This window comes from Granulicella rosea (assembly GCF_900188085.1).
Taxonomy (GTDB): Bacteria; Acidobacteriota; Terriglobia; order Terriglobales; family Acidobacteriaceae; genus Edaphobacter; species Edaphobacter rosea.
On sequence record NZ_FZOU01000007.1, the window covers coordinates 1 to 56052 of the forward strand.

A 56052-nucleotide genomic window follows, 5' to 3' on the forward strand; every position below is an offset into this window, starting at 1 on the left:
TCCAGGGCACACGGTTCCAGCCGGCAAAGGACGCCAGCGGAAACCCCATCGATTGGGAGGGTATCGTCAGGGTCAAATTCCAACTGGCCGGATAGAAACCCCTTTCACCACGCAATCGAGGGCGCATCCACCGTGGATGCGCCCTTTTTCTCTTCCCTGCCGGATGGCTGCCGAGAGCAACCGGAAATCGTTTTCCTAATGACACTCGCACGAACCGGATGCTAGTATGGCCGCCATTCCAGAGTTGGGGTTTGGCCTTATGTCGCGTTCTCTTCGGTCCGTGTGTCTGCTGGTTGGGTGTGCCGCGTTGTGGGCGGCGTTGGCCGGTTGCTCTTCGAAGACCGCCGCGACGCCGGTGGCGCCTGCGGTCCCGGCGGTCAGCCTGAGCGCGGCCACCCTGAGCTTTTCCGCGCAGGCCGTCGGGACCAGCAGCGCCGTGCAGACCGTGACGCTCAGCAACACCGGCACGGCGGCGTTGACGCTGAACTCCATCGGCACAGCCGGAACAAACGCCGCGAGCTTCATCCAGTCGAACACCTGCGGGACGAGCGTCGCGGCCGGCGCAAGCTGCACGATCTCGGTCTATTTCTCTCCTGCCGGGGCGGGCGCCAACGCAGCGACGGTGACGATCGCCGACAGCGCCAGCGGATCGCCCCAGAGTATTGCGTTGACCGGTACGGGAACGGCCCCAGCGGCTTCGCTGAGCGCGACGACGCTGGCCTTTACGGCGAATACCGGCACAACCGCGCCCGCGCAGACCGTGACCCTGAGCAATACGGGGACGGCATCGCTCGCCATCACGAGTATTGTGCTGGGCGGCGCGAACGCGAACAGCTTCACCGAGACCAACACCTGCGGCGCAAGCCTGGCGGCAGGCGCCAACTGCGCCATCACCGCGGCCTTCGCGCAGAGCGCCGCCGGCAGCTACGCCGCGACCTTGACCGTCGCCGACAACGCGTCTGGATCGCCCCAGACCATCACCCTGACCGGCGTGGAGACGGCCCCGGCGGTCTCGCTCAGCGCCTCCGCCCTGACCTTCACGACGCCTGCGGAATCGACCAGCGCGACCCAGATCGTCACCCTGAACAACACCGGCAACGGCGCGCTGACGATCTCTGGCATCAGCCTCGGCGGAGCCAACGCGGCCAGCTTCAACCAGACGACCACCTGCGGCGCCACGCTGGCCGCGGGTTCGAGCTGCACGCTGACTCTCAGCCTGACCGCCTACCTCGCCCAGAGCTACGCCGGAACCGCGACGATCGCGGGCAACATGCCGGGCGGCTCGTCCACCATCTCGCTGACCGGGACGGGAACCGGCGTCATCACCCTGAACACGACCAACGCCGCCGACTGGGTCGTCAACAACGGCGCCGTGACGCTCGACTGGGACCCGGCGCAGTTCCACATCTTCGGCATCCACCTGGCGGGCGATTCGAACAATCTTGTCGACGTGACGAATATCTCCAGCAAGGACGCCAAGCCGCTGGGCCTGTACATGGGCAACCAGGGCCTCGGCGCGGGCACGATCTATACCGGGTCGAAGCAGGTGGGTAACGCGTACCTCGACTTCTGGGTCGGCGAACAGTCCAACGCGACGAACTTCATGACCTACGAGATGCACGTCGTCGTGACGGCGAACGATCCCGGCTTTCACACCTACTATGTCGTGAACCACTCGGCGACCGACATCGCCGGCGCGCTGAGCCTGGTGCTGTGGCAGTTCCGCACCAATCTCGGCCTCTTCACCCATAGTTATCAGGTGAACTCCGGCCTGAACAACCTCGGCGTCATCGATACGCCCATTCCATCGCCCTACAACGCGCAGCTCAACGATGTGGGGCGGCAGGTACAGAATGCGGTCGTCGATCTGCACGGCATTACGGATACCGCGACCGCGGCGTTCATCGCAAGCCAGGGCCGCGAGTTTTATACCAAGTACGACTACAGCACCTACGAGTATCTGCACAAGGAACACGGCGTCTACGGCCCGCAGTACGGCACATGGTGCGTGCTGCCCCGGACCGACACCATCGCCGGCGGCCCCAGCAAGCAGGACGTCGACACGCTCGACCAGATCATCCAGCAGGAGATGTCCGGCGCGCACTACGTCGGGACGCTGAACTACGTGCCGCCGCAGGGCGTCAACACGACCAAGATGTACGGGCCGGTCTACTTCCACTTCAACGAGTTGAACGCGACCAACACCACCCCGGCCTCGCTCTACGCCGAGGCCCAGACCTGGCTGCCGTGGTTCGATACGCTCTACGACAACGACGCCACCCTGACCGCCGCCAGCTACGTTCCATCGACCGGCCGGGGCGCCGTGACCGCGACCGTCGCGGGAACCGGCGCCGCGGGAACGAACAACGCCTGGACCGTGCTCTCGGACCCGGCGGCCAACTACCAGCTCACCAACCTCGGTTACGACTACTGGGCGAACAACGACACGAGTGGCAAGGCGGTCATGACCGGCGTCGTGCCCGGAACCTATCGGCTGTCGACCTACGTGCTGGGCCAGTGGGGAGAGATGCGGCAAGAGGGAGTGAAGGTCGCGGCGAACCAGACCACCACCCTGACCGGAACCTTCGTGCCGGAGAACTTCGGCACGGCCACGCCCATCTGGACCATCGGCACGCCGGATCGCTCGGCGCACGAGTTTCTGCACGCGCACGACGCCAAGGGCAACGACTTCCGCACCTACCAGGGGCAGTTCGACTACTGGAACGACTTCGCCGCCACGGCCGGCAAGCAGATCTACTACGCGACCGCGGTTGGGACCACGCCCGCGACGAACGACCCAAACAAGATCAACTACGTGCAGTGGAAGACCTTCGACCCGGGGCTCTACGCCGGCGTCTACAACGGGTCCGACGATACGACCGATGGTTATAACTACATCGTTCCCAGCTACATCGGCGTGGCGAATGTGGCGACCGCCAGCTCGCCGGGGCTGGACGTCCACTTCACCACAACCGCCGCGCAGACCGCGCAGGGCAGCAACGTCATCCTGTCGCTGGGCGTGGCCTCGGCCGAGGGCAGTGTGGTCGCGACGCTGAACGGCCACCAACTGATCTGGCACGTCATCAACGACAGCGACGCCATGGTGCGGAGCGGCGTCTCCGGCTACTACCAGTGGCTGGTGCTGGACTGGCCCACCACCGACCTGAACGCTCCCGGCACGGACAATGTGCTCAACTTCACCTCCAGCCAGATCGGCTGGATGCCCGACGCGATGCGTCTCGAGATCACGAACAACACCGGCGACCCGGCGACGACGGGCTGGAACGACTACGAATACGTCTCGGGGTCGAAGTACACGCCGGCCAATGACGCTGTGGCGAATCCGTAGCATCGCTGAACGGCGCGGCTTCAGCCGTGCCATCCAGCTTCGACCGCTTTAGCCGCTGAGGTCCGCTATTGAGCTCGGCGGTAGCACGAACAGAAACCGTACCCAGCGGCTAAAGCCGGAGTCGTGGCCGGGCTATGCGGCATGGCTGAAGCCATGCCCTTAACGAGGCAAGAGCTTCATGCCATCCTGATGAGATAGCGATTACATACAAAAAGCCCATCCGCGATGGATGGGCCTTTCGTTGAAGCATTGCAGCAAAGTTACGCGGCGGCAGTCTCTTCCGGCGCATCGCTCTTGATCGTGACCTTGACGTGCGTGGTGACGTCGCGGTACAGCTTGATCGGCACATGGAACTCGCCGAGCTGCTTGAGCGGCTCTTCGAGCGAGATCTTGCGGCGATCGATGTTGAAGCCCTTGGCTTCGAGCTGCTGCGCGATGTCGCCCGAGGTGACCGAGCCGAAGAGGTGATCGTTCTCGCCGACCTTGCGCTCGAACTCCAGCTCGACCTGCGCCATCGTTGCCGACAGCTCTTCAGCCTGCGCCTTCTCCTTGGCCGACTTACGGATCGCCGAGCCCTTCATCTGCTCGATGACGGCCTTGTTTGCCGGCGTCGCCTCGATGGCGAGCTTGCCCGGCAGCAGGTAGTTGCGTCCGTAGCCAGCGGCCACCTTCACGACATCGCCGCGATGGCCCAGCTTGTTGACGTCTTCTTTCAGAATGACTTCCATTGCATTTCTCCGAATTTCCGAGCCAGAAAAGGCTAGTTAGAACCGCGCGGCGAAGGCGAGCAGGGCGATGTTGCGCGACTGCTTGATGGCGAGCGAGAGGCGGCGCTGGTGCGTCGTGCAGACGCCCGTCAGACGGCGCGGGACGATCTTGCCGCGCTCGGCCACGAAGCCCTGAAGCAGGCGGACATCGCGGTAGCTGATCGCGTCGATCTTCTCGGTGCAGAACTTGCAGACCTTCTTGCGGCGGAAGAACTTGCGTCCGCCAGGACCGCCGCCAGGGCCGCCTGCGGGACGTGCGCCGCCGGGGCCGCCGGCCGGACGCGGGGTGCGGGGTACGAAGCCTTCCGAGCGCGGCGCGCTGGTCGGTTGCTCGGACGGGGTGCTGCTGGTTTCGTCAGCCATGATGCTTCTCCTTGTACCTGAAATCCAGGTACGTGCGTTGTGCCTTCGCCATGCTCCAGACTCGCGTTGGAGTCTCTGAACCGCCTACCGAGGTAAGGGGAAGCATGGGTCGAGCGTGGTGTTGCGTTGAGCTTCATGTCCCAAAGGACATAAGGCCAATCTCAAAGGCGGAAGAACTAAGCGGTGACCGGCTCGGCGGCGGCAACGGGCTCGGCGGCAACCGGGGCCGGAGCCACGGGGGTCTGCGGCAGCGAGCTGCGCTTTACGTGCGTGTCGCGGTGAGCCTTGATCTTCGCCAGACGCTTCTCTTCCTCGTCGATGCGGACCGTGATGAACTTGATGACCTGCTCGGAGACGCGGAGACGGCGCTCGAGCTCGGTGATCAGGCCACCCTCGGCGTCGATCGTCAGCAGCACGTAGAAGCCGTCGTTGAACTTGCGGACGGTGTACGCGAGACGGCGGCGGCCCATCTTCTCGGTCGAACGGATCACACCACCACCATCGGTGATGTTCTTCGAGAAACCTTCGATCAGCTTGTCGAGGTCTGCTTCTTCAACGTCCGGACGGACGATGAACATGATTTCGTAGGCGCGGCTGCTCATAATCGTTACTTCTTTCTGCGAAGTTCTGCTTCGCACCGTGCGGGCGCATGTTCCGCCCGCAACGGTCTGGCTTCTAAGTCAAAACAGCAACTGCATTTACTACTTCCCCTTTGGGTCCGCGTCCGATTCCCCGCTGACCCGCCGGTTGAACTCATTCATGGCCTTGCCCACGCCGTGGGTCAGGACCGTTTCGACCGCGCGTACCGCCTGGTCGAGCACCCCATCGAGCTCTTCGAGCATCATCCTGCGCATCGGAGCCAGCAGGTAGTTCGTACCGCCTGCCTTGATCTCGCGCCCGGTCACCGTCGGCGGCTTGCCGACCCCGATCCGGATGCGAATCCACTCCTCTGTGCCAAGCACGCCGGAGATCGACTTCACCCCGTTGTGCCCGCCCGCCGAACCGCGTTCGCGAATGCGAAGCTGTCCGAGCGGAATGGCCAGCTCGTCGTAGAGCACGATCAAATCTTCGGCCGGTTTGCCCAGCTCTAGTTCCTGCAACAAAGCGGCCACAGATAAACCGCTCAGATTCATAAAGGTTTCGGGCTTGGCCAGCAGAACGTCCTGCCCAGCCAGCCTTGCCTTCGCCGTCAAAGCCCTGCCCCGACGGTTGGCGACCGTGACCCCGCATTGCTCGGCAATGCGATCCACGGCCAGAAACCCGGCGTTGTGCGGCGTGAACTGATACTCGATTCCGGGATTGCCAAGACCGACGATCAGCTTCACAGCGCAAAACTCCAGGGTTCAGGGCCGAGACCGTAGCCTCAAACCCTGAACCCCTGTAACTACTTCTTCTTGGCGTCGGCGGCCGGAGCGGCAGCGGCAGCATCGCCCTTGCCCTTCTTGGCGACTTCGGGCTCGGTCGTGGGGGTCGCCAGAACGTCGGCGGCGGCCTCTTCCTTCACCTCGGTGACGTGGGCGACGAGAGCATTCTCTTCGCCGAGGAACTTGATCGAACCGGAGTGCGGCAGGTCCGAGATGTGGATCGCGCCGTACAGCTCCAGGCCGGAGACGTCGATGTCGATGTGATCCGGAATATCGCCCGGCAGGCACTCGATCTCGACCTCGCGCAGAACCTGCTCCAGAACGCCGCCCGCAGTCTTGACGCCGATGGGCGAGCCGGAGAGAAGAACGGGAACGGAGACGCGCATGGCCTTATCCATCGCAATGCGCTTGAAGTCGATGTGCAGCAACTTGCCCTTGATGGGCTCGTGCTGCCAGTCGACGATCATGGCCTTCGCGAGCGGCGCGCCTTCGACGTTCAGGTCGAAGATCGTGTTGTGGCCGGACTCGGAGTGCAGAATCTTGGTGACCACCTTGGGGTCCACGGTGACTGCAACGGCGTCAATACCGGCGCCGTACACAACGGCGGGAATGAGGCCGGCCACGCGGACGCGGCGTGCATGATTCTTGTTGAACTTGCCGGTGCGCGGGGTCGCGACGACGGCTGCAAAGGTCTGGGTCGACATGATTGAGTGATTTCCTTTCGGGCACGGATTACTTACCGCTCCCTTTTGTCTTTACCGCTCTAGTTGAACAGCGTCGAAACGCTGGTCTCCATATGAATGCTTTCGATCGCCCGGCCCAGAAGGCCCGCAATCGAAAGCACTTTGATCTTCTCCACCTTCTGAGCGGCTGCGCTCAGCGGGATGGTGTTCGACACGACCAACTGCTCCAGCCGTGAATTGATAATGCGTTCGACCGCCGGTCCGCTCAGCACGGGGTGGGAGGCGCACGCATAAACTTTTTCCGCGCCCTGGGCCAGCAGCGCATCCACCGTCTTCACCAGCGTACCCGCCGTGTCGATGATGTCGTCCAGGATCAGGCAGGTCCTGCCTCGCACGTCGCCGATCACGTTCATCACTTCCGTAACGTTGATGTCGGTGCGCCGCTTGTCGACGATGGCAAGCGGAACCTCCAGCTTCTTGGCGAAGAATCTCGCTCGTTCCACACCGCCCGCGTCGGGAGAGACCACGGTCAGGTTCGGCAGATTCAACTTCCGGAAGTAATCCACCAGCACCGGGCTGGCAAACAGATGATCCACTGGAATATTGAAGAAGCCTTGAATCTGGGCGGCATGCAGATCCACAAGTAAGGCGCGATTCGCGCCTGCCGTGGTAAGCAGGTCGGCCACCAGCTTCGAGCTGATGGCGACGCGCGGCCGGTCCTTGCGGTCCTGCCGGGCGTACCCGTAGTACGGAATCACAACCGTGATGCGCGCGGCCGAAGCACGCTTGAGCGCATCGATCATGATCAGCAGTTCAAGCAGGTGCTCGTCGACGGGAAAGCTGGTCGGCTGAATCACGAAGACATCCGCGCCGCGGACGTTTTCGAGCAACTGGAAGTAAATCTCGCCATCGGAGAATCTCTGCATCCGGGTCTCGCCCAGCGGCACTCCGACAAACTTGCAGACCTCCTCCGCGAGCGGCTTGTTCGCCACTCCGGAGAAGATCTTGAAGCGTTTCGCCTCGCTCAGCCGGCCCTGACGTTTTTTCTCGGGCGCGGCCTTCGCGGAGGCTCCTTGCTCCCCGGCCGTGGCCGAGGTTGCTGCGGGTGATACCACAAGCTCCGAGTTTGGTTCGCTCTCGGTGGCCTGCTCTGAACTGGCTTTCGCCGAAACTAGGGGAAGAACCGCAGTCGTGTCCTGGTTGTTCACGTTGAAACCTCTTGGGCCGTTTAGCCCGGTTAGCCTCTGCTGCCTTAGTCTTTTCCGCCGCGCGGTTGTGGCGACGGTACTTCTGTTACGAAATAGGACCCGGTTCTTCGAACTTCACTTGAATTCACGCCATTTTGGCGGAGATGCAAATCGCTTCACTTCCAGGGGCTCGCAATGAACCCACAAAAATAACCCTAATACCCGTTCACCTGCGCTAGCGCGGAGTGAACTCCGTGTGATCGACCTCATCTGGCTGGGCGACCAGGATTCGAACCTGGACTAGATGCTCCAAAGGCACCTGACCTACCATTAGTCGATCACCCAGTAATTGCTGTCCCGTTCACCTCTGCAAGTACGAGGTTGGCGGAGCGGACAAAATCACTCTGCGATCATATCGCGCCAGTAGCTCTCCCGGGGCAGGGTTTTCGTCAAAAAGACTTGAACCTTGCAGCCGAAGTCGGCCGACTGAACACGCTGTTGAGCGGCTTCCGCATCGGCCTCGGACCGGTAAAGTCCAAACAAGGCAGAGCCAGAACCTGAGAGCGCGGCATAAATCGCCTTCGACTCCACGTCCGAATCACTTCCCATCAATTGTCGCTTGATCGCATGCAGGGAGGGATACTGAAGAAACACGACCTGTTCAAAGTCGTTTTCGATCCCGGTGCGGACAAGCGCGAGAAGGGAGTTCTCGGCCAGATCGACGCTCGTTTCGCTCTTGCCCTGGAATTGCCCAAGACCCTGAGATTGTTCAGGAGAGACGTTCAGACCATTGCCTGAACTCGAATCGGCGAAGATACCGGAGGCGCCGGACTCTACAATTTCCATTTCCGTACCACCGAAGATGGATGCAAAGACGCGGCTCAACTCACCTAGAGTATCGCGAACCGGAGAATTGTGCAAATCGGGGTCTGTATATCTCGCGTCCCAGTCGCGAAACGCCTGCGGAGTCGACACCCCCACCTTCGGAATCGCCATCACGCAGTGGATCGAATCTTCGCCCGCCAGCGTCAGCTCCGGAACAGCCCGCACCACCTCGCCGCGGTTCGAGCCCAGCACCGCGCCGCCGATCAGAAACAGCGGCACGTCCGAACCTACCTCCGCAGCAATGCGTAGACGGACAGCCTCGTCCAGAGCCAGGCCAAGCTCCTTTTCAAGCCCGATCAGCGCCGCAGCCGCGTTGGCCGAACCGGCTCCCATGCCGCCCTGAATCGGCAGATTCTTCTGGATGTAGACCTCGACCTCGGCCATGACGCGAAGCTCGGCGAGCGCTCGCGTCAGCATCTTGCAGACGGTGTTGCGCCCGTCGGTCGGCACGCGGGAGTCGTTGGACTGGATGAGAATCCGCGTGGCGCCAGCGCGTCGCGCGGTGACGCTCACCTCGTCGTGTAGCGCGACGGTCTGGTAAAGCGTTGAAAGCCCGTGAAATCCATCCGGACGCGGCGCGCCGATGGCAAGGCCAAGGTTGATCTTTGAATAGGAGCGTACGCGTGTAGCCATCGCCCCTATTCTACCGGCTACTCCCTGGGCGCGGGCTGGCGGTAGACATCGGGTTTGCTGCCCGGAGGCGTCGCGATTGGGTCCGGCACCGGCGTGAGCGGCTGGTCGGGGGCGAATTCGTTGTCGCCCTCGGGTGTGGCGATGGTGGGCTTCTTCGGGGTCTCGGGCATCGGCGGCATCCTCTGCCAACCTGAGATGCAAAAACAGAGACAGAAGCAGATTCCCCTCGGGGATTACACCGGCTCGCTGTCGCCATCGGCCTGCGGAGCGGTTACGCCCTTCTCCAGCTCGACCAGTTCGGCCTCGCGCTTGACCGCCTCTACTTCTTCCGCGTTCGGTTTCGGCGCTTCCATCGGGATCTCCTCCTGCTCGGCCAGCTCGCCGGCCATCTTCTCGAACTCTTCGATGCTCGGAAGCTCGGAGAGGTCCTTCAGGCCGAAGCGCAGGAGGAAGTCCTTGGTCGTCTTGTAGAGAATCGGCCGGCCGATCACCTGCTTGCGCCCGGCGGTCGTGATCAGCTTGCGCGCCATCAGCGAGCCGAGCACCCCGCCCGAGTCGACGCCGCGAATCTCCGTAATCTCGGGCGCGGTGACGGGCTGCTTGTACGCGACCACCGCAAGCGTCTCAAGCGCTTGTAAAGAAAGCTTCAACGGCGGCTTCAGACCGCGGATGAAGCCGCGCACCGCGTCGTGATACTCCGGCTTGGTCGCCATGCGGAAGCCGCCCGCGACCTCGCGAATCTCAAGCCCGCGCTCGCTCGTCGCGTAGTCGGCGATCAAGCGGTCGAGAATCTCGCGGAAGTACTCGCGCAGCCGCCGCTCCTGATCGCGGATGCGGCGCTTCTCGGCGAGCGCGTCGCGGTTCTCGTCCTTGATCTGCTCCAGCTCCGAGCCAGACTCTTCCCCAGCGACCGGCTCGGGCGCCGGTTCGACCTCTGGAGCGGGGCCATCGCCCATGGCGGCCGACGTGTCGTAGATCGCGCCCTCGGGAAAGTCGCTGTCGGGCTGTTCGGACTCGCCCGACTCCGCCGCGAGCACGAGCGAGTGCTGGCGCGCGGCGATCTGGTCGAGCTCGTTCTGAGCCTCGTGGCCCAGCAGGCCCGCAAGCTGGGCCAGCGTTACCGGCTCTTCGGAGGCGTAAATGACGGCTTCAATCTTTGCTTTAAGGCTCATAGGGCGTTCGGACCGGACATTGACCTCTAAGTCTATCAACCGCCGCCGCTCAACCCACCGGCGGGATGGTGGATTGAGAGGAAAACCCGTCCCCGTGCAGATGACTCGGCTACCAACCGTTCGTCATCTCGACCGGAGGCGAAGCCGAAGCGGAGAGCCCCCCGCATTGGCCTTTGCGTTTGCTTGTTCGTGCCTTCCACGAACGCGAGGACAAAATCAACAACCAATACGGGGGCTCTCCACTCCGCTGCGCTCCGGTCGAGATGACGAAATATGAGACTGCTCATAATTCGGCGTCCCGGCGGAGCCGCCTTGGTTCCTCGTTTGCTACACTCGCCCCAACATGCAAACACGCGCCCTCGCCCTCGTGCTCGCCGTTGCCTCCCTTTCGACCGCCAATGCCCAGAAGCACACGCGCGACGCGGAGATCCACGATCCCGACACGCTGGCCTGGTGGCACACCACCGAGGCGCTCTCGAACGACAAGATGGAAGGCCGCGACACCGGCTCCGCCGCCTACCTGCGCGCGGCGGACTACGTCGTCAAGCGCTTCAAAGCGGCTGGTCTGCAGCCCGCGGGCGAGGCCGGCACGTACCTGCAAACCGTTCCGATGCATGAGGTTGCGGTCGATCCCGCCATTGCCAGCTTCACCATCCTGCCCGGCCTGAAGGATGTGAAAGGCGCGCCGGCGACGCCGGAGAACAAGCCCGTCCCGCTCGCCTTCCTGCAGGAGATCACCGTCACCGCCACGCCCGATCTCTACCCCCTGACCATCGCGCCGATGACCTTTCGCGGCTACTGCGGCAAGGACGCGATGAAGGAGATCGCCGGCAAGATCGTCGTCTGCTTCGGCACCCAGCGGACGGGGCTGCCCACCGCCGCCGAGCGCGCGGCCAACGCACGGGCCGGCGGCGCGCAGGGCATCGTGAACGTCGACGACCCGTACTTCACCATCGAGCCACCGCGCTGGCCGGCGGCGTACGCCCGCTCGGTCGGCGTGGGTCCGGCGCCGGCGAAGGGCGCGCTGGGTTCGTCGATGCTGGTGATGAAGCTCAGCTCGACCTCCTTCGGCAAGCTGCTGGCCGGCACCGGCCACGATCCCGAAGATCTGCTGGCCGAGGGCGGCGCCAAGCAGCCGCTCGCGTCGTTCGACATCCCCGCGCGGCTGCAGGTGCGCATGCGCGTCACGCAGCGGACGTACAGCTCGCCGAACATTATCGCGGCGCTGCCCGGAAGCGACCCGGCGCTGAAAGATGAGTACGTCGTGATCGCCGCGCACCTGGACGGTTACGGCTACGGCACGCCCGTGCTGGGCGACAAGCTCTACAACGGCGCGCTGGACGACGCGGCCTACGTCGCCTTCCTCATCCAGTTCGCCGACAACCTGAAAAAGGAACAGCGCCCCCTGAAGCGGTCGATCCTCTTCTGCGTCTTCACCGGCGAGGAGAAAGGCCTGCTCGGTTCGAACTGGTTCGTCGACCACCCGACCGTGCCGATCGCGAAGCTCGCCGCCGACATCAACCTCGACCAGCTGCGCCCGCTCTTTCCGCTGAAGCTCCTGACCGCCTCGGCCATCGACGACACCACGCTCGGCGTGACGGCGCGCGCGGTCGGCGGCTCGATGGGCATCGCGTTGCAGCCGGACAAGGAGCCGGAACGCGGCCTGCTGCGCCGCGCGGACAACTACCCCTTCCTGCGCGTGGGCGTGCCAGCCATCAGCTTCATCTTCGGCTACGAGCCGGGCACGGAGGACGAAAAGCGCTACCGCGAGTGGTACCAGGTGCGCTACCACCGCCCACAGGACGACCTGACCCAGCCCGTCGACTTCGAGGCCGCCGCGAAGCTGAACCAGTTCCTCTACACCCTGACCGAGGCCGTCGCGAACAAGGTCGAGCGGCCTGCGTTTGTGCCGGGGAGCAAGCTGGCGCCGAAAATCCAGCAAGAGCGGTAAACACCCAGAACGGCGTTTATCGGGAGTAATCTATAAACCTATCAATGGCGCGGAGACGTGAGGATGCTTGCAGCCCGAAGATCTTGGTGTACGCGGCTGGCTTTGGGTTTGATCTCGCTAGCATTGCTGGAGGCTTTGGTAGCTTTGGCACACCCTTTCCCGTTGATTGAAGACGGTAACGGTGGCTATTCCAATGCGCCGAACTTCTGGGCGACGGTAGCAGCTCTATCGACATCAAGCCTTGCGGGTCTATTCTCAATCTTCGCCGGAAAGTGGCGTGGCCGCTTGATCGCCGTCAGCGTCTCGATGGTCCTGCTTAGCTACTTGGCACTTTTTACGGACGGACACTGACCAGCGATGAGTATCCGGTACCGATAGGAGAGGCTATGCAGACACTCGGCCTGACTGGTGCACAGCCATAAATGACATGGATACACGCATCATGAAGTTACGGCGATGGCGCCTAGTGACCCTGTTGGGAGCTATTCTCACCACCTTCGGGCTTGTGGCCTTCTACGTCGACGTTGCGGCTCATTTTAAGTTCGACTTTATTGAGCAGCACTACACAGCCTTCGGCGTTTGCATCCTGCTTGGAACCGTTATTGTCTTCGTCGGGTGCATCGGTTGGGCAAAGCTTCGAAACTCGAAGGTTAGGGCAATCATGGCCGCCGGCATTTTCGCTGCGCCGTTCTTTGCGCTTCTCATTGGCTCTCCCGTTGATGGAATCAATATTCACGGACCATCAGCAATAACGATGATGCTTGTCCTTCCGTTCAGCGCCTTGGCATTGATTCTGCTCATCATGGCAGCTGCCGGAAAACGAAGGATTGATACGCTCGGGCAGTAAGCGATCTGAGAAGATTGCTATGTGAGACTTCGTGATTACTTCCCCGACCGGTGGACTTGGCTGTTCGTCTTGGGAATTGCGTTCCTCTCTTATGGAACAGCAGCGATTATGTACAGCCGCTACAACCATGAGTACAACCGGCATGTGCACCCAGTTTTCCATCCTTGGGCGATACTCGTGGGATGCGGTCTAGTCTGGTATTCCGTGCGGAAAAGTCGGAGAACGCGCTGACTCGCGGATTAGTCCTCATAAGTCGGCTTCTCGTCAGTTGGTCGCCGAGAACTCTCCGCTCTAGCCGTTCTCAACCCGCGCCTTCATATCCGTATACGCCATCTGGATCAACCTGCCGAGCGCCTCTGCATCGATCGCGGTTGCCGGCCTCAGTTTCACATGCCGCATAAACTTGCCCGCTCCCTGCAATAGCCCAGCCGGGTCTGGCAGCGACGCGCCCTGGAAGAATCCCACATTCACATGCGCGCTGAAGATGTTGACGTAAGCGAAAGGTACATCGCCGAAGCATGCGTTCGGGCAGCCGTCGTGGAAGACCTCGCGGACCTCGTCTCCGGCGTCGCGCATCGCCTGCCACCAGTGGCGGGCGGTGGAGCCCAGTTCGCCAGCGTGGCCTTCGAACCACGCATCGATGGCGGGGTCGTGCTCCACCGTGCCGTCGAACCGTAGCAGCTTCACGCTCATCGTCGCCTCACCTCAACAGCGGTTGTCGAAACGTCCGGAGACGGCGAACAGGCTAAAGAATCGGCTTGAGGAATATCCGGCCATACACCAGGAACGCCATCGCCAGACCGAGCACGGCGCTCATGCCGATGGACCCAGCCTCTCGGTATTTGACGTGTACCCAGATGAAGATCAGGCTCTCGATCGCCAGAACCGCGGCGGCCGCCACCGTGAGCATTGGCCGCCAGTGCAGGGCGGCGGGGAGGATCAGCCCCACCGTGCAGACCAGCTCCAGCATACCGAGCAGGTTCCATGCCGTCCGGGGCAGGGCGCCGAACGACGGGACGCCCTGACTCACCTTGTCGAACAGGAATGCCTTCATGACGCCCGACGCACCATATAGAAGCGCGGCCAGAATCTGTAGAGTCCACAAGAGAACATTCATCGGCGCCTCCGCCTATCCCCGCACCGGCGCGGCTGTACGTGCGTACAGAATGACGGCATACGGTGGGATCAGGATGATTCAGCTTACAACATGGACAGCGTCAGCTCTGATCTATGCAAAAGAACCCATCCCCGCGAAATGCGAGGATGGGCCTTTGGGCTTTGGGAGCGCATTTACTTGGCGATGGCGTTGAAGAGGAAGAACAAGCCACCCGACAGCACCGCCGCAGCCGGCAGCGTGAACACCCAGGCCAGCGCGATGTCGCGCAGCGTGGACATCTGCAGGCCGCTCTTGTTCGCCGCCATCGTACCGGCGACGCCGGACGACAGCACATGCGTCGTACTGACCGGCAGGCCGTAGTTGTCCGCCGCGAGGATGGTGAACATCGCCACCAGCTCGGCGCTCGCGCCCTGCGCGTAGGTGAGGTGCGTCTTGCCGATCTTCTCGCCGACCGTCACCACGATACGCTTCCAGCCGACCATCGTGCCGAGGCCGAGCGCCAGCGCGACCGCGACCTTGACCCACGTCGGGATGAAGCGGGTCGCGTGGTCGAGGAAGCCCTTGTAGTTCTTGATCGCCGCGTTGTCCGCGTCGGTCAACTTCGGCGCGCCGGCGGCCTTGGGCAGGATGCGCAGGGTCTCGCTGGTGAGGTACATCTGGTTGCGGACGTTCGACTGCATATCGGCCGGCACCTTGCCGAGCGAGCCGTAGCTGGTCGCCTCGTTGCGGATGTCGATGACCTCCTGCTGGAGGGCGACGATGACGGCGGGTTCGAACTTCTTCGTGCTGACAAACTTCTCCAGCGTTGGGCCAGCCTCCTGGATCGTCGCCGAAGAGTCCGCGTAGTTGCTGAGCGCGCCGGCCACCTGCGTGGAGACCGCAGCGAAGGTCTGCACATCCTTCACGCCGACGGTGTGGTTCAGCGCATAGGCCGTCGGAACCGTGCCGACCAGGATGAGCATGATGAGGCCCATGCCCTTCTGCCCGTCGTTCGAGCCGTGCGCATAGCTGACGCCGCCGCAGGTGAGAATCAGCAGCAGGCGGATGTAGAACGGTGGCGGAGCCGTGCCCTCGGGCGCCTTGTAAAGACGCGGATCCTTGGCGACCGCCTTGAACAGGAAGAAGACCAGCGCGGCGCAGACGAAGCCGACGACCGGCGAGATGAGCAGCGCCTTGAAGACCTTGGTGACCTGCTCCCAGTCCACGCCCGCCGTGCCGGAGTTGCCCTGCATGATCTGGTTGGCAATGCCGACGCCGAGGATCGAGCCGATCATGGTGTGCGAACTCGAAGCCGGCAGACCGCGCCACCAGGTCGCCAGATTCCACAGGATGGCCGCGACCAGCAGCGCGAAGACCATCGAGAAGCCCGAGCCCTTGCTCACCTTCAGGATCAGCTCCACCGGGAGCAGTGTGATGATCGAGAAGGCAACCGCGCCGGAGCTCATGAGCACGCCGATGAAGTTCATGACGCCGGAGTAGACGACGGCGACATGCGGCTCGAGCGAGTGCGTGTAGATGCAGGTGGCGACGGCGTTCGCGGTGTCGTGGAAGCCGTTGACGAACTCGAAGCCAAGCGCGATCAGCAGCGCGATCCCCAACAGGACATAGGGAAAGATGCTTGCCGAATGGACGATCGAAAGATCGATCGAAAGCTGGCGGCCGATGTAGATCATGCCGCCGATCAACATCGCGATGAAGACGAGTCCGCCGATCTTGCCAGGGCTGGACTTTTTGAGCTTCTCGTCGAGAAGCGATTCGGTGGGCGCGATTGCGGGTGTAGCCATCAGAGTGTCACCTTGTCCGGTCGATTAGTGGATGCCACCACGTTAGTGAGGGTTTGCGACGGGAAGATGAAGGGATTGTTAATTGGCGTGGCTGGATATATTGGAAATGTGCCCGCCATCCTCCGATTTCGTAACTTTCGGATCGTCATCTTCCCGAACGACCACACGCCTGCGCATATTCACGCCATCGGTCCGGATGTCGCGGCGATTTTTACATTGAATTGCTGGCGCGGACCTGTGGTTCGCCGCTCGTCGGACCAAACGAAGTTGGCGGACGAACGTGCATTGCTGCAATTCGTATCGGATAATTTAGAAGTGTTATGCAAGGCATGGGAGACGATACATGGTGACCCAACAAGAACATGACGAGGCTCTCGAGCGCGGACGGGAATTGATCCGGAACAATCCGGGCGCTGTTCGCGTGCGCTTCGATAAGGAATTGCGCCAGGTCATTGTTGAGTTAAATCGCGGATTCTCCATCACCTTTCCGCCAGAACGCGCCCAAGGACTGGAGAATGCCTCGGATGAAGATTTGTCTGAAATCGAGATCAACTCCTCGGGGCTTGGAATCTACTTTCCAAGGATCGACGCTGACCTTTGGGTTCCTGCTCTTGCCAAGGGCCGCTTCGGCAACGACCGCTGGGAGGCTGCCTGGGCGGCGGCGCACTCGCAGGACAAAGCCGCCTAGCTCCAGTCGTCCCGCACGCTCTGCTGATCCTCGAACACCTGGTCGAAGCCGTCCGTCTTCTTGATCAGGATGTCCCCAAGCTGGTTCGGCTGGTGCAGCAGTACTGCCTGCAAACGCACTAACTCCAGCAGCGCCAGGAACATGCAGATCACCGCGCGCTCCGTGTGCGTGTTGTGCAGCAGACGGCGCAGGCTGACAGCGCGGTCCTCCATCAGCAGGCGCCGTTTCACATAGTCGATCATCTGCGCGACCGTCACCGACTCCTCGTCGACGTTCAACACCGGGCGCGAGCGCAGCCGGGCGAGGATATCCTGGAAGATGCGGACGAGGTCGACCGTGTCGGCGGCGATCTCCTGCTCGGCGCCGGAGTCCTCCTTAAACTCCCGGATGCCGGGGTTCGACCACGTCGCCTCTTCGACCTGCTGCTTCTGCATCAGCATCTGCGCGGCGGATTTGAAGCGTTCGTGTTCGAGCAGGCGCTCGACCAGTTCGCGCCGCGGGTCCTCGGCCTCGCCGCCAGCGACATCCGACGGATCGCGCGGCAGCAGCACCTTGCTCTTGATGTGGATGAGCAGCGACGCCATGTAGATGAACTCGCCCGCCGCGTCCACGTCGGTCGACTTCAGGTGATGCGTGTACTCCAGGAACTGGCCGGTGATGCGCCCGATCGGAATGTCGTAGATGTCGATGTTCTGCTTGCGGATGAGGTCGAGCAGCAGGTCCATCGGCCCGTCGTAGACCTGGCCGACGGTGATGGAAAAGGGTGAGAGCGAACCCTCCTCCCTGGGCGGCGCGGGCTTCTTCGGCTCGGGCGGCGGCGGAGGGGTGGGCTTCGGGGCGAGCGCGAAGGGCTCGGCGGCAACGGCCTCGGGCTGCTGTTCGGCGATGCTCTCGGGTTGGAGGATATCTTCGGCCATGGCTAGTCGATCCCTACCGCGACACGGACTTCTTGCATGGTCTGGTTTGCACGCTTATTCGCAGCGGCATTGCCAGCTTCGAGAATCGCAGCCACCTCTTGGGGATGTGCCTCAAAGTAGCGCCGGCGTTCCTGAATCGGCGCAAGCTCGGCAACCACAGCGTCGGCCAGCCAGCCTTTGCACTGAATGCAGCCGATACCGGCGGTTGTGCAGCCCTCGCGGACATTCACCCGAGTTTCTTCCGACGAGAAGACCTTGTGAAGGTCGAAGACGGGACAGACATCCGGATTGCCGGGATCGGTGCGGCGAACGCGCGCCGGATCGGTGACCATCGACTTCAACTTGGCACGAATCTCCGGTTCGGGGTCCGAGAGCAGGATCGTGTTGCCGTAGCTCTTGGACATCTTGCGACCGTCCGTGCCCGGCAGCTTCGGCGATGGAGTCAATAATACTTGCGGTTCAGGAAGAACAGGATTTACACCAGATGCTCGGCTAGAGGGATCAACAATGGATGTCTCACCCGCAAAAATTTCCCTAACGATCCGGTCATTCGAATACCCATGAGATGGGGGGGCGTTTTCCAACGAATCCAACTGGCGACGTAGCGTATCTGCAGTTACAACCGAAGCGCCTCCGGGATCTCCTGCAAACAGGTGATTGAACCGGCGGGCAATCTCGCGAGTGATTTCGACGTGCGCAGCCTGATCCTGCCCTACCGGTACAAAGCTAGGCTGATATACCAAAATGTCTGCTGATTGAAGCAAAGGGTAACCTAAGAACCCGATGGTCGCAAGATCCTTTTCCTTCAGTTGTTCCTGCTGATCTTTATATGTAGGCACCCGCTCCAACCAACTGAGCGGCGTGATCATCGCGAGCATATCGTTCAACTCGAAATGTGCAGGTACGCGGCTTTGCCGGAATATCGTACAAAGCTTTGGATCAAGCCCAGCCGCAAGGAAATCCAACATCACCTCGCGGATGTTGTCCTTGAGCTTGCTGGTGTCGGCATAGTCAGTCGTGAGCGCGTGGTAGTCCGCGATGAAGAAGTAGCACTCATACTCATGCTGCAGCTTCACCCAGTTGTAGAGCGCGCCCATGTAGTTGCCCAGGTGCAGGCGGCCGGTGGGGCGCATGCCGCTTAGGACACGCTTGCGTGGGGTGGTGGTCTCGGTCTGAACTTCGGTCGTCATCGGGTCGTCAATCTGCTTCAAATCTCGCTGGTTAAGGGCACGGCTTCAGCCGCGCCGTCAGGCTTTCGTTGCTTCCGGCTTCAGCCGCTGAGGTACGGTTGTGGCTGCGGCGCACCCAGGGACTCAATCCGCAATGGTAAATGATCCTGCTCGCCTACAGAGGCCTATGAGGAATCTGCCGCCGAGCCGAAACCGTACCTCAGCGGCTGAAGCCGCACTGCAAATACAGCGGTTACGGCACGGCTGAAGCCGTGCCCTTAACAAGCGGAGCACTTAAACGACCTCTACAGCGCGAAGAGCAGGCCGTTGAAGAAGTTCAGAATCGGGCTGGCGATCGTCAGGATCATCTGAAAGCCGAGGAAAAAGAAGACGAACATCAGGTAGAACCCCAGCCTGTCGTACTGCTGACGGGCGTTGTAGGGCAAAAAGTGCCGCAGCACCTTGCCGCCGTCGAGCCACGGCAGCGGCAGCAGGTTGTAGGCAAACAGCAGCAGGTTCACCAGGATGCCGAAGTAAAGAAACAACACAATGGGGAAGATCTGCGGCAGCCCCTCGGTCGCGACACTCGTATTGCGGAAAGAAAGCGCCGCCGCCGTGGGCAGAGCCTCCGCGACGCTGGGCACGGCATGCTTCAGGATCAGCAGGACCAGCATGCAGCCAAAGGCCGCCACCAGATGGATGACGGGCCCGGAAAGATAGACCATCATCTCGTCCCGATAGGTCTTGAAGTTGCGCGAGGTCATCGGGACGTCCTTCGTCCAGCCGATGATGAGCGGGCTACGGATCAGGTAGAAGAGAGGAAAGACGATCGTGCCCAGCAGGTCGTAGTGACGCAGCGGGTTCATCGTCTGACGGCCGACCATGTTGGCGGTGGGATCGCCCATGCGGAACGCAACCAGCGACTGCACCGCATCATGCAGGGAAAGCGACAACAGCAGAACGACGTATTCAAAGATCGCCAGCGCGATACTCAGGTCCATGACACCAGCTTACCGAACTCTGGCGCCTTCTCAGGGTTATTCATCCCTATTCCTCGCCCGACCGCTCCGCCTTCTCCAAAATCGTGGCGAGCGTCTCCTTATGCTTCGGGTTGGCGAGCCGCTTGGCTTTGGGGTCTGGCAGCACGCGCTCCGGCGGCGGCTGCCCGACGCGGTCGCGTGCGTTCTGCTTGACTGCCTTCACGATCGAAAAGACCCGCTTCTTTGCCTTCTTCATTTTCCTTGCCCGATCCTATCTTTCGGTCGCTCAGATAGCTGCGCGCCTCGCTCGATTATGCAATACTCACAGTCGCACGGACAGTGCGCACGAGACGGTCCGGCAAGGCTGGCATTGTTTTGGCTGCGAACCTCCGGGCCCATGAGGTGAATCAGATGGAAGAACGCGACTTTTACGACGAACGCGCCGAGAGCCGAACCCACACCATGACCTGCCCGCACTGCCGGCAGGAGGGCCAGTACGAGATCGGCTGGCTGGTGCGACGCAAGAAAAATCAGGTCGGCCGCAACGCCGACGAACGCGACCGCGCCAAGTTCGCCAAGTTTCAGAGCTACATGGTCCGCCGCGACGACATGCTGGGCTGCAAAAACATCCGCTGCCGCAAGCGTTTTGAGATTGCCGGCATCCAGTCCGTCGCCTTCATCTAGCGCTTCGGCGTGAGTCCGCGCGGAAGAAAGCCCTCCGGTTATCGGCGCGAATCTACCGGATCGCGGAGGTCTGTGATTTAATGCAGATACGGAGATTTGTGACGATGGCCAACCTGTTGATCCCTGCGGAAGAACGCAACCTGAACCCGGATGATGTAGCTCACCTCGACCGCCGCCGGCGTCGCGGTCAGCTCTTCCTGGTCATCTCGTTCCAGTGCATCATCGTCTCCACGCTGCTGACCCTGTGGTCGGGGCAGGATCTGACCTACTCGCCGGGTGGAGCGCACCCGATCGCCTACTGGAACGCCACCACCATCACGCTCGCGATCATCTTCGGCCTCAACGGTCTGCGCCTGCGCAGGGGCTCGAACGAGTTCTTCAGCTACTAAATTCTGGTTCGTATGCAAAAGGCCGGGGCTCGCGCTCCGGCCTTTTTGTGTCTGCGGTCAGACTGCGGACGCAGAAAAGCCGTCCCCGAAAGGACGGCTTCTGAAAGATCGAAAAACTAGGCTGCGGCGATCTCCGCCTTGCGGGGCGAGGCCTGCAGGTAGCGGACCAGATCTTCCACCGTGATCAGCGGCGTGTGCATCATGCCGGGCTGACTTTCGCGCTCGGTAAGCGCCAGCAGGTCCGCGACCGACTCGGCGATATCACCGGAGCCCAGGCCAAGATCCTCGTCGAGCGAGTCGCTGGCTTCGATCGGGAAGCTGACGTTCTGCTTCTCCTGCAGATACTGGTACGTGATGCGCGCAATATTCGCATCGAAGCCATAAGCGGAAAGATAGTTCACGAAGGTGTACTCATTGCTGCCAGCCCGTTTTTCGTTCATCGAGGCGCTGCGATTGCGCGCCGAGAGAAAAAGAACGACCATAATAAAAGCAATGAGGCAGCCTATGATGATGAGCGGGCCTGCCTGCTCGCTCAACCATATCGAAATTGTGCTGGGAATCTGCATGATGTGTGGCCCCGGTGAATCTCTAACAGGATTTTGAACCGGCCGAAGCTCGTCTGCTTCAACCGTAACACAAAAGACGCACTCCGGGAACGTGATTTTGTTGTAGAACGAGATACGCTCCACGGCATCTAATGTGCAGAAGAGAGTCTTCTTTGAAAAGACTCCAGATCGAATCGACTTGACCTTCCCCCTCCTACTTCCGGGCACGCCCGCCGCCGTACCCGATACCGGCGAGGACCGGCTGCGCGACAGCTTCGGCCGCGCCATTACAGATCTGCGCGTCTCGGTCACCGATCGCTGCAACTATAGATGCGTCTATTGCCGAACAGGGAATGAGGGCGCTCTTTACACCGAGCTGGCCAGCCGGGACTACCTGCGGATGATCCGCCTGTTCGTCTCCCTCGGCGTTGAAAAGATTCGACTTACAGGTGGAGAGCCGCTGCTCCGCGCCGGCCTGGTCGAGATGGTAGAGGAGATCGCCGGCATGCGGACGGCCTTTGCGCCCGACGGCAGCCGGACCCCCAACGGCGCGCCGCTCGACATCGCCCTGACCACCAATGGGCACCTGCTGGAGGGGCTGGCCGCGCCGCTGAAGGCTGCCGGACTGAACCGCATCACCGTCAGCATGGACGCGGTCGACTCCGAGACCTTCACCGCCATCACCCGCGTACCGCGCAGCTTCGACCGCGTTCTGGCCGGCATTCGCGCCGCGACGGCGGCGGGGCTGGGTCCGGTGAAGGTGAACTGCGTGCTGCTGCGTGGCTTCAACGATCACCAGATCGAGCAGTTTGCGGAGTTCAGCCGACGCGAGGGCGTCATCATGCGCTTTATCGAGTGGATGCCGCTCGAAGAGGCCTCGGACGCCCCCGGCGCGCGCAACTGGAACAAGGAGACGGTGGTCACGCTGGACGAGATCGTCGCCCGGCTGAATGCCTGGCGACCGCTGGTTCCGCTGCCCGCCAACGCCGCCAGCGAGACGGCGCGGCGCTACACCTTCGACGACGGCGTGGGCGAGATCGGCATCATCGCCCCCGTCTCCAGGCCGTTCTGCGGACACTGCAGCCGCATCCGCCTCACCTCCGACGGTAAGATCCGCACCTGCCTCTTCTCACAGACCGACCACGACCTCGAAGGCCGCATGGCGCGCGGCGCGTCGGACGCGGAGCTCGTGGCCTACATCCGGCAGGTGGTGATGCGCAAGGAGGCGCGCCACCACATCGGCGAGGCGGGCTTCGAGAAGCCCTCGCGCAGCATGGTGCATATTGGCGGCTAACGTACTGTATGTTAAGGGACATATCCTCAGGACTACATCCGTTCTAGGCATGGAGTGGTATCGGTGAAGGAACATCGCAAGTTCGAGGTGATCGAAAGCCGCCAGATGGACCATCTGCGCGTCTTTCACGACGTGGCGCGCACGCTGACCACCTCGCTCGACCTGCAGGAGATCCTGAGCGCGATCATGGACAAGATGGCCAGCTTCTTCGGACCGGAGCGCTGGTCGCTGCTGATGGTCGACGAAAAACTGGGCGACCTATACTTCGCGATCGCAGTCGGCGAGACGGCCGCCAGCCTGAAGAATCTGCCGAGGGTGGAGATGGGCAAGGGCGTGGCCGGATGGGTGGCCGCGACCGGCAACCCGCTGATCGTGCCGGACGTGAGCCTCGACCCACAGTGGGCGGCCTTCGCGCGGCAGAACCCGGACCTGAAGATTCAATCGATCGCCTGCGTGCCGATCCGCCAGGGTTCGAAGACGCTGGGCGTCATCCAACTGCACAACAGCAAGCTGGACCTGCTGAGCGAGTACTCCATCTCGTTCCTGCGCATCCTGTGCGACTACGCGGCGATCGCCATTCAGAACTCGCGCTCGATGACCCTGATTCAGGAATTGACGATCACGGACGACTGCACCAGCCTCTACAACGCGCGGCACCTGTACACGCAGTTGGAGCAGTTGGTGAATGTGCCTTCGGCTTCGCGGGTGAAGGGGCAGCGCGGCGTCTTCAGCCTTGTTTTCATGGACATGGACCGCTTCAAGACGGTGAACGACACCCACGGCCACCTGATCGGCAGCCGGCTGCTGGCCGAGGTAGGCGACCTGCTGCGGCGCAAGATCGGCCCAGGCTGCTCGGCCTTCCGCTATGGCGGCGACGAGTTCGTGCTACTGCTGCCGGGTTTCGACAAGATCGCCGCGACCGACCTGACGATCGACATCTGCCTGACGCTGCGCAAGCTCAGCTTCCTGAACGGCGCGAACCTGCAACTGAAGGTCGCCGGCAGCTTCGGCGTCGCCACCTTCCCCGAGGATGGCGACACGGTGCACTCCATCATGAAAGCCGCCGACACGATGATGTACGAGGTGAAGAACTCGACCCGGAACAACGTGGCCGTGCATGGCATCGGCGTGCTGAAGACGCTGCCGCCGCCTCCCAGGCGAGGCGACGACTCCGGAATCCACATGATCGCCGGCTGAATCGCCCTTTATGAATCGCCCTCTCAATGAAGCTGTGTCATCCTGAGCGAAGCGAAGGACCTGCGTCTGGGATCGCCATGAATGCTTGGGTTGAAGGACAGAAGCAGATCCTTCGCTTCGCTCAGGATGACAGGCATATGCGAATGACAGGCATCTGCGGACAACAGGCGTTTGCGAATGGACGGCATTTCGGGCAGGGCGAGAACGCAAAAGACCGACTACGGCCTCCGCCGCTCCAGCGAAAACGGCCGTTTCGGCTCCGGCTTGATCGCGTCGCGATTCTCGGGCGCGGTTGGGTGAACGCCGAAGTCCCACACGCCCAGGTTGATCTCCTTATCGGAGATCACCTCCAGCAGCGCGTACTCGCCGATCAGCAGCGGCTGGTCGGGCGTCACCTTCATCCAGTGGCCGCCGGGCAGTTGCTCGGTCGTGGTTTCGACGACGTCGTCCTGCTGCTTCGTTCCGCCCAGCAGGCTGGTCTTGAAGCTGTAGACCACGCGTGCGTTGGTGCGAACCTCCGTGCGGACAATGACATAGCGGCTGGTCGCGGGGATGACGTTGCCGCGCTGCGGCTGGTTGTTCGCACCGCCGGTGTCGACCGTGAAGGCCTGCCCGCTGCCTGCGGTGTCGCTCTCATCGCCGATGCGCAGGTAGAGCACGGGCCGGTCGACATGGACCTGCACAGCGGCCCTTTCGCCCTTGAGCTGGACGACCTGGTGCGCGCTGGCGAAGGGATTGAGCGTCGCCTTCAGCATGTTGTGGCCGGTCGAGCGGTTCAGGTCGCCGTCGGACTGGACGAGCGGGACGAGTTCCGGCGCGCCCTGCCAGGTGTCGAGCGCAAGGACGCTATCCTGCTCCGGCAGATGGAGATCGGGCGCGACCAGCGGGGCGAACGAGGCGCGCTCAGCCTCTTCTTTCAGCAGCTCGGGGTCGATCGCGGGTGCGCGGTCGGGCGCATCGGGCGTCGCGGCGGCGCCGGGGCTGTGCTGGCGCTCCCACTTGCGCGTGGCGTCGAGGTCGACCAGGTCGAGCGGAATGTCCTCGGTCGCGCCGCCGCGCTCCGCGCTGACATAGCGCACCGTCTGGCCCGCGACCTGGTAGCTCATCACGATCTGGTAGCTGCCGTCCTTCAGGATCAGCCGCGTGCGATGCGGCGCGGCGGACTGCTGCGCCGCGCAGGTGAGCGAGGCGAGCAGGACGAATCTGGCAAGGCTTCTCATACGACGGCTCACCCCCAGATTTTAGCCCCTGCGAGCATGCGGCGGCCATGTTCCTCCATATGGCCCGATTTCCGCATCTAAGCAGGTATGAACATGTTGCTGAGACCGTGTTTTCTCGTAATCGACCGCGAATACGCAGGCAGCATCTCCACCCGCAAGCTCGTCATCGAGACCGCCAAGCTGAACGTCATCACCAGTTACAGCGGCGCCGAGGCGTTGGAGACGCTGGCGCACTTCCCCAACGTCAGCGGCGTCGTGATGGACGGCGGTATCCAGGATATCCCCTGCTCCGAGCTGATCCGGGCCATCAAGGCGCTGCACCCTGGCCTGCCGATCATCGTGGTCGCCGCGCCCGGGTTTACGGACTGTCCCGGCGCGGACCACCAGCTCGAAAGTTTCGATCCCGCCAGCCTGCTGGAGCTGCTAAAGAGCCTCCACCCGGAGAAGAACCGGGAGATCGAACAGCGCAGCGAAGACCTGAGCCGCAAAGATCGACTCCAGCCTTAGGCGATGACCGGTTGACCGCGACGCGCCGACACGCATCCAACCGGGCATGTTCGGGCCCCTGAGATGGAGTTGGAGCTGGCTGTCAGGCACAGGCGTCTTGCTGCTGGCGATGCTTGCGCCGCCAGCCTCTGCCTCCGTCACCGTGCTGGTGGGCGAACCCTTCGGCAGCTTCGGCGCGATGATGCCGAACGGCCACACCTCTATCTATCTCGACCGCATCTGCGCCGACGGCCCGACGAAGCTGCGTATGTGCCATCCGGGCGAGCCGCAGGGCGTCGTGGTCGCGCGCTACTTCCACATCGGCGATCTGGACTGGATCGCCACACCGCCGCTCGAGTTCCTCTACGCCGCCGATCGCGCCAGCGAGATTCCCGCCAGCGCCACAGACGCGCAGGTGGAGGCGTTGCGGCAGGCCTATCGCGCACGCTACCTTCAGGCTGCCATGCCCGCCGAAGCGGAGAACGCCAAGGCGTGGGAGGAGTGGCGGGAGACCGCCGGCATGGCCTACATCCGGCGCTTCTGGGGTTACGAACTGGCGACGACGCGCGAGCAGGACGAGCGTCTCGTCGCCGCCTTGAACGCCGCGCCCAACCGCCGCCGCTACAGCGTGATCCGGGCCAACTGCGCGAACTTCGCCGCCGACATCGTGAACTTCTACTACCCCCGCACGGTCCGGGCGGACCACCTCAGCGACCTCGGCATCCTCTCGCCCAAGCAGGTCGCGCGGCGCGTGGCGACCTACGGCAAAAAGCATCCCGAAGCCGAACTGAAGGTCATCGAGATCGCCCAGACGCCGGGCACGCTGCCGCGCAGCAAGCCCGTCCGCGGCGGCGCGGAAGGCTTCCTGAAGACCAAGCGCTACCTCGCGCCGCTGCTGGTCGTCCAGCCGGAGGTGGTGATCGGCCTGACGGCGGCGTACCTGGACCGCGGTCGTTGGCAGATCGGTCGCGGCGCGGAGGTTGTCGGGCCGGAGGAGTTCGAGCCTGTGCCGGGCGTCGTGAGCAGCCGATAGCACGGCCTGCGGATATACTGGCGGTGTAACGCGCAGCTCACACGATGGATGGGCCCTGAAGCCCGGCGCACCAGAACGGCAGTCCGGATGGCGACCATGTCGGTTCTCCCGATCTTCCTGTTGATCTTTGTCATCGTTATCTACATGACTGTGAAGGCGTCCTGGAAGACGATCTCCGCAAGCAAACCCTCTCCCGAAGCCCTTGACCTCATCTCGGTTCGCGACGCCGTGATGGAAAAGCGCGGCTGGAGCGCCGAACGCGCCGAAGCCGCGCGAATCGAATACCTCCGCTTCCTTACCCTGCTGCAGACACAGCCGGGATTCATGGTCATTCCATGGCCGAACGCCCAAGGCGAGGACGACCTCGACCAGTTCTGGCACCAGCACATTCTCGATACGCGCAAGTATGCCAACGACTGCGATCTGCTCTTCGGCAGGCTGATGCATCACAACCCGCACGTCGTGCAGGGTTCGGAGCAGGAGCTGGAGTCGGTGAAGAAGACACAGCGCCTGTACGCCCGCCGGTTCGGCTCCGACACCAACGGAGGCGCGGCCGATACTCTGCTGTTGACAGGTTGCAGCACCTGCGGGGCGTCCAGCTCCTCCCATCACTCCGGCGATGGAGGCCACGGCGGAGACAGCGCGGGTCACGGCTGCGGCAGCCACGGTTGTGGTGGACATAGCTGCGGCCATGGCTGCGGCGGCCACTGAAAGAAGTATGCTGGATGCTATGAACACAGAACTTATCTTGCGCGGCATCGACGCAGAGATCGACAAACTACTGCGCGTCCGCGCCATTCTGTTAGAGGTTGCGGAGCCGGCGCCCATCAAGCCTGTCAGCGTGAAGCGCGCCTACGCGAAGAGAGCGCCCGTGGTGGACGCTGAGCCGGAGCCGCGCGTGACGATCCTTCCACCCCGGCAAAAACGCGAGTACACGCGACGGCCAAAGCCCGCGGCCACCGCGCCGAATGCTCTCTCCGCTTCTGTCAGCGATAAGCCAGTCTTCGTGCCGAAGACCGCTCCCCTCGCCATTCCGGCGCAGGCGGCGCCGCCGCCCGACGACAGTGCGCTGGAGGCAGCGATGCGCCAGCATCTGCTTGGGGGAGCCGCGCCGGTTCGTAGCGTGAATTAGCGAATTTGCCCGGTATCCAACGCCGTTCACGAGCACGGCGACAAGCTACTTGATCTCCGTGGCTCGCTTCAGGGTCTCGTCGATGCGTGTCTGCCAGCCCGGACCGGTGGCGCGGAAGTATTCGAGAACAGACCTCGAGAGACGTAGAGAGACAAGCTGCTTCGGCGGCGCCTTCTGCGGGCCCCGCTTGCCGGGGCCGTGGATGATGGTAGCGGCATCCCAGTATGCGTCGACAGCGGCATCGTCGTTCGGATCGTACGGGCCATCCTCGGGGTCGTACGGGATCGGCGCGTCGGATTCGGCCATGCGCTTGACGTAATCCCAATCGGTCTTACTTCCGGGCGTCAAGATACCGTCGACGCTCTTTCCGTGAGGCATTGCGAAACGAGATGATGCGGACGTCGGCGCCACGTTCGACGTAGACGAGCGTGAGATATGTCTGGACGACTTGGATGACCGCAACGTCGGCATAGCGCTGTTCCTCGTTACGGTTCGTCACAACCGTAATCTTCTCCGGATTCTCGTAGACGACATAGGCATCTGCGAAGTCCAGCCGGTGTTTGGCGAGATTGGCTAGACGCTTCTTCTCGTCCCAAACGTACATGGGCTTATTGTAGCTACAACAAGTTCTTTTGACAAAGTAGCTTGCTGCTTCGTTATAGCGCTTGAATTGTCATTTCGTCGTGGACTTGCCGTACTCCTCCTGGAGCTGTTTCATGAAGTCAGCCGTCATCTGCTGTATCTGCGGGGTGAGAGCCTCCATCTTCTGGCGGTTGACCTCCAACATCCGGCTCGTCACCTCGGGCGTTTTGGCGAGGAGCTTTTGGCCGATCGGCGACTTGTAAAAGAGGAGAATCGCAGAGATCTCCTCCTCGGAGTAAAGGTCGGCATAGATCTTCTCGTAGGCTGGTCCAAGATTCGTCCAGTCGTACCTCGAAGCGACCAGCTCGGAGAGCTTCTTGTAGTACGCGTCGACCGATTTCGTCTGGTCGCTGGGCAGGCCAAAGGAGGCAATCTGCTGAGCCGCGAAGTTCTTCGACTGGGCTTCCGCCGCGACCTTCATCTGCTCGACGCGATCCTGCATGTGCGTCAGTTGAAAGTATTCGAGGAGCTTTGCATGCTTGCTCGCCTCGTCTGCGCGAGCCAGGGTTGAAATGCACAGGACGGCGGCGAAACACCAGATGCGACGCATGGTCTACTCCTCTTATTTGGTATCCAACGGCTTGCGCGCGAAGTAGTACAAACTGAACGCCAGCAACCCGAACATCACGACGCTGGTCCAGTCGTGCAGCGTGGAGTGCGCGCTGAAGCTGGCCGGGAAGCGCGGGATCGAGCGCTCGGTCGCGGCCTCGTACAGCTTCACCACCACGCCCAGCAGGCCAACGATGCCGCCCGCGGCGATCAGGCCCGAGGCGTAGAGCGAGCCGGGACTGATCTCGCTGTCCGTATCGACGGCGGCGGCGTTCTCGGCCGCCTGTTTAAGCATCGCGCGGTCAACCATCCAGCGCATCACTCCTCCGACGAAGATCGCGAGCGTCGTCGCAATCGAAAGGTACGCGCCGACCGCGAAGGTGAGCGAACGCACGCCCAGCAGCTCCACCACGATCACCAGCGCGACGCCCAGCAGGACGAGCCCCCAGGGCAGCTTCTGCGTCAGGATGCCGTTGATGACGGTCGCCATCAGCTTGCCTTGCGGCGCGGCGGCCTTCTCGCTGCCGATGCCCTGCGTCCACTGAATCTCGATCTGGTTGGTCGCCGGGTTCAGCAGATACTTGCCGTCGGGCAGCGTGGTCGAGCCGATGGCGTTCAGCAGGATGTAGTCGTGACCGTTGCCGACGATCTCCTTGTTGCCCTGCTTGCTCGAAAGCGTCAGGCGCTCACGGTCGAAGTGGCCCTTCTGCTGCACACCGTCCTTGAGCAACGCGTCGGTATAGGCCATCGGCGTGGGCAGGCGCTGGAAGGATTCGAGTCCCTTGTTCATCGCGTTCAGCGTCGCGCCGATGGAGAAGACGCAGATGATGACGCCGGCCATCAGCGCGGCTTGCTGCTTCCACGGCGTCGCGCCGATCAGGTAGCCGGTCTTGAGGTCCTGCGAGGTGTCGCCCGCGTTCGACGCCGCGATGCAGACGATGCCGCCGATCGTAATGGCCAGCGCGCCGAAGGCGGGCGCCGTCCAGCCCTTCACCAGAAAGATCGCGCAGGTCGCCATCAGCGTCGCAATCGTCATGCCGGAGACCGGCGAGGCCGAGCTGCCCACGATGCCGACGATACGCGCCGAGACCGTCACGAACAAAAATCCGAAGACCAGCACCAGCAGCGAGGCGGCGATGTTGGCCAGCAGACCAACCTGCGCCCCCGGCACGGGATGGAACTGCAGGAACGCGACGATCAGAATCAGCAACAGCACCGAACCGCCCAGCACGACCGACATGGGCAGGTCGTGCGCGGTGCGGATCGGGCCGGTCGTCCGCGTCTCCGTCTTCCCCTGCGACGCCTTGATGTTGCGGACGCCCTCCAGCAGCGCGCTCGCGATGGTGGGCATGGTTCGCATGAGCGTGATGAGTCCGGCGGCGGCCACCGCGCCCGCGCCCATCGGCCGCACGTAGGTCTTCCAGAGCGTGCTGGGGTCCATAGCCGAGATCGGCAGGGTGCCGGGGTAGATGATGAGGTCGCGGCCGAAGAAGTGGATCGCGGGCATCATGACCAGCCACGAGAAGACGCCGCCCGCGAGCATGATCGCCGCCACGCGGATGCCGATAATGTAGCCCACGCCGAGATACTCCGGCGTGCAGTCGGCGCGAATGGCCGAGCCCTTGAGGATGTGCTGCGCGCCGAAGTCCGGCTCGTAGTTCGGGCCGGAGGGCCACATCGCGAAGAGATTGTCGTTCTGAAAGAGCGTGTAGAACGCTCCGAGGCCGAGGCCGAAGAACACCCGCGAGGCGAACGAACCGCCGCGCTCGCCCGCCATCAGGACGTCCGCGCAGGCCGTGCCTTCGGGGTAAATGAGCGTCTCGTGCTCGTCGACGATGAGCTGGCGCCGCAGCGGGATCATGAACAGCACGCCCAGCCAGCCGCCGAAGAGCGCGAGGGCGAAGATGCGGGTCGACTCCAGGTCGAAACCTAAAAAGATCAACGCGGGCAGAGTAAAGATGACGCCCGAGGCGATCGACTGGCCCGCATTGCCGATGGTCTGGACGATGTTGTTCTCAAGGATGCTGGCCTTGCCGAATGCCCGCAGGATCGAGATCGAGAGCACCGAGATTGGGATCGACGCCGCGACCGTAAGCCCGGCGCGCAGTCCGACGTAGACCGTCACCGCGCCGAAGAGCACGGCGAAGATCGCACCCAGCAGCAACGCGCGGAGCGTGAACTCCGGCCGGTTGTCGGAGGCTGGGACGAAGGGCTGAAACTGGTTCGGCTCGGGCATTGGGTAGGGTGACTCCTGTATCGGGTGAATGCGTTTTGGCTTGGAGCCGAGTGTATCAGGATGGCCGTTCATCGCCCGATTTGGCGTTTTTGCCCGTCGTGGGCTTATACTTCGGTCATCGGCGCAGAGTGGCTTTGAAACTTCGTTGCGCCGTCGAGTGAGGTGTGTCTTCAGCGAGAGCTTGAATCGACAGACGCTCGGGACCGCGGCCGGAGCTCCACCCGGCGGGTCGTTTGGACCGCTCGCCAGTCCGCCTGGCGACGCGGGGCACGAGCGCGCGAGCGGTTGGCGCGCCGTCGTGAGGGTGCTGCGAAGTCCCTCCGTTCTGCCCCGGACTCTACTGCATGACCTTGTAACGACAGTCTTTCCGGCCGATTGCCGCGTCTGCGGCGGGCCGTTGCTGCGGGCTGGGATGGTTCCGGTCTGCGATGCATGTGCGGATGAGCTTGCTCCGCAGTCCAGCAGCACGTCCGGGACGCTGTGCGGGCGCTGCGGCGAGGCGCTCGGACTCAACCTCGACCTCGAATCCATTGAAGATCAAAGATTTCTCGCGGGTATGCTGCCCGAGGGTGTCCTCTGCTCGGATTGCCGGGCCACGCCGCCGCACTTTGCGCGCGCGGTCGCCTATGGCGCGTATCGCGAGGGGCTGCGTGAGATGGTCCACCAGTTGAAGTACGAGCGGGTGAGCGCGCTGGCTAAACCGCTGGGCGCGAAGCTGGCCGAGACGATCCGCCAGCTCGAAACGACGGCGGACCTCAGCCTGATGGTGGTCGCAGTGCCGCTCTTTCCTGCCAGGCAGGCGGAACGCGGGTACAACCAGAGCATTCTGCTGGCGGATGCGGCGATCCGTTTTCTAAAGACAACAACACCGGCTTGGAAGCTCACCGCCGCACACGCCGCCCTGAAGCGGACGCGCCACACCGAGAGCCAGTACGCCCTCTCGCCGAAGGGCCGCCACGCCAACCTGCGCGGGGCCTTCGAGGTTGCGGACAAAGCCGTCTTCGCGGGCAAAGAGGTGCTGCTGATCGACGACATCTACACCACGGGCGCGACGGCCGGCGAGTGCGCGCGCGTGCTGCGCAAGGCCGGCGCAGCGCGGGTCTGGGTCGCGACGCTGGCGCGTGCGCAGGTCGAGCGGGCTCGCGCGGAGCCGGAAGACTCCGTCGCCATGTGGAGCCACTAGCAAAAGTTCAGGAACTTCAATGCGGGATATCGGAACCGGAGGAACTTGCAGAATGCAGACGGGAAAGAGTCGGAAGCAGAGGGTGACGAACAGCCGGCACGCCGGACACAACGGCGCGCAGGCCAAGAAGGCGACCACGGAACTGGACGTGCGGATCGGCGTATTCCGCCAGCCGGCCATGCAGACGCCGGTGCTGGTGCTGAACGCGAGCTATGAGCCGATCAACATCTGCGGGGCTCGCCGGGCGCTCGTCCTGGTCTTAAAGGGCGTGGCGCGCGCGGAGGAGCAGCAGGGCGCGGTGTTGCACGCGCAGCGGATGAACGTCGGCATGCCGTCGGTCATCCGGCTGCTGGAGTACCGCCGCATCCCGCACCAGACCCGCGCTCTCTCGCGCAAGAACATCCTGCTGCGCGACCGCAACATGTGCCAGTACTGCTCGGTGATTCTGACGGCGAGCGAGCTGACGCTCGACCATGTGATTCCCCGTTCGCGCGGCGGCCTGTCGACGTGGGAGAACCTCGTCGCCTGCTGCCACGACTGCAACCGCCGCAAGGGCAACCAGATGCTGCACGAGCTGACCGAGATGAAGCTGCAGCGCGAGCCGAGGCCGTTCTCGCTGCACACCTCGCGCCATATCATGCGGATGATCGGCTCGGCCGACCCGAGCTGGCGGCGGTATCTTTACTTTGAATCGGGGGATGCGGCGGCTTGATGGCAACCGGTTTCGTTCGGCAGACAGAGGCCTGACACCGATTTCAAGGAATGAGCACCGATCGGAGCGGTGTCCCTCGTTGAAATCGGTGTTAGGCCCTTTTCGTTCACCCCATGCCGGGTAGGGACAGCATCAGCCGGATCAGCTCCGACTGTCTCCGCGTGCCGGTCTTTGCGAGTACGCGTTTGACGTGGAAGCGCGCCGTCTCCAGTGTAAGACGGATCTGGAGCGATATCTCCCGGGCGTCCAGCCCTTGTAGAAGCAGGTCGGCTACGCGGTTTTCGGTCGCGGTGAGGCCGTAGAGCGAGCGCAGCACGGCGGCGCGGGAGAGCGGGCGCTTCGCCGGATCGTGCAGCACGATGGTCGCGGCCAGCGCCTGCCGGCCCCGGCCAGGTGCGCCGGGAAACGAGCTGGCCGCGAGGTACAGCGGCTCTCCGGGCTTGCGTTCGAGACGCATCGCGCCCTGTCGCGGCGCGTAGACCCGCGTTCCCTCGCCGACGGCCTGCGCGATCAACCTTTGCAGCTCTTCGTTCTGGCGCGGGTCGACCGCGGCGAGGCGGTCGTTCTTCAGCCGCAGCGTGACGCCCGCGCGGAGGATGGCCTGAGCCTCCGGGTTGGTGACAACCACGCGCTTCCGCGCGTCCAGCCCGAAGACGACGTGGTCGAAGGCGGTCAGCGCGGCCTCGAGGCCCGCGATGCCGGTCTGGAGTTCGGCCATCCGGCGGTGCAGCGCAAAGGCTCGGCGGAGGTGCGGCGCCAGCGCCGACAGGACCAACCCCTCCTCTACGTCGAAGGCGCTGGCGCTGCGCGGACGCTGGAAGCTGAGATACGACGGCGCCTGTCCGGCCGCGGCGCCGGAGAGCGCGATCTTGATGCCGCAACTGTAGTACATGTCGTGGGGCCGGAAGAAGTCGTGGTAGAACTCCGAGCGCTCGAACTCCGCGTCCGGCACGGCGAGATGGCTGTAACGCACGGAGCCGGTGGGGAACATGGCGTCGCAGGGCTCGCTGAGGATGTTGACGCCGCCGTAGTGTGCGAGCAGCTTGTCGATCAGGACGGGATCGGTGCCCGCGCTGCGCAGGACGCCCGGCATGCCGGAGACGGATGCGTCGGTGAAGAGCACCGTCTGGCGTCCGCCGATGGCTGCGGCCACGCGGTCGAGCGCGTGCGGCCAGAGCTCCGGCGCATGCACCGCAGCGTAGATCGTCTCGATCAACTCAGGGAGCTGCGGCGCGCTGACAGCAGAAGTTTGAACCATACTGGGGACCCTTGCGGTTGGCTCGACCTCTTCCTCTGCGTGTCGTAGAAGTTGAGCTTAGCAATGAACCCCTGTGTTTACGAGCGGCAAAGAAAAGCTCCGGCCCCCTTTTTCGAGGATCGGAGCTACCAGGTGGGAGATTTACTGTACTCAGCGATAAAGTGTCATCTTGAGCGGAGCACAGCGGAGTCGAAAGACCTGCTTTTCGCCTGGGCTGGCATGGTCGTCGGATCGAAAAGCAGATCCTTCGCTTCGCTCAGGATGACACATCGCTCAGGATGACAAGCATTTTTAGGAGTTAGTACGGCCAGCGCCACTTCGTGATCTCGGGCTTGTCGATGCCGTTCTCGTGCGCGTAGGCGATGGACTCGATGATCTGGTCCTTTAGCCATTGCTTCACGTGGGCGCCGGTCGCCTGCAGACGCGGCACGCGGTCGATGACGTCGATGGCGAGGTTGAAGCGGTCGACCTGATTTTCAATCGCCAGCTCGAGCGGCGTGTTGATGTTGCCCTTCTCCTTGTAGCCGCGCACATGCATGTTGTCGTGGTTGGGACGCTTGTAGGCGAGCTTGTGGATGAGCGACGGGTAGGCGTGGAAGTTGAAGATGACCGGCTTGTTCGCGGTGAAGAGCGAGCAGAAGTCCTTGTCCGTCAGCCCATGCGGGTGCTCGGTCGAAGGCTGCAGCCGGTAGAGATCGACGACGTTGACGAAGCGGATCTTCAAGTCCGGGAAGCGCTCGCGCAGAATGGCCGTCGCTGCCAGCGCCTCCTGCGTGGCGATGTCGCCGGCGCAGGCCATGACGACGTCGGGGTCGACGCCGTTGTCGGTCGAGGCCCAGTCCCAGATGCCGATGCCCTTGGTGCAGTGCAGGATCGCGTCGTCCATGTCGAGGTACTGCAGGTGGTTCTGTTTATCGGCGACGATGACATTGATGTACTCGGTCGAGCGCAGGCAGTGGTCGGCGACCGAGAGCAGGCAGTTGGCGTCCGGCGGCATGTAGATGCGACAGACCTCGGCCGATTTGTTCGTCACGAGGTCGAGAAAGCCGGGGTCCTGATGGGTGAAGCCGTTGTGATCCTGGCGCCAGACCAGCGACGTGATGAGCATGTTGATGGACGAGATGGCCGCGCGCCAGCCGACCTCTTTCTTGCTGGCTTCGAGCCACTTCGCATGCTGATTGAACATCGAGTCGATGACGTGGACGAAGGCCTCGTAGGTGGAGAAGAAGCCGTGCCGGCCGGTGAGCACGTAGCCTTCGAACCAGCCTTCGAGCGTGTGCTCGGAGAGCATCTCCATGACGCGGCCGTCGAGGGCCAGCTCGCCGCCGTCGGCGTCCTCGGGCTTGAACTCGGCGTTCCAGACCTTGGGGCTGGCGGTGTAGATGTACTGCAGCTTGTTCGAGGCGGTCTCGTCCGGGCCGAAGACGCGGAAGCTGGTCATATTCTGGCGCATGACCTCCGCGAGGAAGTGGGCGAGGATGTCGGTCGGCGGGGCTTCGCTGTGTCCGCTGACATCGCCCTTGTACGCATAGTCGCGGAAGTCGGGCAGGTTCAGCGGCTTGCGCAGCAGGCCGCCGTTGGCGTGCGGGTTGGCGCTGATGCGGCGCGTGCCGGTGGGCGAGAGCGCCTGCAGCTCCGGAATGAGCTTGCCCTCCGCGTCGAAGAGTTCGGTGGGGTTGTAGCTGCGAAGCCACCGCTCCAGCTCGGCGAGATGGCCGGGGTTGTCGACGACGCTGTCGATCGGCACCTGGTGCGCGCGCCAGAAGTCCTCGACCTTGTGGCCGTCGACCTCCTTCGGGCCGGTCCAGCCCTTGGGCGAACGCAGCACGATCATGGGCCAGCGCGGACGCGTCGCGTCGCCGGTCTCGCGAGCCTTCTTCTGAATCTCGCGGATCTCGAGCACGACCGCTTCAAGCGTGGCGGCCATCTTCTGGTGCATGACGAGCGGGTCGTTGCCTTCGACGAAGTACGGCTTGTAGCCGTAGCCGGTCAGCAGCGCCTCCAGCTCTTCGTGCGGGATGCGCGCGAGAATGGTGGGGTTGGCGATCTTATAGCCGTTCAGGTGCAGGATCGGCAGGACGGCGCCGTCGCGGATGGGGTTCAGGAACTTGTTCGAGTGCCAGGAGGTCGCGAGCGGACCGGTCTCGGCCTCGCCGTCGCCGATGGCGACCGTGACGATCAGGTCCGGGTTGTCGAAGGCCGCGCCGTAGGCGTGCGAGAGCGAGTAGCCCAGCTCGCCGCCCTCGTGGATCGAGCCTGGGGTCTCCGGCGTGCAGTGGCTGCCGATGCCGCCGGGGAAGGAGAACTGCCTGAAGAACTTCAGCAGGCCGGCCTCGTCGCGGCTCTTGTCCGGGTAGACCTCGGAGTACGTGCCTTCGAGGTAGCAGTTCGAAAGCGTCGCCGGCGCGCCGTGGCCGGGGCCGGAGATGTAGATGGTGTTGAGGTCGTACTTCTTGATGAGCCGGTTCATGTGGACCCAGATCAACGACTGTCCGGGGTCCGAGCCCCAGTGGCCCAGCAGGCGGCGCTTGATGTGGTCCTGTGTCAGCGGCTCGCGCAGCAGAGGGTTCGCGCGCAGGTAGATCATGCTAGCGGAGATGTAGTTGCAGGCGCTCCAATAGCGGTGCGTGGCGCTGAGTTCTTCAGGAGACAAAGGAGTTTCGTTCGTCTGGATCGGCATGCGGCAGCTCTCTGGGTGGATCGTGAGGCGCTTCGTGAACGACGGAAGGACAGGCGGAACAGTCACATTCGCGCCGTATGGACAGCCCTGGCGGAAACTTATCTGACTTTCTTTATGGTCAGATGAACAATCGTAGGGGTTGGATGTACTGACTGTCTGTGACTCCCATCACGCGCCGGCCTGCATCCAAGCGGAGTATGGTTTGGTCAGGAGTCGGTATGAACCCGGTGCTTGTCGTGAATAGCGGTTCGTCGTCGTTGAAGTTCGGCTTGTTCGTGCAAAAAGACGCGGACGAGGAGATTCTGCTCGAAGGCACGGTGAACGGCATCGGTACGCCGGGCGGCACGCTGGTCCTCAAGGACTCGGCCGGGAAAGAGGTCCACACCGAGCCGGCTGTGGCGAAGGGCCAGTCCGAGGCTTTGACGCTTGGGCTAAAGCTGCTGGCGAAGCAGGACTTGCCGGCGCCGGTCGCGATCGGGCACCGCGTGGTGCATGGCGGGCCAAAGCTGCTCGACCATACGAAGATCACGCCCGAGGTAATCCAGACTTTGAAGGACTCGACCCACTTCGCGCCGCTGCATATTCCCGCCTCGCTGAAGCTGATCGACGCCGCCGGCAAGGCCTACCCCGGCTTGCCGCAGTTCGCGTGCTTCGACACGACCTTTCACAGGACGATGCCCGAGGAGGCCACGCATCTGGCCCTGCCGTTGGAGCTTTGGGCGCATGGCGTCCGGCGGTATGGCTTTCATGGGCTGTCGTATGAGTCGATCGTGCACAAGCTGGGCGACGCCGTGCCGAAGCGGCTGATCGTCGCGCACTTGGGCAACGGCTGCAGCGTCTGCGCGATGACCGAGGGCAAATCGGTCGACACCAGCATGGGCTTCACCCCGACGGGCGGCGTGGTGATGGCGACGCGTACGGGCGATATCGACCCCGGCGTACTGCTCTACCTGATGCGCACGGAGAAGCTCGAAGCCGAGGCGCTGGAGGTGCTGCTGAACAAGCAGTCCGGCCTGCTGGCGCTGAGCGGCGCGGGCAGCGATGTGCGCGATATCGAAAAGGTCGCCGACGGTGGCGACGCGCGCGCGGCGATGGCGCTTGAGGTCTTCTACCGGACGATCGCGAAGACGATCGCGGGCTACGTGTCGGTGCTGGGCGGGCTGGACGGACTGGTCTTCACCGGCGGAATCGGCGAGCACTCCGAGCGCACGCGCAGGGCGATCTGCGAGCGGCTAGGGTTCCTGAATGTAGGGGATATTCGTGCGCTGCCCGCGGAGGAAGAGTTGCAGATCGCTCGGCATTGCCGTCGGCTGCTGGCGTAGAATACTTTCGAGGGACGCGAGATGACTGACAAACAGCCTTCGCAAGAGTTGCAACTCGACCCGTTTGAGCATTGGCTGCGCGAGGTTGTGGGGCCGGCGTACGACGCTTTTACGGCCGATCCGTCGAGTGGGCTGTCGCTTGAAGAGGTACGCGCATCACTGAAAGCACACCGCGCAGAATCGGTCGCTCGCCGCCGATCTCGCTGATACACTCAGCGCATGTCGCGCCCTATCGCTTTCTTCGCATTGCTTTTTTGCATAAGTTCGCCAGCGCAGCCACCACAGGCGCGACATAACAGCTTTCGCTGGGATTACCACAAAGCGCAGGAACCGGATGGCGATCATACTTTGGCGAAGGCATCGGGTTTGAGCGCGGCGGATAACGCTGCTGCCCATCTTCGAATTATGCAGTTGATGCGACCGTTCTTCGTGGAAGAGCGCGACGCTCTCAAACGGAACCCTGCGGAGATCGTGAACGATACGCGACTACGCCTAATCGACTTGAATGGAGATGGAATTCCCGAAGTGATTGCTTCCCCGTCTGGAGCTGATGGCGAGTGTGGAGCCGCGAACTGCGTCTTATGGGTTCTACAGAAATCGCCAAGCGGGTATAGAACGATTCTCGATACCAGCAACGGACGCGGAACCGGCGGCGTTCAGTCGTTCACCCTCATGGAGTCGAAGACCAGCGGATTCCGCGATCTCATTCTTGCGGCTCACGATTCGGCTCGCGACTCCACGCTCTATATCTATCGTTTCGGCAAGGGGCGATATCTCGCTCGGGAGTGCTATGAGGCAAGCTGGCCGTGGGATATGCCAGACAATGCCGATGTGCCGCCAACCATCACGCCATGCAAGCGGGCAGGAGCGGTTGGCTATTAGCCTCACCGCTTCCGCCCTCTACGCCAAACTTACCAGGGCAGCTCCTGCCCCAGGTGAATGAATCGCCCATTCGGCCCATCCTCACCGATCAGCGCCAGCTCCACGCTGGTCTGCGCGCCCTCGGGAATCTCCATCGGCGCGGCCTCGGTGCCCATCTCGGTCTTCACCCAGCCCGGGTGGGCGGAGTTGACCTTGATCTTCGTGTCCTTCAGCTCCGCCGCGAGGTGGATCGTGAAGGAGTTCAACGCGGCCTTCGAGGCGTCGTAAGCAAAGGCCTTGACGCCGGCGATGGGGCTGTTCGGATCGGCGTGCAGCGTCAGAGAGCCGAGGATGCTCGACAGGTTCACGATGCGGCCGGCGTCGCTCTTCTTCAGCAGCGGCAGGAACGCACGCGTTACCGCGACCACTGCGAAGACGTTGGTCCCAAAGATCTTCAGCAGCTCCTCTTCGCTCGTCTCGCTGACCTTCTGGTTGAAGAGATCGTCACCTACACCCGCGTTGTTGATCAGGATGTCGAGCTTGCCGTAGTGGTCGGCGACGAACTTCGCCGCCGCCTCGCGGTCCGCGGCTTTGGTCACGTCGAGCTTCACAGGAACGACGTCCAGCCCCTCGGCCTTCAGCTTGTCGGCCGTCTCCTCCGCCGCGCTCAGCGAACGGGCCGCCGCGATGACGGTGATGCCCTTCTGCCCAAGCTGCCGGGCGGTCTCCAGCCCGATGCCACGATTTGCGCCAGTCACGAGTGCGATCTTCTTATCGGTTGCCATGTTGATGAATCTCCTGCAAGAAGAGATGTCGGGGCCGCGGAAGTCGGTGCATGAATTTAAGACCAATCGGTCGCAAACACCTAACACCGATTGGCGCCGATTGGACCGATCAAAGACGAAAGCAGATCCTCTTCGAGGATGACAAACAAGAAAAGCTAAGGCTTGCCGGAGTCCTTTTCCTCGATCACGTTCCCGTTCGCGTCCAGAACGCGGCTCTTCGCCTTGAAGATGTAGCGTTTGTAGTCGGTGTATTTCACGATCGTGCGGATGTGGACGTCCTGCGAGAGCGCGCCCTGCTGCGCGGCGAAGTGCAGGTTGCCCTCGGCCTTGGTGTAGGTCGGGAACCAGTATTTACCGTCCACCTGCTCATAGTAGGTGGTGAAGGGCGGCTGAAGGTCTTCGTGGCCCTTGCGCGTATCCTGCGGGACGGTCTTGCCGTTGATGAGCACGATCTGGAAGTCCTGCTGGTCGACCCAGACCTTGCCCTGGAAGTAGCGCTTGCCCTTTTCGAGCGTCTTCGGTCCAGCCTGGAAGACGTAGGTGTCGAGCTCGTCCACCTTCTGCTTGCCCAGGTAGGTGACGTCGTACTTCGGCAGGTCTTCGGTGGTCAGGATGAAGGGCAGGCGGTTGCGGATCTCGTCGAAGTCGGCCTCGGTCATGATGACGCGCTCGATGGTGTTGGCCGGGGCGAAGAGCACGCGCTCGACGCGGCGGCCCTCGGGCGTGAAGTCGATCTGCGAGAGCTGCTGGTACTCGCCGTCGGGGCGGCCGGTGTCCTCGGAGATGGTGTCGGTCTTGACGAGCTGTTTGAAGGTGTACTCGTCGCGCGCCTTGCGGAACTCGGTCTCGCGGATGCCGAGCCGTTTGACGATCTCCTCGGGCGCGATGCCCTGCGGGGCGGAGGTGTCGAGATCGCCGAAGCCGGAGTCCTGCGCGGACGCCGCAGCCGGCGCCGGACCGGCAACCGGACCGTCCACATTTCGGACAGGTACCAGCGCGCGCAGCGGCGAGGCCGATACCAGAAGCAGCAGCAGAACCGGCATCGCGGCGCGTGACGCCAAAGTCGTAGAACGTTTCCCGCGCACGGACCTTTGGGTGATTGTTACCGGGTTCAGCCGGGCTCTATCGTAAGCAGCTTGAAGGGTAATTTGGTTCGGCATAAAGGTGTGCAGGACTCCCAGGCTGTGTGGTAACAAACCGCGGTGCCGGAAACGGCTTCGCTACGGATGATTAGACGCCGAGGATACGCATTCGGTCGACATGAAGTGAGGGCAGCAGGCATGAATCACGTCTTGGGGCAGCAAACCGCAATGGCAATCGCAACCGGCATGGGCTGGGACAACGTCGACCTGTGGGCCGGCGCTCACATGATCGCGATGATCTGCGTCCCGATTCTGGCCGTGACCTCGGTCGTGCTCTACCAGCAACTGAACGTCGAAACCGTGGCCAAGCGCAACGAACGCCGCCGCCGCGAAGAACTTGAAGCCTATGAGCGCATGGACACCGCCCTGCCCGCCAGCATCGGCGCCGGCGGCGCGTATGCGGTCGACGCCGCGCGCACCATGGCCAAGCAGGTGTGCCGCATCGTGACCGAAAAGAGCGTCTTTCCGCGCGCCGCCATGCTGATGCGCAATGCCGAAGGCCGCCTTTACTGCGCAGGCTCGGCCGGCGTGGACGACCTGACCCTCAACGCGCTGCTCGCCTGGGGCGAACAGGTGGTGGCGGAAGAGCGTGGCGCCACCGGCGCGGCCGACCCCAAGTCCGAAGTCGTACCCACCCGCGCCATCCGGCCCGGCAGCAAGAGCTTCACCATCCCCATCGGCACATGGGAGAACTTCGACCCCGAGGCCAGCAAGCGCAAGGTCGAAGGCAAGCGCGAACGCCGCAAGTGGCGCCGCGCGATCATCTCGCCGCTGCGCACGCCGGGCGGCCGGCTGGTGGGCGCCATCGCGGTCTGCGCGGACGACAGCGCGCGCCGCAGCCAGGAGTGGATGAAGAGCTCGAACCGAGGCATGAAGCCCGGCGAAGAGCGTCGCGAGCGCGGCCTCGAACAGGCCATGGGACCGATCGAGGCGCTCTGCGCCAAGCTGGCGACGACGATCGAGAATGCAGCCCTATCCGAGCGGCTCTTGCGTGCGGAGAAGCTCGCCGGGCTGGGCCAGCTCGCCGGCGGAGTCGCCCACGCGCTGAACAATCCGCTGACCGCGGTGCTGGGCTTCGCCGAGCTGATCGAAGAGACCTCGACCGACCCGCGCGTGCAGCAGGACGCCCGCACCATCGTCTCCGAGGCGCGGCGCATGCGCGACACCGTGCAGAGCCTGCTGAACTTCTGGCGGCCGGTCACGAGCGCCGACGAACCCGTGCAGATCGGCCCCATCGTGCGGGAGCTGACCGACGCCTGCGCCGCCACGCTCGAACAGCGCGGCGTGAAGCTGATCGTCACCACGCCGGCCGACGCGCCGCCGATCCGCGGCAGCCGCGAACGCCTGCGCCAGGTGCTCGAACATCTGCTGAACAACGCCGCTCAGGCCATCGCCACACGCAGCGAAGAGCAGGCCAGGGAACAGACCAGCCGGCTCGGCGTCCTGCCCTCCACGGTCGACGAGCCGGAGATCGAGCACTCGATCCGGGTGACGATCAGCCACGACGAACGCGCGCTGCATGTGATCGTCAGCGACACCGGCCCGGGATTCCGCGAGCCCGGCCGCGTCTTCGACCCCTTCTACACCACGCGCCAGCCCGGCGAGGGCGCCGGCCTCGGACTGAGCATCTGCTACGGCATCGTGCGCGAGCACGGCGGTGAGATCAGCGCCTTCAACCTGCATCCACGCGGCGCCGCGGTGGTCATCGAACTACCCGTCCGCAAGACGGTCACGGGCGAGAGCGGCAGCTCCGACCGCGTGCTGGTGCGGGATGTAGCCTGAGGCTAACTGCCCAAAGCGCGAAATCCCACACGGGCCGCCGAATAATCCACCATCAACTGTACCGCCAGTACGGACAAGCCGCCGATGTTCATTCCCGGCTGCCCGCGCATGAACTCATTCACCTGACACATCACCAGCGTGAGTCCCTGCGCGGAGGCCGGCAACGCGGCTTCGTCGATCGTGTAGGTGAACGACGCGCCCCGATCGTCTCCCAGTGAGATCTGCAGATTCGCGCTGGTGGAGACGCAGTTGACCGAGCCGCTTGTCCAGGGTGGATTCGCCGCGGCTGGCGGCCATATCGTCCCATAGACCAGTCCGGTCGGATCGCTCAGATAGACCGACGTGCCGCCGGAATCGACCATCGCAATGGCGTTCGCACCGGGCGCCGGCCAGCCCGTCGCGGTCGAGGCGATCTTCAACAGCTTCGGCCTCAGAGCCATCCAGGGGCAATTCGCGACGACCTGCAAAAACTGGTACCCGTTGGGTGCGGCGCCGTAGAGCCGCAGCGTCGACTTCTCGGATACGCCCTGTGGGTTTGCGGCATTGAAGACCTCATCGGCGGTTGCGTAGTCGAACTCCGCGAACGGAGTGCCCGTCGCATACGCCAGAGGCGATTTGAGGGTGACGGGAATGCCTGCCGGAGTATTCCAACCGCTGGCGGTCCATGGCTCGATGCAGCCTGCTCCGAAGTTCGCCGTACGTCCCCCGCCCGCCGCCGAATCCGCCGTGCAGGCGAGGAAGACGCAGGCCTCAATGACGAAGGGCTCTCCGGTATCGGTGAGAAGCTGGATCGGCCCCTGAACCACATTGGCGGGACATCCCCAGGGCTCGGTCGCCTGACCCAGAATCGTGTACTGCGCCTGCCAGTTGGGGATCGCCGCGATGTCCTCCCAGCGCGGCACCACCAGAACGGTATTTCCAGAGTCCAGGATCAGGGACACATTCATGCCCGCCGGGCTTCCCGCGAAACCGGCATAGAGATACGCATCGAAGCTGCTGGCCAGCGATACGGTCGAAAGGGAGATGTCGACGCTGGCCGGCGGCGCGGCGCCCACCATGCGCATCATCCCGGTGAACAGCTTGCTTACACGTCCCGGCTTCGTTCGACGCGGCTTCGGCCTATGCTCTCTGGGAAGAGGCACGGCATGGTGCAGCGCCGCGCGAGTAAGCCGGTTTACGGAAAGTAGCTCCATCGCGAGGGTCTCCAAATTGGATTGGTCGTACTTTCTTCGAGCCCCTGTTCCACAAAGTCTTTCAACGTCGACTTACTGAGCCGGCTGCGACTGATAGGTGATCGCGAACGACCACGCCTTGAAGTTGTTGACCTTGGTTTGCGCCATCGTCGTGCTGTCGATGTAGGTCTGCGACGGGCCGAACGCGCGCGAGATCGACACCCTGGCGGAGTTGGTGATCAGGATGCCAGCCGATACCTGGCCGATGTCGTTGTTCACCCGCTTGCCGAAGCCGTAGTCGCGGGCGTATCCGTGCGACGTATAGCTGTACCCATACGAACCGCCGATAAAGACGGACCCCGCAAAGGCGCCGGAGCCGGAGGCAGGAGCATTGAGCGAATTCACGACGAAGAATGACTCGATCTGCGTGGAATGGTGCGATGGCGGAGAGGAGGCGGTCGTGGATGTGCCTGCCTTGAAGTTCTGAATATCGACGCCCTCCCGGCTTACCACGTCGACCTCCCAGCCGGTTCCCCCGGCCTTTGTCATGTCGTGGTTGTACAAGAGAAGCGGAAAGTCGCCGACGAATTGGATCGTGCCGCCATAGAGCATGTTCTGCGTCGCCTGCCCGGCCGCGCTGGCGGAGAGAGTAGGGACCGTCCCCTGGACGACGCTGGTCTCGCCGGTCGAACCCGCCTGAATGTTCGAGGTGACCTTGGCCTGCCATCCGCCTGGCATGATGAGCGACACCAGATCGGCCGAGACCGTCGCCGAACCGGACGCGCCGTTGTAAACCGAGCCTACCTGAGTCAGTGGCGCGACGGGTCCGTTTGTCCCGAAGAACGACTGAATCGAGGCGCTATCCTGCCCGATTGTGGGTATGGGGCAGAACGAACATGGGTTTGGGCTGCTTCCGTTTTGCGGCGCAAGCGCAGGCGCGTGAAGGTTGCTGGCCTTGCCGGATACCTGCGAAGTGCTCGCGGCTGTCGGGACGTGAATCGTCTGCGCGGCGGCGAAGTGAGAGCACAGAAAAAGGCCAAGGACGGCCACGAAGACATGGGAATGCCTGTTTGAATTGGAACGCATATTTTCTCCCCTAATTGCTCGATAGTGCAGGGCCCATGTGGTTTGGATTGACAGGCCAAGTCTCTGTGGGAGAACGATTTGCGTCAACAGGAACAGGTTGGCCCGGTATCCGCCGGGTTAACAGGCGCAAGTCGGTTTAGAGTGATGGGTGGAGATACGCCTTGCCCTTTGCCAGTACCAAGAAACGCGACCCTGTTGGCGAACCCGAGCTCTTCGAGTACGCCGTTGGGACGCTCGCGCGCAAGATGCGCACCGTCCGCGACCTGAAGCGGCTGATGAAGCCACGCGCCCACGAGGGCGAGCAGGGCGAGCGCGACATGGACGCTGTCGTGACCCGGCTGATCGAGCTGAAGTACCTCTCCGACACGCGCTTTGCCGCCGACTACACCCGCATGCGCAAGGAGAACCAGAGCTTCGGCCGGCGGCGCGTCCAGCAGGATCTGGCGCAGAAGGGCGTCAGCAAGGAGCTGGTCGAGACCACGCTCGCCGCCGCCTACGACGAGGCCGACGAGGTGGAACTCGCCCGCCAGTACACGGTTCGCAAGCGCATGAAGCCGCCGGCCGACCAGAAGGAGACCGTCCGGACGATGAACCGGCTGATGCGCGCCGGCTATTCGTCGAACGCGATCTTCAAGCTCTTGCGAACGTGGAACGTCGCCGAAGAGGCCATTCCGGAGGTGGGCGGCGACTCCGACAGCTACGCGGAGCCGGACGAACGCGCGGAGTCCGATGATTGAGCGTCCTGTAGCGCCCGATCGTCTGATCGCGGTCGACTGGTCCGGCGACAAGGGTCCGGGCCAGAAGAAGAAGATCTGGGCCGGCGTCTGGACTCGCTCTGCCAAAGGCCGCATCGCCGGCGGCAAGGTCATCCTCGAGGACGGTCGCACCCGCGAGCAGCTCGCCGCATGGCTGATCGAACTGGCCCGCGAGACCCCGGCCATGGCCGTCAGCATCGACTGCTGCTTCAGCTACCCGGCTTGGTTTCTCGCCGAACATGGCTGCGGGGACGTCTTCGAGTTCTGGCAGCACGTCGCCTCCGGACACGGCGAGCGCTGGCTGGGCGAGACCTGCCTGCCCCACGAGCGAGACCTCCGCTTCTGGGGCAAGCCGCATAAACGTCCTGAGATCTTCTGCGGCGCAGGCCTGCCGCGCATGATGCGCCGCACCGACATGGAGAACAAGATCGAGCAGGCGCTCGAAGGCGGCGACCCGGACCGAGCCGCCAGGATGAAGGGCATTACGCCGAAGTCGCCCTTCCAGATCGGCGGAGCGGGCGCCGTCGGCACGGGCAGCCTGCGCGCCATGCCCTGGCTGCTGAAGCTGTGGCGGCACGGCTTCCGCGTCTGGCCGTTCGAGGACGCGGCGCCCGCGCAACCGCTGCTGGTCGAGATGTACACCCGGCTGCTGACCGGCGCGGTGAAGAAGTCGAACCCGCTGGCCCGTAAGTCCTATCTGCTGAAGAAGAAGCAGGAAGATCCGGAGCTTTACGCGGGCCTCACGCGGGCGGTCGTCGCCAAGGCGCAGGGCAGCGAGGACGCCTTCGACGCGCTCGTCTGCTGCCTGGAGATGGTCCGCTGGCAGGGGGAGTTCCCCACCCTGCGCGCGACCGAGGATCCCATTTTGAAGCTTGAAGGCATTACCTGGCGGCCCGGCGTCTGAAAGTGAACCCATCCCAGTGGGACGCCATCTAACCTGCCATGCGGACGATCACCCTCGAAGAACACTTCATCACCAGCAATTTCGTCAAGACCACGGAGGCCCACGGCCACCATACCCCGGCCGCCATGGCGCGCATGCAGGCCCTGCTGATGGACCTCGGCGCGGGACGGATCGCCGCCATGGACGAGGCCGGCGTCGACCTGCAGATCCTGTCGCTGGCCGCCATGGGCCTCGACGTGCTGGACGCGCCGACCGCGACCTCCGTCCTGCGCGATGTGAACGATGAGCTGGCGCAGGCGATCGCCGCCCACCCCAAGCGCCTCGGAGGCTTCGCCGCCGTGAACCTGAAAGATCCCGCCGGCGCGGCCCAGGAGCTGGAACGCTGCATTCGGAAGCTCGGCTTCCAAGGGCTGCTGCTCGACGGCACGACCGACGGCCTCTTCCTCGACGATCCGCGCTTCCTGCCGGTGCTCGAGGCCGCCGTCGCCCTCGATGTGCCGGTCTATCTGCACCCCGCGCTGCCGCCAGAGCCGGTCCAGCAGGCGTACTTCTCCGGCCTGCCGGGCGATACGGGCTTCCTGCTCTCGATGGCTGGCTGGGGCTGGCACTCGGAGACCGCGATCCACACCCTGCGGCTGATCGCCGCCGGCGTCTTCGACCGGCTGCCCACGCTACAGCTCGTCATCGGCCACATGGGCGAGATGCTGCCGATCGCGCTGGCTCGCACCACGGCCGTGCTCTCGCGGTCGGGCCAGCTCAAGCGGCCGGCGGCGGAGTACTTCCAGACGAACATCCACCTGACGACCAGCGGCTACTTCACCCAGCCGCCGCTGCGCTGCGCGCTGGATGTGGTCGGGATCGACCGGCTGATGTTCTCGGTCGACTACCCGTTCAGCCCGAATACGCATGGGCGCCAGTTCCTGACAGACGCGGCCGGGACGCTGAGCGCAGAGGATATGGCGAAGCTCACGCATGGGAATGCGGAGCGGCTGCTGAAGCTCTAGTCGCCGAAAAGGCCGGAGAGTTCCTCCGGGCTTATCCGAAACGGATTCACGACACGCAGCCTGTCATAGGAATGATCATGTTGCATGTCTTCTGAAAACAGCACGCTGGCGCCGGCTCGCAAAGCCGTCGCCAGCATAAGGCAGTCGAAAAACTGCAGTTCGAAGCGGGCGTGAAAGCGCATCGCCAGATCAAGGTCCGGCGGCTGCTGCCCTACGACTGCCAGCTCTGCCTGAAGATCGCGGACTATAGCAGATGCGGCGGCCGGGGCAAGCAGCTTCTTCTTTGTGGCCGACCGGTAAAACTCGCTCAGGCATTGGAGCGGCATAGGCGCTCTGCGTCGATGAGCGGCTGTCAGCAACAGCTTTGCAGTCCTGTGCTTCTCCGCGTCGCGCGAATCGAAGGCATAGAAGAGGATGTTCGTATCGAGCGTAAACTCAGTCACGTTCGTAGAGCTCTTCGCGCCCGCTCCAGACGCCGCCAAGATCGACACCCCGATCCATGAGCCGCGTCAGCCGTTGCCAGGCTTCGCTATCGCCCGTCTGCTGCGCAGTCGCTCCACGAAACGGGATAACTTCGGCCACCGGCCTGCCGTTGCGCAACACCTCGACACTGCGTCCCGCCTGAGCCTCGGAGACCGCGGCGGCAAACTGCTCTTCCTCTTCACGAAGCTGCACCTGGCTCATTGCGGTCTCCTCTTCACCGATTGTACCCCTCTCCGCTGCTAAACTAACCGTCTATGGATTACCGTTCCGGCTCCCAGATTCGCGAAGATTTCCTGCGCTTTTTCGAAGGCAAGCTGCACCGCCGCGTGCATTCTTCCTCGCTCGTTCCGCAGAACGACCCGACGCTGCTCTTCACCAACGCGGGCATGAACCAGTTCAAGGATGTCTTTCTCGGCGCCGAGAAGCGCGACTACACGCGTGCGACCACCTCGCAGAAGTGCGTCCGCGCCGGGGGCAAGCACAACGACCTTGAAAACGTCGGCTTCACCCGGCGCCACCACACCTTCTTCGAGATGCTGGGCAACTTCAGCTTCGGCGACTACTTCAAGAAGGACGCCATCGCCTACGCCTGGGAGCTGCTGACCAGCCCCGAGTGGTTCGGCATCGACCCGGCAAAGCTCTACGTCACCATCTTCGAGGGCACCCCGCAGGTGCCGCGCGACGACGAGGCCGAGCAGTTCTGGATCGCCACCGGCGTCCCCAAGGACCGCATCTTCGACATGCCCGCCAAGGACAACTTCTGGCAGATGGGCGACACCGGGCCGTGCGGGCCGTGCTCGGAGATCTTCTACGACCTCGGCCTCGCCGCCAGCGAGACCGGGGAAGACAAGCCCTTCCCGCAGGACGACCAGCGCTACGTAGAAATCTGGAACCTCGTCTTCATGCAGTTCGACCGCGCCAGCGACGGCGCACTGACCCCGCTGCCCAAGCAGTCGGTCGACACGGGAATGGGGCTTGAGCGCATCTCCGCTGTGCTGCAAGGCGTCATCTCGAACTACCAGACCGATTTATTTACGCCGCTTATCGCGAAGGCCGCTATGCTGACCGCTGGTGTTCTCGAAGAGACTTTTGATCCCAAAGTCTTGAAGATCTTAAGTCCGATCGAAATGGCAATCAGTGATGATCCGGCTGCCGCAAGCCTTCGCATCATTGCCGATCATGCTCGCGCCTCCACTTTCCTTATATCTGACGGTGTGCAGCCCTCAAATGAGGGTCGAGGATATGTTCTTCGTAAAATTCTACGGCGTGCAATACGTCACGGTAGAAGTTTGACTCTACGTGGTCATTTTATGCACGAAATGGTCTTCGCTGTTCGCGACGAAATGAAAGCAGCGTATCCGGAGTTGGTTGATACGGCAGAGCGTGTAGCGAAGGTCGTACTTGCCGAAGAGCAACAGTTTGCCCGTGTGCTTGAAGTCGGTTCGGAAAAATTAGATGGGTTGATTCGCGAAGTCCGCTCAGACGGGTGGATGAGCCTGCTAGCCCCGTATCTTGAAAAGCTCGGCGAGATAAACAAGCAGCGGCTTGAAATAGCAGCGCAACTACAGAAGCCTAGCTACGGCACGAAATTTGATTTTGGGATGCTATCCAGCATTGTTGGGGAAGTATTTAGTGCCGACGAAACTTCGGCAATCGCCCAACAGCTTTCCGTTGCGAAATTTGTAGTTTCGGGCAAAAAAGCTTTCCAGCTTTATGAGACTTATGGCCTGCCGCTAGACTTCATTGCCGATGCTGCTCACGACGCCAATATGGCGTTTGATTTCGAAGGCTTCGAAGCCGCCAAAGAAGAAGAGCAGCAGCGCGCCCGAGCCTCCTGGAAGGGCGGCTCGCAAAAGTCCGCCAGCCCCGTCTACCGCGAGTTGGCCAAGACTGAGTTCGAAGGCTACTCCACCCTCCGCGTCGATGGCGCAAAGGTCATCGCCTTGGTGAAGGATGGTCTGGGCGTCAGCGAGTTGAAGGCGGGCGAAGAGGGCGAGGTCGTCCTCGACGCGACCAGCTTCTACGCCGACTCCGGCGGGCAGGTGGGCGACACCGGCTGGCTCCTCGCCGCCGACCACCAGACCACCGTGGCCGAGGTGCGCGGATGCACCAAGCCCGTGCAGGGCGTCTTCGCCCACAAGGTCGTTGCGAAGCAGGCGATCGCGCTTGGCGACACGCTCGACACGCTGGTCGACGGCGAGCGGCGGCGAGCCATCATGCGCAACCACACCGGCACGCACCTGCTGCACGCGGCGTTGCGCGAGGTGCTGGGCAAGCATGTGAAGCAGGCCGGATCGCTGAACGACCCGGCGCGGCTGCGCTTCGACTTCTCGCACTTTGCTGGGGTCGCCCCTGAAGAGTTGGCTGAGGTAGAAGACATCGTCAACCGGCAGGTGCTCGCCAATACCGCCGTCCAGACCTTCGTCGACGTGCCGATCGACGAGGCCGTGAACGACCTGGGCGCGATGGCGCTCTTCGGCGAAAAGTACGGCGACCGCGTCCGCGTGGTGAAGATCGGCGACTTTTCGACCGAGCTCTGCGGCGGCATCCACACCGGCGCCACGGGCGAGATCGGCGTCCTGAAACTCGTCGGCGAAAGCTCCGTCGCGAGCGGCGTGCGGCGTGTGGAAGCTATCTCGGGCACGGCGGCGCTGGCTGAGTTCCGCCGTGGCTTCGCGGTGGCGCAGATCGCGGGCGATGCAGAGTCTCTCAAGTCGAAGCTGACGGCGAACGAGGAAGAGATCAAAAAGCTGCGGCGCGAGCTTGACCAGGTGAAGATGAAGGCGGCCAGCGCCTCTACCGCCGACGCTGCCGGTTCGGCCGTCGAGGTGAAGGGCGTGAAGGTGCTCGCGCAACGAGTGGACGCGCTGGACAAGGGGCAGATGCGGTCGCTGGTCGACTCTCTCCGGACGCAGCTTGGATCCGGCGTCGTCGTGCTGGGCGCGGCGGCGGAGGGCAAGGTCTCGCTGATCGTCGGCGTGACCAAGGACCTGACGGGCCGGGTGCAGGCGGGCAAGATCGTCGGGGTGCTGGCCGGGTTTGTGGGCGGACGCGGCGGCGGACGGCCCGACCTGGCGGAGGCCGGCGGAAGCGATGTCTCCGGGCTGGATGCGGCAATTGGGAAGGCTGGGGCGGTGGTGGGGGACTTGCTGGGGTAGCCCTTCGCGCTCCTTCCAAACGCTCGTCATCCTGAACGCAGTGAAGGACCCCCGTATTGGCTTTTGCTCGTTCTTGCCATCGCAAAGAGCAACAGCGAAAACCAATACGGGGGTCCTTCGCGTTGCTCAGGATGACGAGCCTTTGTGGAGGTCCACAAGAAACACTGGGAGTGGCAAGGGGGTATCGGTCCGTGTACCGCCCGTCATTTCACCCACTCACACACCGGTAAGAACTTAAACTGGATGAGTGACCGTCTCGCCGCCAACCCGCCTCAGAACCATGCGCAGCCTCGCCTATGCGGCGGTTTTGTGCAGCTTTGCGCAGGGCCAGGCGCTTACCCGCAACGCGACGCATGCCGCACAGACGCCGTGGGAACAGGCCGTGCAGGGCCGCATCGCGCTCGAAGCGCTTCCGCCCGCCAGCCGCACCCGCGCTCAATACACGCATGCGATGGACGCCTTTCGGGCGATCTACCACGACAATCCGCGCGACGCGCACGCCGCCGAGGCGATCGACAACGTCGCCGAGCTGCTGGTCGAGCAGGGCCATACGCTGCATGACGAGAAGAGCCTGCGCGCGGCCGTCGGACAGTATGAGTTTCTGCGGACGCAGTATCCGGCCAGCCTTTTACGCTCCTCTGCCCTGTTGGCGGAGGGCCAGATCGACGAGAACGACCTGAACGATCCCGCAGCCGCGCGCGAACGCTATGCGCTGCTGCTGAAGCTGTATCCGAAGAGCGAATCGGCGGAGCTGGCGCGGGCTGGGCTGGCGAACCTGAAGTCTCCGAAGGCAAAGACAGTCGAGGTGGCGAGCGAAAATCCGGCGCCGATTCCGGTCGAGAAGCCGGCGGCTGTGGAGAAGAAAAGCGTACCTCAGGGGCTGAAGCCCCTTTCCCCGGCGGACGATGACGGCACGGCTGAAGCCGTGCCCCTAACGAAGCCGGTAACGATGAACGTCGTTCCGAAGCATGGCGCGGCGGCGGCGCAGGTGACGGGGATCCGCCATTGGTCGACCCCGACCTACACCCGCGTGGCGATCGACCTGGGCGACGCCGTAACCTTCGAGGCCGCGCGCGTGCCGCATCCGGACCGCATCTACTTCGACCTGCACGGCGCGAAGCTGGCGCAGGAGCTGGCGGGCAAGAGCTTCGCGGTCACGGACGACGGATTTCTGAAGCGCATCTGCGCCGCGCAGGGGCCGAACGACGTAACCCGCGTCGTGCTGGATGTGAACGACGTGACCGAGTACTCGGCGTTTCTGCTGCCGAACCCTTACCGGCTGATCATCGATATCCACGGCGCGGGCACGGGCGAAAGGCCCGCGACCGCCGTAGCCAGCGCAAAGCCGGACGCCGCGAAACCGCCGGCGGTACTGACCGAGTCTCCCGCCGAGGTTCCGGTCGCTCCGGGCGCCGGACGCCGCGCCAGCGCCGCCGCGAACACCTCCGGCCTGCCCGCGATGGCGCCGACCGATGGCGGCTTCAGCGGCCAGCCCGCGCCAGCCATCGCCGCCGAGGCGCCGGTCATTCCGCAGCCCCTTGCGCCCGCGCCAAACAAGCTGGCGGAGTCCGTCCCCGGCCCGCGCGTGGGCGCCGAATCGAAGGCGACCGCCGCGCGGCCCGTGCCGAACACCGTCGCCACGCCTTCGGCCAACACCGATGTCGCCGCCGTCAGCAAGCTGCCCGGCCGGGTGGAAGCGACCAGCGCGCCTACCTCGCGCCCGATCGCGACCATCGTCCGCAAGGAGACGAAGCCCGAGCCGCCGCCGGTGGCGGACGCTGCGCCGCAGCCCATCGCCGTGCTGCCGACGGCGCCGGTCGCGACCGGCAAGCGCGGCCGCAAGACGCTTGCCGAGGCCGATGCGGAGCCGGCCCGCGCCGCCGACAAGACCGCCGACGGCGAGGTCTCGCTCGTTCGCGCGCTGGGCCTGAAGATCGGACGCATCGTCATCGACGCCGGCCACGGCGGCCACGACTCCGGCACGCTGGGCGTCGACGGCATCCAGGAAAAGGACGTGGTGCTGGACGTCGCGCTGCGCCTGGGCAAGATGCTGCACGAGCGGCTGGGCGCGGAGATCATCTACACGCGCTCGGACGACACGTTCATCCCGCTCGAGACGCGCACCGCGATCGCCAACAAGGCGCAGGCCGACCTTTTCCTGTCGATCCACGCGAACAGCTCGCAGGACAGCAGCGCGCGCGGCGTCGAGACGTACTACCTGAACTTCACCTCGTCGCCGGACGCGCTGGAGGTGGCGGGCCGCGAGAACGCCGTGGGCGGCCAGTCGATCCACCAGCTCTCGGACCTGGTGAAGAAGATCACGCTGAAGGACAAGATCGCCGAGAGCCGCGAGTTCGCGCAGGATGTCGAGGGCTCGCTCTACGCGGGGCTCGAAAAGGGCAACGATGGGCTGAAGAATCGCGGCGTGAAGAAGGCGCCTTTTGTAGTCCTGATCGGCGCAAACATGCCGTCGATCCTGGCCGAGATCTCCTTCGTCACGAACCCGAAGGACGCGAGCCAGCTCCGGCAGCCGGAGTACCGGCAGCGCGTGGCGGAGAGCCTGTTCAAGGGCGTCGCCAAGTATGAGGGCGGGTTGAGCGGGGCGAAGCCGAAGGCTACCGAGCGGGCAAGCGTCAAGTAGGTATTTTTGTCATTCCCGCAGGGAATCTGCTGCTCCGCTCGAAGTTGCTGATAAGCTGCGGGTGAGGATGCCACGCCATGAACTGGTTGGGACCATCGGCCAGAGTCGAGAGGTTCGAAGCCGACGGCGAGCTGCGCTTTCAAGCTCGCAATCAACTCAACGGGATAATGTTGCTCTTTCCTTGCATCAGCGGTTTGTCTTTCTTTTACTCATTGCTCCACGGGGAATACCGGTACGCCGCTGTCAGCGCAGTTGCTTTCGTGAGTGCGCTACTGGGGCTGTTTCCCACGAAAAAGACGTTGTGGGTCTCTGGCAAAGGAGTGGAAACCAGCAGCGATCTGTTCGATTCCGCGAGCCATCGATCCTTTCGCTGGTCGGAGATCTGCGCACTCAAATATTCCCTGGGCGCGGAGGACGATCCAAGTGGCCTCTACATCCGTACCGGTCGCTGGAGCGAGACTTGCGTTCTGGCTGGTGTCGATGAGGCTCAGGCAAACGAGATCATCGAAGCCATCTTCGAACGCTTCCCCAATATCGAGCTCGCAGACGAGCCAAAGCCGTTGTTTGGCAACCTGCTCGGGCAGGAGAGCGAGTTCATCCGTCTTGGACTCTCCGGGCATGGCGAGGGACCGCAATCGACCTAAGCTCGGACTCGCGGCATTCCAGGAGCCTATTGAAGAAGTCGCCTGCCCAGGCGAAAAGAGTCCCTCAGCGGCTAAAGCCGCATTGCAGGTGCAGCGCTTACGGCACGGCTGAAGCCGTACCCTTAAGCGAGACTGACAGGAGTTCTTCACTTCGTTCAGAATGACGAGCTTTTGTGATGCAGCCCAACCTTCGATGGAACACCCATGCCCGCGCCGGTGTCTAACGCCATAGGCGGTAACCTTCGCGCCGGAATGGTAGTCTCAACCTCAATATGGGTGTCTCTCTGAAACTTCGATTTGCCGGCGCCGTCCTCAGCCTGTTTGCGGCGAGCCTCGCGCTGCCCGCGCAGGATAGCAAGACCATGATCGTCGAGCCTCCGGCTCCGCTCCTGACCGGGCATTTCATGAACTGGGACCGCCAGGGCGATGCCGCCTCGGGTAAGGAGCCCGCGGCTGCCGACGCCGCCAACGCGGCCATCCTGAAGGAAGACGGGTTAACCCGTTTCGCCACAGCCACTTACACACACTCCGCAGATTCGCCCGAGAAGTCCGGCACGCTCGACGCGACCGCCATGCAGTTCGTCGACGCGACCGGCGCCTTCAGCGCATTTACCTTCTATCGCAGCCAGCTTCCGCACGCACACGCGATGACCGGCGCGGCGAAGATCGGCTCGGAATCCGTCTCCGACGGCGACACGACGCTGATGTGGGCCGGGACCGCCATTCTGCGCACAAAGGGTACGGCGAACGCGAAGGAGCTGCTGGCGCTGACCTCGTCGCTGCCCAAGGTGAGCGGATCGAAGGGTCTGTCTCCGCTGCTGCCCAGCTATGTTCCGGCCAAGGGGCTGGTCGCCGGCAGCGTCCGCTACGCGCTGGGCCCCGTGGGCTACAAGCAGATGGGCGGCTTTCTTCCGCCCGACATGCTGGCCTGGGACAAGAGCGCCGAGGTGCTGACCGCCGATTACACCGGCCGCTCCGGCAAGGGCGTGCTGACGCTGCTGATCTACCCCACGCCACAGATCGCCGGCGACCGCGGACGCGCCATCGAGGCGTACATGAACTCGCCCGAGGTCGCGAAGAGCGAGTCGCACGCGCTGAAGATGCGGCGGATCGGCACGCTGATCGGCGTCGCCACCGGCGGCTTCTCGCCCGAGCAGGCGAAGGAGCTGATCGAGGGCCTGCACACCAACCAGGTGCTGACCTTCGACAAGAAGATG

55 protein-coding genes and 1 tRNA gene (1 of these 56 only partly in view) are annotated in these 56052 nt (G+C 63.3%); 25 read left to right on the top strand and 31 right to left on the bottom strand.

The features are described from left to right. Positions 1-259 precede the first annotated feature (259 nt). Complete coding sequence (locus CHB87_RS16985) at positions 260-3349, top strand: choice-of-anchor D domain-containing protein (RefSeq protein ID WP_176441827.1); 3090 nt, start codon at positions 260-262, stop codon at positions 3347-3349. Between the two features lie 260 nt (positions 3350-3609). Here CHB87_RS16985 and rplI read toward each other — a convergent pair whose 3' ends face one another. The 10 genes from rplI to scpB form a co-directional block, all read right to left on the bottom strand. Further along, the gene (gene rplI, locus CHB87_RS16990; RefSeq protein ID WP_089409641.1) at positions 3610-4077 is read right to left on the bottom strand and encodes a 50S ribosomal protein L9; all 468 of its coding nucleotides are present in this window, start codon (positions 4075-4077) and stop codon (positions 3610-3612) included. 36 nt (positions 4078-4113) lie between these two features. Then, the gene (rpsR, locus tag CHB87_RS16995) at positions 4114-4479 is read right to left on the bottom strand and encodes a 30S ribosomal protein S18 (RefSeq protein ID WP_089409642.1); all 366 of its coding nucleotides are present in this window, start codon (positions 4477-4479) and stop codon (positions 4114-4116) included. 176 nt (positions 4480-4655) lie between these two features. Continuing rightward, on the bottom strand, positions 4656-5081 hold the full coding sequence (rpsF, locus tag CHB87_RS17000; protein WP_089409643.1) for a 30S ribosomal protein S6: 426 nt from the start codon (positions 5079-5081) through the stop codon (positions 4656-4658). 99 nt (positions 5082-5180) lie between these two features. After that, complete coding sequence (gene pth, locus CHB87_RS17005) at positions 5181-5804, bottom strand: aminoacyl-tRNA hydrolase (RefSeq protein ID WP_089409644.1); 624 nt, start codon at positions 5802-5804, stop codon at positions 5181-5183. Between the two features lie 59 nt (positions 5805-5863). Beyond that, on the bottom strand, positions 5864-6547 hold the full coding sequence (locus CHB87_RS17010) for a 50S ribosomal protein L25 (protein ID WP_089409645.1): 684 nt from the start codon (positions 6545-6547) through the stop codon (positions 5864-5866). A gap of 59 nt (positions 6548-6606) precedes the next feature. Then, complete coding sequence (locus tag CHB87_RS17015) at positions 6607-7641, bottom strand: ribose-phosphate diphosphokinase (RefSeq protein ID WP_281252356.1); 1035 nt, start codon at positions 7639-7641, stop codon at positions 6607-6609. A 343-nt stretch (positions 7642-7984) separates the two neighbouring features. Continuing rightward, positions 7985-8058, bottom strand: a tRNA-Gln gene (locus tag CHB87_RS17020). A 54-nt stretch (positions 8059-8112) separates the two neighbouring features. Continuing rightward, positions 8113-9111 (bottom strand): 4-(cytidine 5'-diphospho)-2-C-methyl-D-erythritol kinase, encoded by a 999-nt coding sequence (locus CHB87_RS17025; protein ID WP_342743578.1) that lies wholly within the window; start codon positions 9109-9111, stop codon positions 8113-8115. 137 nt (positions 9112-9248) lie between these two features. Beyond that, positions 9249-9401: a hypothetical protein gene (locus tag CHB87_RS22365; protein ID WP_176441828.1), complete on the bottom strand. Its 153-nt coding sequence runs from the start codon at positions 9399-9401 to the stop codon at positions 9249-9251. Between the two features lie 63 nt (positions 9402-9464). Beyond that, entirely contained in the window at positions 9465-10403 is a 939-nt protein-coding gene (gene scpB / locus CHB87_RS17030; protein WP_089409648.1) for an SMC-Scp complex subunit ScpB, read from the bottom strand. A gap of 343 nt (positions 10404-10746) precedes the next feature. On the opposite strand from scpB, the gene CHB87_RS17035 reads away from it, so the two are divergent. Both CHB87_RS17035 and CHB87_RS17040 read left to right on the top strand, forming a co-directional pair. Beyond that, positions 10747-12354 carry a M28 family peptidase gene (locus tag CHB87_RS17035; protein ID WP_089409649.1) on the top strand — a complete coding sequence of 536 codons (1608 nt, stop codon included), beginning with the start codon at positions 10747-10749 and terminating at the stop codon, positions 12352-12354. 427 nt (positions 12355-12781) lie between these two features. Beyond that, a complete protein-coding gene (locus CHB87_RS17040; RefSeq protein WP_089409650.1) occupies positions 12782-13201 on the top strand; it encodes a hypothetical protein in 420 nt (139 codons plus the stop codon). A 291-nt stretch (positions 13202-13492) separates the two neighbouring features. Here CHB87_RS17040 and CHB87_RS17045 read toward each other — a convergent pair whose 3' ends face one another. The 3 genes from CHB87_RS17045 to CHB87_RS17055 form a co-directional block, all read right to left on the bottom strand. Next, positions 13493-13894: a DUF1801 domain-containing protein gene (locus tag CHB87_RS17045; protein ID WP_089409651.1), complete on the bottom strand. Its 402-nt coding sequence runs from the start codon at positions 13892-13894 to the stop codon at positions 13493-13495. 52 nt (positions 13895-13946) lie between these two features. Next, positions 13947-14318, bottom strand: a complete 372-nt coding sequence (locus CHB87_RS17050) for a DoxX family protein (RefSeq protein ID WP_089409652.1) — start codon at positions 14316-14318, stop codon at positions 13947-13949. Positions 14319-14491: 173 nt separating this feature from the next. Beyond that, positions 14492-16102: an inorganic phosphate transporter gene (locus CHB87_RS17055; protein WP_089409653.1), complete on the bottom strand. Its 1611-nt coding sequence runs from the start codon at positions 16100-16102 to the stop codon at positions 14492-14494. A 66-nt stretch (positions 16103-16168) separates the two neighbouring features. On the opposite strand from CHB87_RS17055, the gene CHB87_RS22945 reads away from it, so the two are divergent. After that, positions 16169-16468: a DUF4160 domain-containing protein gene (locus CHB87_RS22945; protein ID WP_425432491.1), complete on the top strand. Its 300-nt coding sequence runs from the start codon at positions 16169-16171 to the stop codon at positions 16466-16468. Further along, positions 16446-16790 (top strand): DUF2442 domain-containing protein, encoded by a 345-nt coding sequence (locus tag CHB87_RS17060; protein ID WP_089409654.1) that lies wholly within the window; start codon positions 16446-16448, stop codon positions 16788-16790. Before CHB87_RS22945 ends, CHB87_RS17060 begins: the two co-directional genes overlap by 23 nt. Here the strand turns inward: CHB87_RS17060 and CHB87_RS17065 are convergent. The 4 genes from CHB87_RS17065 to CHB87_RS17080 form a co-directional block, all read right to left on the bottom strand. Next, positions 16787-17707 (bottom strand): segregation and condensation protein A, encoded by a 921-nt coding sequence (locus CHB87_RS17065; RefSeq protein WP_089409655.1) that lies wholly within the window; start codon positions 17705-17707, stop codon positions 16787-16789. The genes CHB87_RS17060 and CHB87_RS17065 overlap by 4 nt on opposite strands. Before the next feature lie 2 nt (positions 17708-17709). Next, complete coding sequence (gene trpS, locus CHB87_RS17070; RefSeq protein WP_089409874.1) at positions 17710-18897, bottom strand: tryptophan--tRNA ligase; 1188 nt, start codon at positions 18895-18897, stop codon at positions 17710-17712. A gap of 284 nt (positions 18898-19181) precedes the next feature. Beyond that, on the bottom strand, positions 19182-19877 hold the full coding sequence (locus CHB87_RS17075) for a site-2 protease family protein (protein ID WP_089409656.1): 696 nt from the start codon (positions 19875-19877) through the stop codon (positions 19182-19184). Between the two features lie 46 nt (positions 19878-19923). After that, complete coding sequence (locus tag CHB87_RS17080; protein WP_089409657.1) at positions 19924-20112, bottom strand: hypothetical protein; 189 nt, start codon at positions 20110-20112, stop codon at positions 19924-19926. 155 nt (positions 20113-20267) lie between these two features. On the opposite strand from CHB87_RS17080, the gene CHB87_RS17085 reads away from it, so the two are divergent. Then, the gene (locus CHB87_RS17085; protein WP_089409658.1) at positions 20268-20540 is read left to right on the top strand and encodes a hypothetical protein; all 273 of its coding nucleotides are present in this window, start codon (positions 20268-20270) and stop codon (positions 20538-20540) included. Positions 20541-20644: 104 nt separating this feature from the next. Continuing rightward, positions 20645-20929 carry a hypothetical protein gene (locus tag CHB87_RS17090; protein ID WP_089409659.1) on the top strand — a complete coding sequence of 95 codons (285 nt, stop codon included), beginning with the start codon at positions 20645-20647 and terminating at the stop codon, positions 20927-20929. Between the two features lie 116 nt (positions 20930-21045). On the opposite strand, the gene CHB87_RS17095 is transcribed toward CHB87_RS17090, so the two are convergent. After that, the gene (locus CHB87_RS17095; protein WP_142988401.1) at positions 21046-21369 is read right to left on the bottom strand and encodes a hypothetical protein; all 324 of its coding nucleotides are present in this window, start codon (positions 21367-21369) and stop codon (positions 21046-21048) included. Positions 21370-21673: 304 nt separating this feature from the next. On the opposite strand from CHB87_RS17095, the gene moaA reads away from it, so the two are divergent. Together moaA and CHB87_RS17105 are read left to right on the top strand one after the other, a co-directional pair. Next, on the top strand, positions 21674-22768 hold the full coding sequence (moaA, locus tag CHB87_RS17100) for a GTP 3',8-cyclase MoaA (protein ID WP_089409661.1): 1095 nt from the start codon (positions 21674-21676) through the stop codon (positions 22766-22768). 63 nt (positions 22769-22831) lie between these two features. Then, on the top strand, positions 22832-23965 hold the full coding sequence (locus CHB87_RS17105) for a GGDEF domain-containing protein (protein ID WP_245818055.1): 1134 nt from the start codon (positions 22832-22834) through the stop codon (positions 23963-23965). Positions 23966-24183: 218 nt separating this feature from the next. On the opposite strand, the gene CHB87_RS17110 is transcribed toward CHB87_RS17105, so the two are convergent. Then, positions 24184-25185 (bottom strand): hypothetical protein, encoded by a 1002-nt coding sequence (locus CHB87_RS17110; protein ID WP_245818056.1) that lies wholly within the window; start codon positions 25183-25185, stop codon positions 24184-24186. Between the two features lie 93 nt (positions 25186-25278). Between CHB87_RS17110 and CHB87_RS17115 the strand changes: the two genes are divergently transcribed. The 4 genes from CHB87_RS17115 (at position 25279) to CHB87_RS17130 (ending at position 27836) form a co-directional block, all read left to right on the top strand. Beyond that, a complete protein-coding gene (locus CHB87_RS17115; RefSeq protein WP_342743579.1) occupies positions 25279-25692 on the top strand; it encodes a DNA-binding transcriptional response regulator in 414 nt (137 codons plus the stop codon). Between the two features lie 97 nt (positions 25693-25789). After that, on the top strand, positions 25790-26704 hold the full coding sequence (locus CHB87_RS17120) for a hypothetical protein (protein ID WP_089409663.1): 915 nt from the start codon (positions 25790-25792) through the stop codon (positions 26702-26704). Positions 26705-26800: 96 nt separating this feature from the next. Beyond that, positions 26801-27415 carry a glycine-rich domain-containing protein gene (locus CHB87_RS17125; RefSeq protein ID WP_142988402.1) on the top strand — a complete coding sequence of 205 codons (615 nt, stop codon included), beginning with the start codon at positions 26801-26803 and terminating at the stop codon, positions 27413-27415. 19 nt (positions 27416-27434) lie between these two features. After that, on the top strand, positions 27435-27836 hold the full coding sequence (locus CHB87_RS17130) for a hypothetical protein (RefSeq protein WP_142988403.1): 402 nt from the start codon (positions 27435-27437) through the stop codon (positions 27834-27836). A gap of 45 nt (positions 27837-27881) precedes the next feature. On the opposite strand, the gene CHB87_RS17135 is transcribed toward CHB87_RS17130, so the two are convergent. The 4 genes from CHB87_RS17135 to CHB87_RS17150 form a co-directional block, all read right to left on the bottom strand. Continuing rightward, positions 27882-28142, bottom strand: coding sequence for a BrnA antitoxin family protein (locus tag CHB87_RS17135; protein WP_176441830.1), 261 nt, complete (start codon positions 28140-28142; stop codon positions 27882-27884). 25 nt (positions 28143-28167) lie between these two features. Beyond that, positions 28168-28440 carry a BrnT family toxin gene (locus tag CHB87_RS17140; RefSeq protein WP_089409667.1) on the bottom strand — a complete coding sequence of 91 codons (273 nt, stop codon included), beginning with the start codon at positions 28438-28440 and terminating at the stop codon, positions 28168-28170. Positions 28441-28509: 69 nt separating this feature from the next. Next, positions 28510-29028 carry a DUF2059 domain-containing protein gene (locus CHB87_RS17145; RefSeq protein WP_089409668.1) on the bottom strand — a complete coding sequence of 173 codons (519 nt, stop codon included), beginning with the start codon at positions 29026-29028 and terminating at the stop codon, positions 28510-28512. A 12-nt stretch (positions 29029-29040) separates the two neighbouring features. After that, positions 29041-31263, bottom strand: coding sequence for an OPT family oligopeptide transporter (locus CHB87_RS17150; RefSeq protein ID WP_089409669.1), 2223 nt, complete (start codon positions 31261-31263; stop codon positions 29041-29043). A gap of 181 nt (positions 31264-31444) precedes the next feature. Between CHB87_RS17150 and CHB87_RS22015 the strand changes: the two genes are divergently transcribed. Next, on the top strand, positions 31445-32446 hold the full coding sequence (locus tag CHB87_RS22015) for a ComFC family protein (RefSeq protein ID WP_176441831.1): 1002 nt from the start codon (positions 31445-31447) through the stop codon (positions 32444-32446). 52 nt (positions 32447-32498) lie between these two features. After that, a complete protein-coding gene (locus CHB87_RS17165) occupies positions 32499-33158 on the top strand; it encodes an HNH endonuclease (RefSeq protein WP_089409672.1) in 660 nt (219 codons plus the stop codon). 106 nt (positions 33159-33264) lie between these two features. Here the strand turns inward: CHB87_RS17165 and CHB87_RS17170 are convergent, their stop codons facing one another. Next, positions 33265-34416: a helix-turn-helix transcriptional regulator gene (locus CHB87_RS17170; protein ID WP_142988405.1), complete on the bottom strand. Its 1152-nt coding sequence runs from the start codon at positions 34414-34416 to the stop codon at positions 33265-33267. Between the two features lie 298 nt (positions 34417-34714). Beyond that, a complete protein-coding gene (locus tag CHB87_RS17175; protein WP_089409674.1) occupies positions 34715-37096 on the bottom strand; it encodes a phosphoketolase family protein in 2382 nt (793 codons plus the stop codon). Positions 37097-37314: 218 nt separating this feature from the next. Between CHB87_RS17175 and CHB87_RS17180 the strand changes: the two genes are divergently transcribed. Together CHB87_RS17180 and CHB87_RS17185 are read left to right on the top strand one after the other, a co-directional pair. Beyond that, entirely contained in the window at positions 37315-38418 is a 1104-nt protein-coding gene (locus CHB87_RS17180; RefSeq protein ID WP_089409675.1) for an acetate/propionate family kinase, read from the top strand. A gap of 219 nt (positions 38419-38637) precedes the next feature. Beyond that, complete coding sequence (locus CHB87_RS17185; protein ID WP_142988406.1) at positions 38638-39300, top strand: hypothetical protein; 663 nt, start codon at positions 38638-38640, stop codon at positions 39298-39300. A gap of 29 nt (positions 39301-39329) precedes the next feature. Here CHB87_RS17185 and CHB87_RS17190 read toward each other — a convergent pair whose 3' ends face one another. Both CHB87_RS17190 and CHB87_RS17195 read right to left on the bottom strand, forming a co-directional pair. Next, complete coding sequence (locus tag CHB87_RS17190; protein WP_089409677.1) at positions 39330-40064, bottom strand: SDR family oxidoreductase; 735 nt, start codon at positions 40062-40064, stop codon at positions 39330-39332. 155 nt (positions 40065-40219) lie between these two features. Further along, a complete protein-coding gene (locus tag CHB87_RS17195) occupies positions 40220-41125 on the bottom strand; it encodes a LolA-like protein (protein WP_142988407.1) in 906 nt (301 codons plus the stop codon). A gap of 249 nt (positions 41126-41374) precedes the next feature. Here CHB87_RS17195 and CHB87_RS17200 point away from each other — a divergent pair, with 249 nt between their 5' ends. Next, positions 41375-42988 carry a sensor histidine kinase gene (locus CHB87_RS17200; RefSeq protein ID WP_176441832.1) on the top strand — a complete coding sequence of 538 codons (1614 nt, stop codon included), beginning with the start codon at positions 41375-41377 and terminating at the stop codon, positions 42986-42988. Between the two features lie 2 nt (positions 42989-42990). On the opposite strand, the gene CHB87_RS17205 is transcribed toward CHB87_RS17200, so the two are convergent. Both CHB87_RS17205 and CHB87_RS17210 read right to left on the bottom strand, forming a co-directional pair. After that, positions 42991-44181 carry a hypothetical protein gene (locus CHB87_RS17205; protein WP_142988408.1) on the bottom strand — a complete coding sequence of 397 codons (1191 nt, stop codon included), beginning with the start codon at positions 44179-44181 and terminating at the stop codon, positions 42991-42993. A gap of 72 nt (positions 44182-44253) precedes the next feature. Next, positions 44254-45246, bottom strand: coding sequence for a hypothetical protein (locus CHB87_RS17210; RefSeq protein ID WP_142988409.1), 993 nt, complete (start codon positions 45244-45246; stop codon positions 44254-44256). A 161-nt stretch (positions 45247-45407) separates the two neighbouring features. Here CHB87_RS17210 and CHB87_RS17215 point away from each other — a divergent pair, with 161 nt between their 5' ends. The 3 genes from CHB87_RS17215 to CHB87_RS17225 are packed head-to-tail and all read left to right on the top strand — an operon-like array spanning position 45408 to position 47909. Further along, on the top strand, positions 45408-45983 hold the full coding sequence (locus CHB87_RS17215) for a regulatory protein RecX (RefSeq protein WP_089409682.1): 576 nt from the start codon (positions 45408-45410) through the stop codon (positions 45981-45983). Continuing rightward, positions 45976-46905: a hypothetical protein gene (locus tag CHB87_RS17220; RefSeq protein ID WP_089409683.1), complete on the top strand. Its 930-nt coding sequence runs from the start codon at positions 45976-45978 to the stop codon at positions 46903-46905. The genes CHB87_RS17215 and CHB87_RS17220 overlap by 8 nt, the downstream gene beginning before the upstream one ends. 38 nt (positions 46906-46943) lie before the next feature. Beyond that, positions 46944-47909 (top strand): amidohydrolase family protein, encoded by a 966-nt coding sequence (locus CHB87_RS17225; protein ID WP_089409684.1) that lies wholly within the window; start codon positions 46944-46946, stop codon positions 47907-47909. Here CHB87_RS17225 and CHB87_RS17230 read toward each other — a convergent pair. Continuing rightward, the gene (locus CHB87_RS17230) at positions 47906-48352 is read right to left on the bottom strand and encodes a PIN domain-containing protein (RefSeq protein ID WP_176441833.1); all 447 of its coding nucleotides are present in this window, start codon (positions 48350-48352) and stop codon (positions 47906-47908) included. The genes CHB87_RS17225 and CHB87_RS17230 overlap by 4 nt on opposite strands. Next, positions 48345-48593 carry a type II toxin-antitoxin system Phd/YefM family antitoxin gene (locus tag CHB87_RS17235; RefSeq protein ID WP_089409686.1) on the bottom strand — a complete coding sequence of 83 codons (249 nt, stop codon included), beginning with the start codon at positions 48591-48593 and terminating at the stop codon, positions 48345-48347. Before CHB87_RS17235 ends, CHB87_RS17230 begins: the two co-directional genes overlap by 8 nt. Positions 48594-48646: 53 nt before the next feature. On the opposite strand from CHB87_RS17235, the gene alaS reads away from it, so the two are divergent. The 4 genes from alaS to CHB87_RS17255 form a co-directional block, all read left to right on the top strand. Next, positions 48647-51550: an alanine--tRNA ligase gene (gene alaS, locus CHB87_RS17240; RefSeq protein WP_089409687.1), complete on the top strand. Its 2904-nt coding sequence runs from the start codon at positions 48647-48649 to the stop codon at positions 51548-51550. A gap of 280 nt (positions 51551-51830) precedes the next feature. Further along, positions 51831-54191, top strand: coding sequence for an N-acetylmuramoyl-L-alanine amidase (locus tag CHB87_RS17245; RefSeq protein ID WP_089409688.1), 2361 nt, complete (start codon positions 51831-51833; stop codon positions 54189-54191). 77 nt (positions 54192-54268) lie between these two features. Beyond that, positions 54269-54835: a hypothetical protein gene (locus CHB87_RS17250; protein ID WP_089409689.1), complete on the top strand. Its 567-nt coding sequence runs from the start codon at positions 54269-54271 to the stop codon at positions 54833-54835. Between the two features lie 272 nt (positions 54836-55107). Next, positions 55108-56052, top strand: the 5' portion of a protein-coding gene (locus CHB87_RS17255; protein WP_089409690.1) for a DUF6599 family protein. Its footprint extends 249 nt past the window's final position; only the first 945 of its 1194 coding nucleotides appear in the window; its start codon is at positions 55108-55110; its stop codon lies off the right edge, out of view.

Excerpts from the sequence above, each read along its gene's own strand:
- CHB87_RS16985 (WP_176441827.1), top strand. The coding sequence starts at position 260 with ATGTCGCGTTCTCTTCGGTCCGTGTGTCTGCTGGTTGGGTGTGCCGCG.
- rplI (WP_089409641.1), bottom strand. The coding sequence starts at position 4,077 with ATGGAAGTCATTCTGAAAGAAGACGTCAACAAGCTGGGCCATCGCGGC.
- rpsR (WP_089409642.1), bottom strand. The coding sequence starts at position 4,479 with ATGGCTGACGAAACCAGCAGCACCCCGTCCGAGCAACCGACCAGCGCG.
- rpsF (WP_089409643.1), bottom strand. The coding sequence starts at position 5,081 with ATGAGCAGCCGCGCCTACGAAATCATGTTCATCGTCCGTCCGGACGTT.
- CHB87_RS17010 (WP_089409645.1), bottom strand. The coding sequence starts at position 6,547 with ATGTCGACCCAGACCTTTGCAGCCGTCGTCGCGACCCCGCGCACCGGC.
- CHB87_RS22365 (WP_176441828.1), bottom strand. The coding sequence starts at position 9,401 with ATGCCCGAGACCCCGAAGAAGCCCACCATCGCCACACCCGAGGGCGAC.
- scpB (WP_089409648.1), bottom strand. The coding sequence starts at position 10,403 with ATGAGCCTTAAAGCAAAGATTGAAGCCGTCATTTACGCCTCCGAAGAG.
- CHB87_RS17035 (WP_089409649.1), top strand. The coding sequence starts at position 10,747 with ATGCAAACACGCGCCCTCGCCCTCGTGCTCGCCGTTGCCTCCCTTTCG.
- CHB87_RS17040 (WP_089409650.1), top strand. The coding sequence starts at position 12,782 with ATGGATACACGCATCATGAAGTTACGGCGATGGCGCCTAGTGACCCTG.
- CHB87_RS17045 (WP_089409651.1), bottom strand. The coding sequence starts at position 13,894 with ATGAGCGTGAAGCTGCTACGGTTCGACGGCACGGTGGAGCACGACCCC.
- CHB87_RS17050 (WP_089409652.1), bottom strand. The coding sequence starts at position 14,318 with ATGAATGTTCTCTTGTGGACTCTACAGATTCTGGCCGCGCTTCTATAT.
- CHB87_RS17055 (WP_089409653.1), bottom strand. The coding sequence starts at position 16,102 with ATGGCTACACCCGCAATCGCGCCCACCGAATCGCTTCTCGACGAGAAG.
- CHB87_RS22945 (WP_425432491.1), top strand. The coding sequence starts at position 16,169 with ATGAAGGGATTGTTAATTGGCGTGGCTGGATATATTGGAAATGTGCCC.
- CHB87_RS17060 (WP_089409654.1), top strand. The coding sequence starts at position 16,446 with ATGGTGACCCAACAAGAACATGACGAGGCTCTCGAGCGCGGACGGGAA.
- CHB87_RS17065 (WP_089409655.1), bottom strand. The coding sequence starts at position 17,707 with ATGGCCGAAGATATCCTCCAACCCGAGAGCATCGCCGAACAGCAGCCC.
- trpS (WP_089409874.1), bottom strand. The coding sequence starts at position 18,897 with ATGACGACCGAAGTTCAGACCGAGACCACCACCCCACGCAAGCGTGTC.
- CHB87_RS17075 (WP_089409656.1), bottom strand. The coding sequence starts at position 19,877 with ATGGACCTGAGTATCGCGCTGGCGATCTTTGAATACGTCGTTCTGCTG.
- CHB87_RS17080 (WP_089409657.1), bottom strand. The coding sequence starts at position 20,112 with ATGAAGAAGGCAAAGAAGCGGGTCTTTTCGATCGTGAAGGCAGTCAAG.
- CHB87_RS17085 (WP_089409658.1), top strand. The coding sequence starts at position 20,268 with ATGGAAGAACGCGACTTTTACGACGAACGCGCCGAGAGCCGAACCCAC.
- CHB87_RS17090 (WP_089409659.1), top strand. The coding sequence starts at position 20,645 with ATGGCCAACCTGTTGATCCCTGCGGAAGAACGCAACCTGAACCCGGAT.
- CHB87_RS17095 (WP_142988401.1), bottom strand. The coding sequence starts at position 21,369 with ATGAACGAAAAACGGGCTGGCAGCAATGAGTACACCTTCGTGAACTAT.
- CHB87_RS17110 (WP_245818056.1), bottom strand. The coding sequence starts at position 25,185 with ATGAGAAGCCTTGCCAGATTCGTCCTGCTCGCCTCGCTCACCTGCGCG.
- CHB87_RS17115 (WP_342743579.1), top strand. The coding sequence starts at position 25,279 with ATGTTGCTGAGACCGTGTTTTCTCGTAATCGACCGCGAATACGCAGGC.
- CHB87_RS17125 (WP_142988402.1), top strand. The coding sequence starts at position 26,801 with ATGTCGGTTCTCCCGATCTTCCTGTTGATCTTTGTCATCGTTATCTAC.
- CHB87_RS17130 (WP_142988403.1), top strand. The coding sequence starts at position 27,435 with ATGAACACAGAACTTATCTTGCGCGGCATCGACGCAGAGATCGACAAA.
- CHB87_RS17135 (WP_176441830.1), bottom strand. The coding sequence starts at position 28,142 with ATGGCCGAATCCGACGCGCCGATCCCGTACGACCCCGAGGATGGCCCG.
- CHB87_RS17140 (WP_089409667.1), bottom strand. The coding sequence starts at position 28,440 with ATGTACGTTTGGGACGAGAAGAAGCGTCTAGCCAATCTCGCCAAACAC.
- CHB87_RS17145 (WP_089409668.1), bottom strand. The coding sequence starts at position 29,028 with ATGCGTCGCATCTGGTGTTTCGCCGCCGTCCTGTGCATTTCAACCCTG.
- CHB87_RS17150 (WP_089409669.1), bottom strand. The coding sequence starts at position 31,263 with ATGCCCGAGCCGAACCAGTTTCAGCCCTTCGTCCCAGCCTCCGACAAC.
- CHB87_RS17165 (WP_089409672.1), top strand. The coding sequence starts at position 32,499 with ATGCAGACGGGAAAGAGTCGGAAGCAGAGGGTGACGAACAGCCGGCAC.
- CHB87_RS17170 (WP_142988405.1), bottom strand. The coding sequence starts at position 34,416 with ATGGTTCAAACTTCTGCTGTCAGCGCGCCGCAGCTCCCTGAGTTGATC.
- CHB87_RS17175 (WP_089409674.1), bottom strand. The coding sequence starts at position 37,096 with ATGCCGATCCAGACGAACGAAACTCCTTTGTCTCCTGAAGAACTCAGC.
- CHB87_RS17180 (WP_089409675.1), top strand. The coding sequence starts at position 37,315 with ATGAACCCGGTGCTTGTCGTGAATAGCGGTTCGTCGTCGTTGAAGTTC.
- CHB87_RS17185 (WP_142988406.1), top strand. The coding sequence starts at position 38,638 with ATGTCGCGCCCTATCGCTTTCTTCGCATTGCTTTTTTGCATAAGTTCG.
- CHB87_RS17190 (WP_089409677.1), bottom strand. The coding sequence starts at position 40,064 with ATGGCAACCGATAAGAAGATCGCACTCGTGACTGGCGCAAATCGTGGC.
- CHB87_RS17200 (WP_176441832.1), top strand. The coding sequence starts at position 41,375 with ATGGCAATCGCAACCGGCATGGGCTGGGACAACGTCGACCTGTGGGCC.
- CHB87_RS17205 (WP_142988408.1), bottom strand. The coding sequence starts at position 44,181 with ATGGAGCTACTTTCCGTAAACCGGCTTACTCGCGCGGCGCTGCACCAT.
- CHB87_RS17210 (WP_142988409.1), bottom strand. The coding sequence starts at position 45,246 with ATGCGTTCCAATTCAAACAGGCATTCCCATGTCTTCGTGGCCGTCCTT.
- CHB87_RS17220 (WP_089409683.1), top strand. The coding sequence starts at position 45,976 with ATGATTGAGCGTCCTGTAGCGCCCGATCGTCTGATCGCGGTCGACTGG.
- CHB87_RS17225 (WP_089409684.1), top strand. The coding sequence starts at position 46,944 with ATGCGGACGATCACCCTCGAAGAACACTTCATCACCAGCAATTTCGTC.
- CHB87_RS17235 (WP_089409686.1), bottom strand. The coding sequence starts at position 48,593 with ATGAGCCAGGTGCAGCTTCGTGAAGAGGAAGAGCAGTTTGCCGCCGCG.
- alaS (WP_089409687.1), top strand. The coding sequence starts at position 48,647 with ATGGATTACCGTTCCGGCTCCCAGATTCGCGAAGATTTCCTGCGCTTT.
- CHB87_RS17245 (WP_089409688.1), top strand. The coding sequence starts at position 51,831 with ATGCGCAGCCTCGCCTATGCGGCGGTTTTGTGCAGCTTTGCGCAGGGC.
- CHB87_RS17250 (WP_089409689.1), top strand. The coding sequence starts at position 54,269 with ATGAACTGGTTGGGACCATCGGCCAGAGTCGAGAGGTTCGAAGCCGAC.